Origin of the sequence: Streptomyces sp. NPDC002088 (assembly GCF_040296605.1) — a bacterium.
In the GTDB taxonomy this organism is placed as follows: Bacteria; Actinomycetota; Actinomycetes; order Streptomycetales; family Streptomycetaceae; genus Streptomyces.
Genome location: NZ_JBEOXO010000003.1, coordinates 143224 through 200519, shown reverse-complemented (window position 1 = coordinate 200519; position 57296 = coordinate 143224). Strand labels below are relative to the sequence as shown.

Below are 57296 nucleotides of genomic sequence, written 5' to 3'. Positions count from 1 at the left end.
GGCGCGGACGGTCAGTCCGGCGGTGGTAACGGGGGCGGCATGGGCGGTGGCGGCATGGGCGGCGAAACCAGCAGCGAGCTGATCTCGTATCTGGAGAAGCACCAGGACGGCGCCAAGTGGCTGCTCGCGGTGTCCAATTCACAGAGCGCCGGGCAGCTGATCCTGAGCACCCACAAGCCCGTCATCTCCATGTGGGGCTTCACCGGCAGCGACAACGGCATGACGGTCGCCAAGCTCAAGGAGCTGGTGAAGAAGGGCGAGCTGCACTACATCCAGGTCGGCGGCTCAGGCATGGGCGGCGGCATGGGCGGCAACAACAGCGCCAGCACCGCGGTCACCGCCTGGGTGCAGAAGTACGGCACCGCGGTGAAGGAGAGCGCGTACAGCAAGACGACGACCTCGGAGTCGAGCACGGAGACGAACTCGGACTCGCAGAACACCCAGTCGACGTCGACGCTCTACCGGCTGGACCCGTCGGACGTGAGCTGACCGAAGCGGACCCAAGCGGACCCAACAGCCCCCGGCCACCTGGTCGGGGGCTGTTTCGGTGTGTCAACTCGCGTAGACAAGGGGCGAATTGCCGGTGCCAGTCACTTAATCGACATGTTCAGTTTATTTACACGACCGCATGTCCATGCCACGCTCCCGTCTGCCGCCTCCATTCAACCCGCGTAGATGGGACACCCCACATGCTGGCGACACGCATAGGCCGCTGGAAGTCGGTGGCACTGACCACCGCCGCCGTCCTGGTCGGCCTCACCGCCCCGGCCCTGACCGCGACCCCCGCCGCGGCCACGACGACCGCGTACGACTCGACGTACTACAAGAACGCGATCGGCAAGACCGGCACGAGCCTGAAGTCCTCGCTGCACACGATCATCAGCAGCCAGACCAAGATCTCGTACTCCGCGGTCTGGAACGCGCTCATGGCCACCGACCAGGACCCGAACAACAGCAGCAACGTGATCCTGCTGTACAGCGGTGTCTCGCGCGCCAAGTCCCTCAACGGCGGAGACGTCGGCGACTGGAACCGCGAGCACACGTGGGCCAAGTCCCACGGCGACTTCGGCGAGGTGACCGGTCCCGGCACGGACCTGCACCACCTGCGCCCCGCGGACGTCCAGGTCAACAGCATCCGCGGCAACAAGGACTTCGACAACGGCGGCAGCACGGTCACCAACGGCGGCGGCAGCCTCACCGACTCCGACTCCTTCGAGCCCCGCGACGCCGACAAGGGCGACGTGGCCCGCATGATCCTCTACATGACGGTCCGCTACGAGGGCGACGACGGCTTCGCCGACCTGGAGCCCAACGAGAGCGTCAACAACGGCAGCAACCCCTACATGGGCAAGCTCTCCGTACTCAAGCAGTGGAACGACGAGGACCCGCCGAGCGCCTTCGAGGAGAAGCGCAACCAGGTCATCTACGACACCTACCAGCACAACCGCAACCCGTTCATCGACCACCCGGAGTGGGTCGAGGCGATCTGGTAGGCCCGGGCGCCCAGTCCTACTACTTCCCTCACACAGGTGACGTCGATCTTGGACTCGGGCGCGTCCCCGCCCCGGGACAAGAGCATGGGGGCACCTCGGCAGCTTCGTCGAGGTGCCCCAACTCCCTTTTCTGGAGAGCGTCGTGAAGCTTCGTTCCTGGTCCCTGGCCGCCGCCCTCACCCTGACCGCCCTGGTGCTGCCCGCGCAGGGCGCCTCCGCGCAGGCCGCCGCCCCCTCCTGCCCCGACGGCTCGGTGTGTTTCTGGAGCGGGGAGGGCTTCGGCGGCGACTACTGGGAGTGGACGTCCCGCAGCGGTTACCGCGACATGCCGCCCAGCCTGCACGACCACGTCGGTTCCTTCGTCGCGAGCACCCGCGCCTGCTTCATCAACTGGGGCCCGGTCGAGAAGCGGGACGTCTTCAACGGCGACTGGCGCTCGCAGTACCTCGGCGACTTCGGCGGCCGTATCGACGGGGTGGGGCCGGGCGGCTGCTGATCCGCAGGACGGCTCAGCCGAGGTGCGTCGGCGCGAACATCCGCAGGACCGCCGGGAGGACGACCACCGCCGGCCCTGGCGCTGCCAACGCCTTCGCCAGATCGGCCTCCAGGGTCTCCGGGGACGTACGCACCCCCGGGACCCCGAACGACTCGGCCAGCGCCACATAGTCCGGGCGGCTCAGCTCGGTCGCCGTGGCCTGGCCGAAGGCGTCGGTCATGTACTCACGCAGGATGCCGTAGCCGCCGTCGTCGACGATGAGCCAGGTGACGTTCAGGTCGTACTGGCGGGCCGTCGCCAGCTCGGCGATGGAGTACAGGGCGCCGCCGTCGCCCGACACCGCGAGCACCGGGCGGGTCGGGTCGGCGGCGGCCGCGCCGAGGGCCGCCGGGAAGCCGTAGCCAAGGCCGCCGGCGCCCTGCGCGGAGTGCATGGCGTTGGGTGCCTTCGCGTCGAAGGCCGACCACGCCCAGTAGGCCAGGATGGTCATGTCCCAGAAGGACGGGGAGTCGGCCGGGAGGGCCCGGCGGACCGACGCCAACACGTTCTGTTCCAGGGTGAGTTCCTGGGCGGCGATGCGTTCGGCGACCTTCGCGAGCAGGGTGCGCACCCGTTCCCGGGCCGTCTCGTCCGCCCGCTCCTCCACCGTCTCCAGCAGCGCCTGCAAGGCGAGTCGGGCGTCCGCGTGGATGCCGAGCGCCGGGTGGTTGGACTCCAGTTTGCCGAGGTCCGCCTCGATCTGGATGACGCGGCCGCGCGGCTTGAACGTGTGGTAGTTGGAGGAGAGTTCGCCCAGGCCCGAGCCCACGACCAGCAGGACGTCCGCGTCCTCCAGGAGGTCCGTGGTGTGCCGGTCCTCCAGCCAGGACTGCAACGACAGTGGGTGCGTCCAGGGGAAGGCGCCCTTGCCGCCGAAGGTGGTGACCACGGGGGCGTTCAGCTTCTCGGCCAGCTGCCTCAGCTTGCCGGACGCGTCCGCCCGCACCACTCCCCCGCCCGCGATGATCGCCGGGCGGGCGGCGCGGGACAGCAGGTCGGCCGCCACGGCGGTCAGTTCGGGGCGCGGGGGCAGCTCATCGGGGGTCGCGTCGACCGCCGTCACCACCGGCAGGGCCGTCTCGGCCAGCAGCACGTCCTGCGGGATCTCCACCCACACCGGGCCGTGCGGAGCGGTCAGCGCCGACTTCCAGGCCGCAGTGATCGCCGACGGGATCTGCGACTGGGCGCGGACGGTGTGGACCGACTTGACGATGCCCCGGAACGAGGCCGCCTGGTCGGGGAGTTCGTGCAGATAGCCGTGGCGGCCGCCGCCCAGGCCCGCGGTGGGGATCTGGCTGCTGATCGCGAGAACGGGGGCGGAGGCCGAGACCGCCTCCTGGAGCGCGGCGAGCGAGGTCAGCGCGCCGGGGCCCGTCGACAGCAGCAGGGGTGCCGCCTCACCGGTGACCCGGCCGTACGCGTCCGCCGCGAAACCGGCGTTGTTCTCCACCCGCAGGCCGACGTACCGCAGGTCCGAGCGGCGCAGCGCGTCGAACATGCCGAGGGCGTGCTGGCCGGGCAGGCCGAAGACGGTCGTCGCGCCGAGCCCGGCCAGGGTCTCCACGACCAGGTCTCCGCCGTTGCGGCCGGGGGGAGGGTTCAGCGCTGCCTCCGTCTGGGCGGGCGTGGGACGGAGTTCCAGGTCGTGGTCGTGAGTCACTTCGCGCGAGCCTCAGCAATCTGGCGGGACATGATCGTGGTCAGTTCGTACGCCGTGTGGGACGCGGCCACGGACGTGATCTCGGCGTGATCGTAGGCGGGCGCCACCTCGACGACGTCGGCCGAGACCAGGTTGCAGGACGCCAGGCCGCGCAGGATCTCCAGCAGCTCGCGGGAGGTCATGCCGCCCGCCTCCGGCGTTCCCGTACCCGGAGCGTGCGCGGGGTCGAGGCAGTCGATGTCGATGGAGATGTACAGCGGGCGGTCGCCGATGCGCTGGCGCAGCTGGTCGGCGACCTCGTCGGCGCCGCGGCGGTAGACGTCCGCCGAGGTGACGATGCCGAAGCCGAGCTTCTCGTCGTCGGAGAGGTCCTGCTTGCCGTAGAGCGGGCCGCGGGTGCCGACGTGGGAGAGCGCCTCGGTGTCGAGGATGCCCTCCTCCACCGCGCGGCGGAACGGGGTGCCGTGCGTGTACTCGGCACCGAAGTAGGTGTCCCAGGTGTCGAGGTGCGCGTCGAAGTGCAGCAGCGCGACCGGACCGTGCTTCTTGGCCACCGAGCGCAGCAGCGGCAGCGCGATGGTGTGGTCGCCGCCGAGGGTCATGAGGCGGGCGCCCGTGCCGAGCAGGTCGTCGGCGGCCGCCTCGATGGTGTCCACGGCCGCGTTGATGTTGAACGGGTTCGCCGCGATGTCACCGGCGTCCGCGACCTGGGCGAGCGCGAAGGGAGAGGCGTCCTGCGCCGGGTTGTACGGACGCAGGAGCCTGCTCGCCTCGCGGATGGCGTTGCCGCCGAAGCGCGCGCCCGGCCGGTACGAGACGCCCGAGTCGAACGGCACACCCACGACGGCGACGTCGGCGGTGCCGACCTCGTCGAGGCGGGGCAGCCGGGCGAAGGTCGCGGGGCCGGCGTACCGCGGGACGCGGGACGAGTCGACGGGGCCGCGAGGCGTCTCGTTACTGCTCATGGAACTGCCTTCTTTCCTACGCTTTTCCGCGTATGTACTACCTGCTCCCCGACTTTACTGGGCAGCCGGGACCGGTTCGGACAAGGGTTCGGAGGACCGGCCCGCCAGCCGCTCGCGCCAGGCGGCGAGCACGGCGGCGTCGGTGGCCGGGGTGGCCAGGGAGACGACCAGGTAGGTGACCAGGGAGGCCAGCAGGCCGTAGTAGACCGGCTCGTTGGCGAGGATGCCGTAGGTCGCCATCAGGCCGATCACGGCGAGGCCGCCGACCACGACGGAGGCCAGGGCGCCGTGCACCGTGCCGCGCTTCCACAGCAGCCCGCCGAGGATGGGGACGAGGAGCCCGCCGACGAGGAGGTTGTACGCCACGGTCAGCGCCTCGACGACGTTGTTGAGGGCGATGGCCGTGCCGATGACCGCGACCCCCATGACCAGGATGAAGACACGGTTGTCCTTGACCTCGTCGTGCTCGCCCTCGGACTTCCGCCCGATGCCCCGCAGCCGCGACCAGATGTCGTTGTTGGCGACGGTGGCGCAGGCGATGAGGGCGCCGGAGGACGTCGACATCACGGCGGCGAGCGCGGCGGCCAGCACCAGGCCCCGGACGCCGACGGGCAGTTCGTCCTTGACGATGGTCGCGAAGGCCTCGTCCGGGCTGCCGAGCTTCGGGTAGAGCACCTTGGCGGCCGTACCGATGACGGCGCCGGCGAGGGCGTACACCAGACAGTAGGTGCCGGCGACCGTGCCGCCCCACTTCGCCGTCCGGTCGTTGCGGGCGGTGAAGACGCGCTGCCAGATGTCCTGACCGATCAGCATGCCGAAGGTGTAGATCAGCACATACGTGAAGATCGTCTCGCCGCCGATGCCCAGCGGGTCGAAGTACTCGGTGGGCAGCTTGGCCTTCATCTCGCTGAAGCCGCCCGCCTTGACGACGGCGATGGGCAGGAGCAGGAGCAGCACGCCGATCGTCTTCACCACGAACTGCACCATGTCGGTCAGCGTGATGGACCACATGCCGCCGAGCGTGGAGTACGCGACGACGATCGAGCCGCCGAGGATGATCGCGACGGTCCGGTTCATGTCGAAGAGGACGTCGAAGATCGCGGCGTACGCGATGGTCGAGGTGACGGCGAGCATGAGGGTGTACGCCCACATGACGACGCCCGAGATCAGGCCGGCCCGGCCGCCGTAGCGCAGGTCGAGCATCTCGGAGACGGTGTAGACCTTGAGACGGGCGATACGGGCGGAGAAGAAGATGGACAGGGCGAGGAGCCCGAGGCCGATGGTGAAGACCATCCAGGCGCCGGAGAGCCCGTACTGGTATCCGAGTCCCACCCCGCCGATGGTGGACGCGCCGCCGAGAACGATGGCGGCCATGGTGCCGGAGTACATGGCGGGACCGAGGCGACGCCCGGCCACGAGGAACTCACTCTTCGACTTGGCGCGGCGCATGCCCCACCAGCCCATGGCCAGCATGCCGGCCAGGTAGACGACGATCACTGTGTAGTCGACGGCCATGGGGCCCTCCTTCGCGCGCTCTCGGTGGCGTGTCGTGCAATACCGGGGGACGGTCGGCAGCGGTTCTCGGGGACATCCGCCCGTACCCGTGGCTGCCGGTCCGGACTGACATTAGGTGGCCGGAAAGCGACTGCGAAGTGTACGTTTCATCCATCTCAACCGGTTCGGGATGGAGGGAACGCACACCATGCCGGGCACATCCGCGTCATCCGCGTCATCCACGTCATCCACGTCATCCACGTCATCCACGTCATCCACGTCATCGGCACCGTCCGCACCAGCGGTCCCACCGACCCCGCCAGTCCCGCTGTCGGCCCTGCTGGCCCGTGAGGACCTGGCCCTGCGCCAGATCGCGGGGCCGTCCGACCCCGGCCTGGTGATCCACTGGGCGCACACCTCGGAGATGGCCGACCCGTATCCGTACCTGCTGGGCGGCGAGCTGCTGCTGACGGCCGGGGTGCACATCGCGGAGGCGGCCGGGTCGGGCACCTACTTCGACGACTACGTCTCCCGGATCGTGGCCGCGGGCGGCGCGGCCCTCGGCTTCGGGCTGGCGCCGGTGCACGACACGGTGCCGCGCGCCCTGGTCGCGGCCTGCGACGCGTACGGGCTGCCGCTCCTCGAGGTCCCCCCGCAGACCACGTTCTCGGGCGTGGCCCGCGCGGTCTGGCAGCTGATGGCCCAGTCCCGCCTGGCCGAACTCCGCCGCGTCACGGAGGCCCAGCAGAGCCTGGCCGCCGCGGCCTCCCGTCCCGACCCGGTCCCCTCGGTACTGCGCCAGCTGGCCCAGCGGGTGAGCGGCTGGGCAGTGCTGTACGGCCCGGACGGCACGGAGATCGCCTCGGCTGGGAAAGCCCCCGCCGACCAGGCGCGCACCGCGCTGGCGCGGCTCACGCGCGTCGTGACCAGCCGCCCGTCCTCCACCGCCACCGACACCGCGGCCGGTGCTCACCTCGCGGTCTACGCCCTCGGTACGGGGCAGGGCTTCGCGCTCGGGGTCGCGGCGCCGCAGCGTGACCCGGGTGACCACACCATCGCTTCCGTGGCCGCCGTGCTGCTCTCCCTCCTCACCGGCGAGCACCAGAGCGGCACGGGTGCGGCCCGCTCGTCGGCGCTCGTACGGCTGCTGCTGGGTGCCGAGCCGGGGACGGTGGCCCCGCTGCTGGGGGCCGGGCACTGGAGAGTCGTACACGCCCGTCCGAACACCCAGGCCGCCGACCCGGTGGCCGCCTCCGCGCTGGGCGCGACGCTCGGGTCCGCGCTGGTCGACCTCGCCGACGGCGTCGTACGGATCCTGGTGCCCGCCGACCGCGAACCGGCCGCGCAGCCCGGCTGGACGCTGGGCGTGAGCGCGGCCGTCGCGCCGCCGGACTGGCCGGCCGCCGACACCCAGGCGGCCCGCGCCCTGGCCCGTGCCCGGGCCACCCGCGCCCCGCTGGTCCGCCACGGCGCCCACCCCGGCCTCGCGGAACTGGTCCCGCACGACGAGGCGGCGGCACACGCCCGCACCCTCCTCGCCCCGATCGCCGCCGCCCCCGCCCTCACCGAGACCCTGCGCACCTGGCTGTCCCTGCACGGCAGTTGGGACCGCACGGCGGTGGCCCTGACGGTGCATCGCAACACCGTGCGGCAACGGATCGCCCGGTGCGCGGCGCTGCTGGCGGCGGACCTGGACGACCCGGACGTACGGATGGAGCTCTGGTTCGCGCTCAAGTCGCACTGACCGGCGTGACGCGTGTCCCAGCGTGCGGGACGTCAGGTTCGGGCACAGCCGGCTGCCTCACAATGGGAGCCATGCCGATACCCGGGACACCCAGCCGCACCGAACTCGTCGACCACCTCGTGCGGACGCGCATCGCGGGCGACGTCGCCACGCCCCGCGAGAACAACCTCTCCCACTACCGCAAGCTGGCGAACGGCGACCGCAACTTCTGGCTCGGGCTCGAACTCGGCGACCGCTGGAGCGACGAGCAGGACGTGCTCGCGGTGATGGCGGAGCGGGCCGGCGTCAACGACGACCCCGAGTACCGGTACGGACAGGACACCATCGACCCCGAGCTGACCGTCGCCGCCCTGGAGCGGCTGGCGGGCCGGCTGCGCAAGGCGGCCGAGGGCGGGCAGCGGGTGCTGTTCGCCACCGGCCACCCGGGCGGCCTCCTCGACGTGCACCGCGCGACGGCCGCCGCGCTGCGCACCGCGGGCTGCGAGATCGTCGTCATCCCGGACCTGCTGCAGACCGACGAGGGCTACGTCATGCAGTTCGCGGACGTGGCGGTGCTGGAGCACGGCGCCACCCTCTGGCACACCCACTCCGGCGAGCCGATGCGCGCGATCCTCACCGGTCTCGAGCGCGAGGGCCGTCCCCTCCCCGACCTGGTCGTCGCCGACCACGGCTGGGCGGGCTTCGCGGGACAGCACGGCATCGACTCCGTCGGCTACGCCGACTCCAACGACCCGGCCCTGTTCCTCGCCGAGTCGGAGGGCACCCTCCAGGTGACGGTGCCACTGGACGACCACGTCCTCAGCCCGCGGTACTACGACCCGATGACGGCGTATCTGCTGACGGAAGCGGGCCTGGCGTAGCAAGCCGGGCCCGGCTCAGGCGGTTCACGCGCCGACGCCGTGAAATGCCGCGATGTGCGACCCCGGTGAACGGAGTCGCACATCGTGATTTCACTGCGGTCGGATCTGTGACGTCAGTGGCCTCCGCCACCGCCGCCGCCGCCGTGGCCGCCGCCACCGCCGCCACCGTGACCGCCGCCGCCACCGTGACCGCCGCCACCATGGCCGCCGCCACCGTGACCGCCGCCACCATGGCCGCCACCACCATGGCCGCCACCACCGTGACCGCCGCCACCATGGCCGCCACCGTCGCCGTGGCCACCACCGTGGCCACCACCGTAGCCACCGCCGCCGCCGTGGTCGCCGTAGCCGCCGTGGCCGTAGCCGCCGTAGCCGTCGTCATCATCGTCGTTCCAGCCGCCGTGGCTGGAGTAGTTGGAGTCGTGGCTCGGGGCGGCCGCCGAAGCGGTGCCCGCCGCGCCGATCGCGGCGCCACCGGCCATGAGCACACCGGCAGCGGACGCCGCGAAAAGGCGCCTCGCACGTTGGGCTTGCATGAGAAAACCTCGATCCATCGTTTCTCGCGGCTCAAGGAAGAACGCACGAGGGTGATGGCCGCCGCCGCAAAGAGAAGAGATGCGGCACGGTCTCGGTGTCACCGCTTTTCATGAGAAGCACGGACGCGACCGCCGACGCCTCCAGATCACCCGCGCGGTTCTGCGGGCGAGTACTGCGGCTGTGGTCCCGCGTCACCGGAAACCACGTCGGCCGGGCATGCCGCGCGCTGCGGCGCTTTCACTCACACAGCCTAGTCCCGCACATGCAACCCGTCATCTTGAGGCAGTGGCCCGCCTCAGTCCGACCGGGGGACTCGGACCACGCCTTCCTGGATCACCGAGATGGCGAGCCGTCCGTCCTGCGTGTAGATCCGGGCCTGGCCCAGGCCGCGGCCTCCGTACGCCGATGGCGACTCCTGGTCGTAAAGGAGCCATTCGTCGGCGCGGAACGGGCGGTGGAACCACATCGCGTGGTCCAGGGAGGCCCCGACGACGTCGCCGACCGCCCAGCCGCCGCGGCCGTGCGCCAGCAGGACCGAGTCGAGGAGGGTCATGTCGGAGACGTACGTGGCGAGGACGACGTGCAGGAGGGGGTCGTCGTCGAGCTTGCCGTTGGTGCGGAACCAGACCTGGCTGTGCGGCTCGCGCGGCTCGCCGAACTTCCCGAACGGCGGCTCGTCGACGTAGCGCAGGTCGATCGCCTCGCGGGCCTCCAGGAACTTCTCGACCACCTCGGGGGCGATGTGGTCGTAGCCGCGCAGGCGTTCCTCGGAGGTGGGCAGCGTGGCCGGGTCCGGGGCGGACGGCATCGGGGCCTGGTGCTCGAAGCCCTCCTCGTACCGCTGGAAGGAGGCGGAGAGGGCGAAGATCGGCTGCCCGTGCTGGATCGCGAGGACGCGGCGCGCGGTGAAGGAGCGGCCGTCGTTCATGCGGTCGACGGTGTAGACGATGGGCGCGCCGGGGTCGCCGGTGCGCAGGAAGTACGCGTGCAGGGAGTGGGGGAGGCGGTCCGTGGGGACCGTCCGCCCGGCGGCGACCAGCGCCTGGGCCGCGACCTGCCCGCCGAAGACGCGCGGGACGACGGCGGACCGGGACTGGCCGCGGAAGATGTTCTCCTCGATCTGCTCGAGGTCGAGCAGATCGAGGAGAGACTGAAGTGCCTGACTCATGCAGTCATTTCTACTGGTCAGTAATTACCGGGACCTTACAGACCCATGTCCTTCGCGATGATCGTCTTCATGATCTCGCTGGTGCCGCCGTAGATGCGGTTGACGCGGTTGTCCGCGTACAGGCGAGCGATCGGGTACTCGTTCATGAAGCCGTAGCCGCCGTGCAGCTGGAGGCAGCGGTCGATCACGCGGTGCGCGACCTCGGTGCAGAACAGCTTGGCGCTGGCGGCCTCGGCCGGGGTCAGCTCACCGGCGTCCAGGGCCTCCGTGGCGCGGTCGGCGACGGCCTCGGCGGCGTCCACCTCGGCCTGGCAGGCGGCCAGCTCGAACTTGGTGTTCTGGAAGGCGGCGACGGGCTTGCCGAAGACGACGCGGTCCTGGACGTACTGCTTGGCGAACCGGACGGCCGCCTTGGCCTGCGCGTAGGCGCCGAAGGCGATGCCCCAGCGCTCGGAGGCGAGGTTGTGGCCGAGGTAGTAGAAGCCCTTGTTCTCCTCGCCGAGGAGGTCCTCGACGGGGACCTTGACGTCGACGAACGCCAGCTCGGCGGTGTCGGAGGTCTTCAGGCCGAGCTTGTCGAGCTTGCGGCCGACGGAGTAGCCCTCGGCCTTGGTGTCCACGACGAAGAGGGAGATGCCGTGGCGGCGGTCCTCGGCGGTGGGCGCGGAGGTGCGGGCGCAGACGATCATGCGGTCGGCGTGCACGCCACCGGTGATGAAGGTCTTGGCGCCGTTGAGGACGTAGTGCGTGCCGTCCTCGGAGAGCTTGGCGGTGGTCTTCATGCCCGCGAGGTCGGAGCCGGTGCCCGGCTCGGTCATCGCGATCGCCCACATCTCCTCACCGGAGACGAACTTCGGCAGGTAGCGCTTCTTCTGCTCGTCGGTGGCGAGCAGCTTGATGTACGGCAGGCCGAGGAGGACGTGCACGCCGGAGCCGCCGAAGGAGACACCCGCGCGGGCGGTCTCCTCGTACAGCACGGCCTCGAACTTGTACGAGTCGATGCCGGCGCCGCCGTACTCCTCGTCGACGCGTATGCCGAAGACGCCCAGCTCGGCGAGCTTGTAGTAGAAGTCGCGCGGCGCCTGGCCCGCGGCGAACCACTCGTCGTACACGGGGACGACCTCGGCCTCGATGAAGGCCCGCAGGGTCTCCCGGAACGCCTCGTGGTCCTCGTTGAACACCGTACGGCGCACCGCCGGCCCCTCTCTGCGCCTAAACCGGCGCCGCTCTCGCGTACGTGGTTGCTCGCCGTCGGGGTTCCTCAACCGATGATTGCGGTCCGATGGCTAAGCGCTTGCTCATCAAAGATACTGGCGAGTACGGAGGCGGTCCAGGGTTGGGTGGGGGTAACGCTCATCACGCTCACGCCGCCGCGAACGCCCCGCGCGCCATCCGGTGCAGCAGCTCCGCCGTGGCCCCTCGACCGGGAAGGGCGCCCGGCCTTCCCAGGTGCGGGGTCGAGTTCAGCAGCCCGAAGACCGAGTGCACCGCCGAGCGGGCCGTCGGCTCGGTCAGCCCCGGATACACCTCCCGGACCACCTCCACCCATAGCTCGACGTACTGCCGCTGGAGCTGTCGCACCAGCTTGCGGTCGCTGTCGCGGAGGCGGTCCAGCTCACGGTCGTGCAGGGTGATGAGGGGACGGTCGTCGAGCGCGAAGTCGATGTGCCCCTCGATGAGCGAGTCGAGGACCGCCTCGGGGGGTACCCCGTCCGCCTCCTTCAGGCGCTGCTTCGCGCCGGTCAGCAGCTGGCCGCTGATGCCGACCAGCAGCTCCGCGAGCATCGCGTCCTTGCCCGCGAAGTGCCGGTAGAGGCCGGGACCGCTGATGCCGACCGCGGCGCCTATCTCGTCGACTCCGACGCCGTGGAAGCCACGCTCGGCGAACAGCCGCGCGGCCTCCCTGAGGATCTGCTCGCGACGGGTGGGGGCGTCGGTTCTGGTGGCCATGGAAGCAATTCTAGACAGGGAGGTTAGCGGTCGTTAACCTGGAGGCAATGGTTAACGCTCATTAACAGACGATCGCTGGGTGAGGGGACCGCAGAATGCGAGAGGCACCGGAGCTGACGAGCGCGGCAGACCCCGCGTCGGAGGCCTGGCGGGCCAACGAGGAGGCGCACCGCGCCCTCGTGGAGGAGCTGCGCGGCAAGCTGGCCGTGGCCCGGCTGGGCGGCGGTGAGAAGGCACGGGCCAGACACACCGCGCGCGGGAAGCTGCTGCCGAGGGACCGCGTGGACACCCTCCTGGACCCCGGCTCCCCCTTCCTGGAGCTGGCCCCCCTCGCCGCCGACGGGCTGTACGACGGACAGGCACCGGCCGCCGGTGTCATCGCCGGGATCGGGCGGGTCAGCGGGCGCGAGTGCGTGATCGTCGCCAATGACGCCACCGTCAAGGGCGGGACGTACTACCCGATGACGGTGAAGAAGCATCTGCGCGCGCAGGAGGTCGCGCTCGAGAACCGCCTGCCCTGCATCTACCTCGTGGACTCCGGAGGGGCCTTCCTGCCCATGCAGGACGAGGTCTTCCCCGACCGCGAGCACTTCGGGCGGATCTTCTACAACCAGGCGCGGATGTCCGGCGCCGGGATCCCGCAGATCGCCGCCGTGCTCGGGTCGTGCACGGCCGGCGGGGCGTATGTCCCGGCGATGAGCGACGAGGCCGTGATCGTGCGCAACCAGGGCACGATCTTCCTGGGCGGTCCGCCACTGGTGAAGGCCGCCACCGGCGAGGTCGTCACCGCCGAGGAGCTCGGCGGCGGCGAGGTCCACGCGCGTGTGTCGGGCGTGACCGATCACCTCGCCGAGGACGACGCCCACGCCCTGCGGATCGTGCGGAACATCGCCGCCACCCTCCCCGCGCGCGGGACGCTGCCCTGGGAGGTCACGGCGGCCGTCGAGCCGAAGGTGGACCCGTACGGGCTCTACGGCGCGGTGCCCGTCGACTCCCGCACCCCCTACGACGTACGCGAGATCATCGCGCGCGTGGCCGACGGCTCGAGGTTCGCCGAGTTCAAGGCCGAGTTCGGGCAGACCCTCGTCACCGGCTTCGCCCGGATCCACGGCCACCCGGTCGGGATCGTCGCCAACAACGGCATCCTGTTCTCCGAGTCCGCCCAGAAGGGCGCCCACTTCATCGAGCTGTGCGACCAGCGCGGCATCCCGCTGGTGTTCCTGCAGAACATCTCCGGCTTCATGGTCGGCAAGGACTACGAGGCGGGCGGCATCGCCAAGCACGGCGCCAAGATGGTGACGGCGGTGGCATGCACCAGGGTCCCGAAGCTGACGGTCGTGGTCGGCGGGTCGTACGGCGCGGGCAACTACTCGATGTGCGGGCGGGCGTACTCGCCCCGCTTCCTGTGGATGTGGCCCAACGCCAAGATCTCCGTCATGGGCGGCGAGCAGGCCGCCTCCGTCCTCGCGACCGTCAAGCGGGACCAGCTGGAGGCACGCGGGGAGTCCTGGCCGGTGGAGGAGGAAGAGTCCTTCAAGGACCCGATCCGCGCCCAGTACGAGCGCCAGGGCAACGCCTACTACGCCACCGCCCGGCTCTGGGACGACGGCGTGATCGACCCGCTGGAGACCCGGCAGGTGCTGGGCCTGGCGCTGACCGCGTGCGCCAACGCGCCCTTGGGCGAGCCCGCCTTCGGCGTCTTCCGGATGTGAGGGGACCACAGACCATGTTCGACACAGTGCTTGTGGCCAACCGGGGCGAGATCGCCGTACGCGTCATCCGGACGCTGCGCGCGCTCGGTGTGCGCTCGGTGGCCGTCTTCTCCGACGCCGACGCGGACGCCCGGCACGTCCGGGAGGCCGACACGGCGGTACGGATCGGTCCGGCGCCGGCGGCGGAGAGCTATCTGTCGGTGGAGCGACTGCTGGAGGCGGCGGCCCGGACGGGGGCCCAGGCGGTCCACCCCGGGTACGGGTTCCTCGCGGAGAACGCCGGCTTCGCGCGCGCGTGCGTCGACGCGGGGCTGGTCTTCATCGGGCCCCCGGCGGACGCGATCTCTCTCATGGGCGACAAGATCCGCGCCAAGGAGACCGTGCAGGCGGCCGGCGTGCCGGTCGTGCCCGGATCGAGCGGCAGTGGGCTCACGGACGCCGAACTGGCCGACGCGGCCAAGGAGATCGGCATGCCGGTGCTGCTGAAGCCGTCGGCAGGCGGCGGCGGCAAGGGCATGCGGCTGGTGCGGGACCCCTCGGTGCTGGCCGACGAGATCACCGCCGCCCGCCGCGAGGCCCGCGCCTCCTTCGGCGACGACACATTGCTCGTCGAGCGGTGGATCGACCGGCCCCGGCACATCGAGATCCAGGTCCTGGCGGACGGCCACGGGAACGTGGTGCACCTGGGCGAGCGCGAGTGCTCCCTCCAGCGCCGGCACCAGAAGATCATCGAGGAGGCGCCGAGCGTACTCCTGGACCCCGCCACGCGTGAGGCGATGGGCGAGGCGGCCGTGCAGGCGGCCCGCTCCTGCGGCTACCGGGGCGCGGGCACGGTGGAGTTCATCGTCCCGGGCGAGGACCCGTCGTCGTACTACTTCATGGAGATGAACACCCGCCTCCAGGTGGAGCACCCGGTCACCGAGCTCATCACGGGCCTGGACCTGGTGGAGTGGCAGCTGCGGGTGGCGGCCGGGGAGCGGCTGGGCTTCGCGCAGGAGGACGTCCGGCTCACCGGGCACGCGGTCGAGGCCCGGATCTGCGCAGAAACGGTGTACATCAAAGACGGCGCGCGCGGGTTCCTCCCGTCCGGCGGCACGGTGCTGAGGCTCCACGAACCCCAGGGCAACGGCGTACGCACCGACTCCGGGCTCAGTGAGGGTACCGAGGTGGGCAGCCTGTACGACCCGATGCTGTCCAAGGTGATCGCGTACGGCCCCGACCGCGCGACCGCGCTGCGCAGACTCCGGGCCGCCCTCGCGGAGACGGTCACGCTGGGGGTGCCCACCAACGCGGGGTTCCTGCGTCGACTGCTGGCCCATCCGGCGGTCGTCGCGGGCGAGTTGGACACCGGGCTCGTGGAGCGCGTGGCGGAGGAACTCGTCTCCACCGACGTACCCGAAGAGGTCTACGAGGCGGCGGCCGCCGTACGCCTCGACGCCCTGTCCCCGAAGGGCGAGGGCTGGACCGACCCGTTCTCGGTGCCGAGCGGGTGGCGGCTGGGCGGGGAGCCCCGGCCCGTCGGCTTCCACCTGCGGGTGCAGGACCCGGTGGAGTACGTCCCGCGTGGCACGCACACCGTCACCGAGGACCAGGTCGCCGTGACCCTGGACGGTGTCCGTCACACCTTCCACCGCGCCGCCGACTGGCTGGGCCGCGACGGCGACGCCTGGCACGTGCGCGACCACGACCCGGTCGCCGCGTCCCTCAACCGGGCCGCGCACTCCGGCGCCGACTCGCTCACCGCCCCCATGCCCGGCACGGTCACCGTCGTGAAGGTCGCCGTCGGCGACGAGGTGACCTCAGGTCAGAGCCTGCTGGTGGTCGAGGCGATGAAGATGGAGCACGTGATCTCCGCCCCGCACGCCGGCACGGTCGCCGAGCTCGACGTCATGCCGGGCACGACGGTCGCCATGGACCAGGTGCTCGCCGTCATCGCACCGCACGAGGAGGCGGAATGACCGTCCAGGAACTGCCCATGGTCGTACCGGCCCCGGACCTGCCCGCGCGGGTGCGGATCCACGAGGTCGGCGCACGTGACGGCCTGCAGAACGAGAAGGCGACCGTGCCGACCGAGGTGAAGGCGGAGTTCGTCCGCCGCCTCGCCGACGCGGGCCTGAGCACGATCGAGGCGACCAGCTTCGTCCACCCCAAGTGGGTGCCCCAGCTCGCCGACGCCGAAAAGCTGTTCCCGCTGGTCGCCGACCTGCCGGTGGCGCTGCCGGTGCTCGTGCCCAACGAGCGCGGCCTGGAGCGTGCCCTGGCGCTGGGTGCGCGCCGGGTCGCCGTGTTCGCCAGCGCCACCGAGTCCTTCGCGAAGGCCAACCTCAACCGGACGGTGGACGAGGCACTGGCGATGTTCGAGCCGGTGGTCGCGCGGGCCAGGGCCGAGGGCGGACACGTACGCGGCTATCTCTCCATGTGCTTCGGCGACCCGTGGGAGGGCGCGGTCCCCGTCGACCAGGTGGTGCGGGTGTGCAAGGCCCTGCTGGACATGGGCTGCGACGAGCTGAGCCTCGGCGACACCATCGGCGTCGCGACCCCGGGCCAGGTGCTGGAACTGCTCGCCGCACTCAACGAACAGGGCGTCTCCACAGGCGTGCTGGGCGTGCACTTCCACGACACCTACGGCCAGGCCCTCGCCAACACCCTGGCCGCGCTCCAGCACGGCGTCACCACCGTCGACGCCTCCGCCGGAGGCCTCGGCGGCTGCCCCTACGCCAAGTCCGCGACCGGCAACCTCGCCACCGAGGACCTCGTGTGGATGCTGCGGGGCCTCGGCATCGACACCGGAGTCGACCTCGGCCGTCTCGTCGCCACAAGCGTCTGGATGGCCGACCGACTGGGCCGACCCAGCCCGTCCCGCACCGTACGAGCCCTCTCCCACCAGGAGCAGTGAACACGATGGACCACAAGCTCTCCCCCGAACTCGAGGAACTCCGCCGTACGGTGGAGGAGTTCGCCCACGACGTCGTGGCGCCCAAGATCGGCGACTTCTACGAGCGGCACGAGTTCCCGTACGAGATCGTCCGCGAGATGGGCCGCATGGGCCTGTTCGGGCTGCCGTTCCCGGAGGAGTACGGCGGCATGGGCGGCGACTATCTCGCCCTCGGCATCGCACTCGAGGAACTGGCCCGGGTCGACTCGTCGGTGGCCATCACGCTCGAAGCCGGGGTCTCCCTGGGCGCGATGCCGATCCACCTCTTCGGTACCCAGGCCCAGAAGCAGGAGTGGCTCCCCCGCCTCTGCTCCGGCGAGATCCTCGGCGCGTTCGGCCTCACGGAGCCGGACGGCGGCTCGGACGCGGGCGCGACCCGGACGACGGCGCGGCTGGACCCGGAGACGGACGAGTGGGTGATCAACGGCAGCAAGTGCTTCATCACCAACTCCGGTACGGACATCACGGGCCTGGTGACGGTCACGGCGGTCACGGGCCGCAATCCGGACGGAAAGCCCCTGATCTCCGCGATCATCGTCCCGTCCGGCACCCCCGGTTTCACGGTCGCCGCCCCCTACTCCAAGGTCGGCTGGAACGCCTCGGACACCCGCGAGCTGTCCTTCTCGGACGTCCGCGTCCCGGCCGCGAACCTGCTGGGCGAACAGGGCCGGGGCTACGCGCAGTTCCTGCGCATCCTCGACGAGGGCCGCATCGCCATCGCCGCCCTCGCGACCGGACTCGCCCAGGGCTGCGTGGACGAGTCGGTGAAGTACGCCAAGGAACGCCACGCCTTCGGCCGCCCGATCGGCGCCAACCAGGCCATCCAGTTCAAGATCGCCGACATGGAGATGAAGGCCCACACCGCCCGCCTCGCCTGGCGCGACGCGGCCTCCCGCCTGGTGACCGGCGACCCCTTCAAGAAGGAGGCGGCCCTCGCCAAGCTCTACTCCTCCACGATCGCCGTGGACAACGCCCGCGACGCCACCCAGATCCACGGCGGCTACGGCTTCATGAACGAGTATCCGGTGGCCCGCATGTGGCGCGACTCCAAGATCCTCGAGATCGGCGAGGGCACGAGCGAGGTCCAACGGATGCTGATCGCACGGGAGTTGGGGCTGGTGGGCTGAGCCGGCGAGCGGGCGGAACTCCCGCCCGCGATCCCCCGCCCCCTAGACAGGAGCTGAGGTTAGGCTAACCTACCTTTCGAATCGTCCGGCGGTGATCCGCCCTGTTCGAAAGCAGCGTAGCCATGTCCAACGCCAGAGCCACCCACCTCACTCGCCGCGGCATCCTCGCCGCGGGCGGCGCCCTCGGCCTCGGTGCCGTGCTCGCGGCGTGCGGGGACGACGACGCGAACAGCGGTGGCTCGGACAAGGAGACGACCGCCGCCAAGTCCGGCCCCTGGACGTTCAAGGACGACCGTGGCACGACGGTGAAGCTCGACAAGACCCCCGCGAACATCGTCGCCTTCACCGGCGTCGGCGCCGCTCTGTACGACTACGGCATCTCGGTGAAGGGCGTCTTCGGCCCCACCAAGACCACGGACGGCAAGGCCGACGTCCAGGCCGGCGACATGGACATCAGCAAGGTCACGATCCTGGGCAACGTCTGGGACCAGTTCAACGTGGAGAAGTACGCGGCCCTGGCGCCGGACGTGCTGATCTCCACGATGTTCGATGACGCCGGCACCCTCTGGTACGTCCCCGAGACCTCCAAGGACAAGATCGCCAAGCTCGCCCCGAGCGTCGGCATCTCCGTCTACGACCGCCAGCTCACCGCCCCGCTCCAGCGCATGTGGGAGCTGGCCGAGTCGCTCGGCGCGGACATGACGGCCGCCAAGGTCACCGACGCCAAGAAGCGCTTCGAGACGGCCGCCACCCGGCTGCGCGCGGCCGCCAAGGCCAAGCCCGACCTCAAGGTGATGGCGGGTTCCGCGAGCCAGGAGCTGTTCTACGTCTCCGGCACCAACCTCTCCATCGACCTGGAGTACTTCAAGGCCCTCGGCGTGAACTTCGTCGAGCCCCCGGAGAGCGCCAAGAAGCAGGGCGGCGGCTGGTACGAGAGCCTCAGCTGGGAGAACGTCGACAAGTACGCGGCCGACATCATCATGATGGACGACCGCTCCTCCACCATTCAGCCGGCCGACATCACCGAGGCCACCTGGAAGAAGCTGCCCGCGGTCAAGGCGGGCCAGGTCATCTCGCGTTCGCCCGAGCCGATCCTGTCCTACGACAAGTGCGTGCCGCTGCTCGAGAACCTCGCCGAGGCCCTCGAGAACGCGAAGAAGGTCAGCTGACTCCCCAACCTTCCTGAGCCTCAGGAGCACTCATGACCACGGCCGTAGCCGCCCCGTTCCGTTTCTTCTCCCTCCAGGTCGTACGGACGAGGCGGCTCGGCCCGTCTCTGGTCCGTGTCACCTTCGCGGGGCCCGACCTCGCGTTCTTCCACTCGCACGGGCGCGACCAGAGCCTGTCCCTGTTCCTGCCGCACCCCGGCCAGAGCGAGCCGGCCGTCCCGGTGGAGCTCGGCGACGGCTGGTGGCAGGGGTGGCGCGAACTTCCGGACGACGTACGGGCGGTGATGCGCTCGTACACCCTGCGGGCCCTGCGACGGGACGCGCTCGGCAACACGACCGAGATCGACATCGACTTCGTGCTGCACGGCATGGAGCCGGGCGCGACCGCCCCCGCGGGCCCTGCCTCCCGCTGGGCGTCCCGGGCGAGCACGGGCGACCGTGTCCAGCTGCTCGGCCCGGCGATCGCGGACAACCGCGCGATCCGCTTCCGCCCGCCCGAGGACACCGACCTGGTGCTGATCTGGGGCGACGAGACCGCCCTCCCGGCCGCCTCGGCGATCCTCGAGTCCCTGCCGGCCGGCACCCGCGCCCGGGTGTGGCTGGAGGTGCACGACCCGGGCGCCGTCCAGGACCTGGCGACGCAGGCCGACGCCGAGGTCACCTGGCTCGTCCAGGACGAAAGCAGCGCCGAGGGGTCCCCCATGGCCCTCGGCGCCCTGCGCGAAGCCCAACTCCCGCCCGCTGAAAGGCCGTACGTCTGGATCGCGGGCGAGTCCGCCTGTGTGAAGCAGCTGCGCCGCCACTTCGTCGGCGAACGCGGCATCGACCGCCGCCGGGTCACCTTCGTGGGCTACTGGCGTCAGGGCCTGACCGAGGAACAGCTGCGCGAGCAGGAGTAACTGCGCCGACAGGAGTAACTGCGCCTGAAGTGATCGCAGTCACGGGAGAGTCGGCGTTTCAACCGAGTTAATTAGGTTAGGCTTACCTAAGTTGAAGCCTGGAGCTTCGCCGCTCTCCCCCGTCCCGCACGGACTCTTCCCCTCCGGAGGACCCCCACATGCGCTCGCACCTGCTCAATGACCTCACCGCGGAGGACTACCGTCGCTCCGTGACCGAAGGAGTCGAGCGGGTGGCGGCCAAACTCGCCACCACCGACCGGCCGTTCACCGGCGTCACCGTCGACGCCCTCGCTCCCCGCATCGAGCGGATCGACCTCGACAAGCCGCTGCACGACACCTCGGCGGTCCTGGACGAACTCGAGGACGTCTACCTCCGCGACGCGGTCTACTTCCACCACCCCCGCTACCTCGCCCACCTCAACTGCCCGGTCGTGATCCCGGCCGTGCTCGGCGAGGCGGTCCTCTCCGCCGTCAACTCCTCCCTGGACACCTGGGACCAGTCGGCCGGCGGCACCCTCATCGAGCGCAAACTCATCGACTGGACGGCCGCCCGCATCGGCCTCGGCCCGGCCGCCGACGGCGTGTTCACCTCCGGCGGCACCCAGTCCAACCTCCAGGCGCTGCTCCTCGCCCGCGAGGAAGCCAAGACCGACAGCCTCGCCAGACTGCGCGTCTTCGCCTCCGAGGTCAGCCACTTCAGCGTGCAGAAGTCGGCGAAACTGCTCGGCCTGAGCGCGGACTCGGTCGTGTCGATCCCCGTCGACCACGACAAGCGCATGCAGACCGTCGCGCTCGCCCACGAGCTGGAGCGCTGCAAGAAGGACGGCCTGATCCCCATGGCCGTCGTCGCCACCGGCGGCACCACCGACTTCGGCTCCATCGACCCGCTGCCCGAGATCGCCGAGCTCTGCGCCCAGTACGGCGCGTGGATGCACGTCGACGCCGCCTACGGCTGCGGCCTGCTCGCCTCGATGAAGTACCGGGACCGCATCGACGGCATCGAGCGCGCCGACTCCGTCACGGTCGACTACCACAAGTCCTTCTTCCAGCCGGTGAGTTCCTCCGCCGTCCTGGTCCGCGACGCCTCCACGCTGCGCCACGCCACCTACCACGCGGAGTACCTCAACCCGCGCCGCATGGTGCAGGAACGTATCCCCAACCAGGTGGACAAGTCCCTCCAGACCACCCGCCGCTTCGACGCGCTCAAGCTGTGGATGACGCTGCGCGTGATGGGTGCCGACGGGATCGGGCAGCTCTTCGACGAGGTCTGCGACCTCGCGGCCGAGGGCTGGCAGCTGCTGGCCGCCGACCCGCGTTTCGACGTGGTCGTCCGGCCGTCCCTGTCCACCCTGGTCTTCCGCTACATCCCGGCCGCCGTCACCGACCCGGCCGAGATCGACCGGGCCAACCTGTACGCCCGCAAGGCCCTGTTCGCCTCCGGCGACGCGGTGGTCGCGGGCACCAAGGTCGCCGGCCGCCAGTACCTGAAGTTCACCCTGCTCAACCCCGAGACGACGACCGACGACATCGCCGCCGTTCTCGACCTGATCGCCGGCCATGCCGAGCAGTACCTGGGAGAGTCCCTTGACCGCGCTTCCTGAGCCCACCGCCTCCGTGAAAAAGACCTACGACTTCGTGGGCATCGGGCTCGGTCCCTTCAACCTCGGCCTGGCCTGCCTCACCGAGCCGATCGCCGAACTCGACGGCGTCTTCCTGGAGTCGAAGCCGGACTTCGAGTGGCACGCGGGCATGTTCCTCGACGGCGCCCACCTCCAGACGCCGTTCATGTCGGACCTGGTCACCCTCGCCGACCCGACCTCCCCGTACTCCTTCCTGAACTACCTGAAGGAGCGGGGCCGGCTGTACTCGTTCTACATCCGCGAGAACTTCTACCCCCTGCGGGTCGAGTACGACGACTACTGCCGCTGGGCCGCGAACAAACTGAGCAGCGTCCGCTTCAGCACGACGGTCACCGAGGTGACGTACGAGGACGGGCACTACCTCGTACGGACCACGGCCGGCGACACGTACCGCGCCCGCCACCTGGTCCTCGGCACCGGCACCCCGCCCTACGTCCCCGACGCCTGCCGGGACCTGGGCGGCGACTTCATCCACAACTCCCGCTACATGCGGCACAAGGCGGAGTTGCAGCGCAAGGAGTCGATCACGCTGGTCGGCAGCGGCCAGTCCGCCGCCGAGATCTACTACGACCTGCTCAGCGAGATCGACGTCCACGGCTACCAGCTGAACTGGGTCACCCGCTCCCCGCGCTTCTTCCCGCTGGAGTACACCAAGCTCACGCTGGAGATGACCTCCCCGGAGTACATCGACTACTTCCGCGAGCTGCCGGAGCACACCCGCTACCGCCTCACCGCCGAGCAGAAGGGCCTGTTCAAGGGCATCGACGGCGACCTGATCAACGAGATCTTCGACCTCCTCTACCAGAAGAACCTCGGTGGCCCGGTCCCCACCCGTCTGCTCACCAACTCGTCGCTGAACAGCGCGCGTCACGACGACGGCACGTACACCCTCACCCTCCGCCAGGAGGAGCAGGAGAAGGACTACGAGCTGCGCTCCCAGGGCCTGATCCTGGCCACCGGCTACAAGTACGCCGAGCCGGAGTTCCTCGAGCCGGTCCGCGACCGCCTCCGCTACGACGAGCACGGCAACTTCGACGTCGCCCGCAACTACGCGATCGATGTGACGGGCCGGGGCGTCTTCCTCCAGAACGCCGGCGTCCACACGCACAGCATCACGTCCCCCGACCTGGGCATGGGCGCGTACCGCAACGCGTACATCATCCGTGAGCTGCTCGGCAGCGAGTACTACCCGGTCGAGAAGAAGATCGCGTTCCAGGAGTTCGCCGTATGAGCACCACCACCAGCACCGTCACCGGAACCTTCACCGTGCGCCCGCTCGACCCCCTGAAGGACGCCGAGCTGCTGCACTCCTGGGTCACCCACCCCAAGGCGGCGTTCTGGATGATGCAGGACGCGAAACTGGAGGACGTCGAGCGCGCGTACATGGAGATCGCGGCAGACGAGCACCACCACGCGCTCCTCGGTCTGCACGACGGCGTCCCCGCCTTCCTGATGGAGAAGTACGACCCGGCCCACCGCGAGCTGGTCGGCCTGTACGACCCGCGGCCCGGCGACGTCGGCATGCACTTCCTGGTCGCCCCGTCCGACACCCCCGTGCACGGCTTCACCCGCGCGGTCATCACCGCCGTGATGGCCCACCTCTTCGAGGACCCGGCGACCGCCCGGGTCGTCGTCGAGCCCGACGTGCGCAACAAGGCCGTGCACGCCCTCAACGAAGCCGTCGGGTTCGTGCCCGACCACGAGATCCAGAAGCCGGAGAAGAAGGCACTGCTGAGCTTCTGCACCCGCGAGCAGTTCGAGAAGGCGGTGACCGCATGACCCTCTCCGACGCCGTGGCCCACCTCTCCCCCGAACGCTGGGAGAAGGCCAACCGGCTCCTCGTCCGCAAGGCCCTCGCCGAGTTCGCGCACGAGCGGCTCATCACGCCGGAGGCCACCGCCGACGGCCGCTTCGAGGTCCGCAGCGACGACGGTCTGACCCGGTACGGGTTCACCGCCGTCCGGCGTGCCCTCGACCACTGGCAGGTCGACGCCGACTCGATATCCCGTCATCGAGACGGCGTCGACCTCCCCCTCGCCGCCCTGGACTTCTTCATCGAGCTGAAGACGGCGCTGGGGCTGAGCGACGAGATCCTCCCGGTCTACCTGGAGGAGATCTCCTCCACCCTCTCCGGCACCTGCTACAAGCTCGCCAAGCCGCAGATCCCGTCCGCCGAGCTCGCGCGGAGCGGCTTCCAGGCGATCGAGACCGGCATGACCGAGGGGCACCCCTGCTTCGTCGCCAACAACGGGCGGCTCGGCTTCGGCATCCACGAGTACCTGTCGTACGCCCCCGAGACCGCGAGCCCGGTCCGCCTGGTGTGGCTGGCCGCGCACCGCTCGCGGGCCGCGTTCACGGCGGGGGTCGGGATCGAGTACGAGTCCTTCCTGAGGGACGAGCTGGGAAGTGTGACGCTGAACCGTTTCCGCGTCACACTTTCCGACCAAGGCCTCGACCCCGACGACTACCTCCTCATCCCCGTCCACCCCTGGCAGTGGTGGAACAAACTCAGCGTCACCTTCGCCGCCGAGGTCGCCCGCCGGAACCTGGTCTGCCTGGGCGAGGGCGACGACGAGTACCTGGCCCAGCAGTCCATCCGGACCTTCTTCAACTCCTCCCACCCCGAGAAGCACTACGTGAAGACGGCCCTGTCCGTCCTCAACATGGGCTTCATGCGCGGGCTCTCGGCCGCGTACATGGAGGCGACCCCCGCGATCAACGACTGGCTCGCGCAGCTCATCGACAACGACCCGGTGCTGAAGTCGACCGGCCTGTCGATCATCCGCGAGCGGGCGGCCGTGGGCTACCGGCACCTGGAGTACGAGGCGGCCACGGACCGCTACTCGCCGTACCGCAAGATGCTCGCCGCCCTGTGGCGGGAGAGCCCGGTGGCGTCGCTCCAGGACGGCGAGTCCCTGGCGACGATGGCCTCCCTCGCCCATGTGGACCACGAGGGCACGTCCTTCGCCGGCGCGCTGATCGAGCAGTCCGGGCTGACCCCGAAGGAGTGGCTGCGCCGCTACCTGCGGGCGTACTTCACCCCGCTGCTGCACAGCTTCTACGCCTACGACCTGGTCTACATGCCGCACGGCGAGAACGTGATCCTCGTCCTCAAGGACGGCGTGGTCCAGCGCGCGATCTACAAGGACATCGCCGAGGAGATCGCGGTGATGGACGCGGACGCGGTGCTGCCGCCGACGGTCGAGCGGCTGCGCGTCGAGGTCCCGGAGGACAAGAAGCTCCTGTCGATCTTCACGGACGTCTTCGACTGCTTCTTCCGCTTCCTCGCCGCGAACCTCGCCACCGAGGGAATCCTGACGGAGGACGACTTCTGGCGCACGGTCGCGGACGTCACCCGCGACTACCAGGAGTCGGTGCCCGAACTCGCCGACAAGTTCCGGCAGTACGACATGTTCGCCCCGGAGTTCGCGCTGTCCTGCCTCAACCGGCTCCAGCTGCGCAACAACAAGCAGATGGTGGACCTCGCGGACCCGTCCGGCGCACTGCAGCTGGTCGGCAACCTGAAGAACCCCATCGCAGGGCTGTAGTCCCTGGCACAGACGGACGGGCGCCCCGGAGTACGGTCCTCCGGGGCGCCCGTCAGCCTGCCTGAACTACCGCGCGGGCCAACTACCGCGCGGGCCAGGGCACCTGCGGCGACCGGTAGTACCCGATACCCAGCGCGTCCCACCGCGGCCCCTGCGCCGCGAGCCGCACCTTGTAGGCGTCCCAGTCGTGCGTGGCGGCCGGCGACCAGCCGAGCTCGGCGGCACCCGCGAGGCGCGGGAAGGCCATGTACTCGATATCGGCGGAGCTCTGGATCGTCTCGGTCCACAGCGGCGCCTCGACGCCCCGCACGGCCGAGGCGGGCGCTCCCGGCAGATAGGCGCCCGGATCCCAGTCGTACGACCGCTTCACGTCCACCAGGCCCGCCCAGTCCTGGCCCAGCGGGGTGTCCGCGGTGTACTTCATGTCGAGGTACATCCGGTCGGCCGGGGACAGGATCAGCCCCGTCCCGTTCTGCGCGGCCTTCGCGACCTGTGCCTTCTCCGCCTCGCTGGTGTCGTCCAGACCCCAGTACTGCGCCAGGGCGCCCTGGGCCGGGGTCGCGCCGGTCAGCTGGTGCCAGCCGATCACCGTCTTGCCGTACTTGGCGACGATCGGCTGCACCCGGTCCATGAACTTCACGTAGTCGGCATGGCTCGTGGAGTGCGCCTCGTCGCCGCCGATGTGGAGCGAGCGGCCCGGGGTGATCGCTGCCAGCTCACGGACGACGTCGTCCACGAAGTCGTACGTGATGTCCTTGCCGACGCACAGCGAGCTGAAGCCGACGTCGGTGCCCGTGTAGAGCGGGGGCGCCACGCCGTCGCAGTTCAGTCCGGCGTACGAGGCGAGGGCCGCGTTGGTGTGGCCGGGCATGTCGATCTCGGGGACGACCTCCAGGTAGCGCGAGGCCGCGTACCGGACGATCTCCTTGTAGTCGGCCTTGGTGTAGTAGCCGCCCTTGCCCCCGTCGACCTGGGTCGAGCCGCCGTAGGTCGCCAGGCGCGGCCAGGAGTCGATCGCGATGCGCCAGCCCTGGTCGTCACTCAGGTGCAGATGCAGCTTGTTGACCTTGTAGAGGGCCAGCTCGTCGATGTAGCGCTCGACCTGGGCGACCGTGAAGAAGTGGCGGGAGACGTCGAGCATCGCGCCGCGGTAGGCGTAGCGCGGGCTGTCCTCGATGGTGCCGCCCGCGACCAGCCACGGCCCGGGCTGTACGGAGTCCTTCTCGACGGCCGCGGGGAGGAGCTGGCGCAGGGTCTGGACGCCGTGGAAGAGGCCGGCCGGCTCGGCGGCGGTGATGGTGACGCCCTTGCGGCCGCTCTCCAGCCGGTAGCCCTCGGCGCCGAACGGGCCTTTCGCCAGCCGCAGTCGGATACCGCCTTGGCCGTGCGAGGTGACCGGCAGAGGGTAGCCCGTCGAAGGCCGCAGGACGTCCGCGAGGTACGCGCCGATACGGCGGACCTCACGCGAGTCGTCCACCCGGATGCCGGTGCCGCCGGTGACGCGGTACGGGGATGTGCCCGGCTCGACCGAGGCGGGGGCCGGGACCACCCGGCCGAGCGGGGCCGGAGCCGGGTCCGGTGCCGGTGCCGGTGCCGGTGCCGACCCGACGGTGAAGGCCCCGGCCGCCGCCACGAGCAGCAGCGACCCCAGAAGTCGGCTGATACGGGGAGTCGTTCTGTGGTGCCGTCTCACATGCGCTCCCTTCGGTGGTGAACCCAGGATGGGTATAGACCACTCTCTCGCGGAAGCGATGGAACAATCCCCCTCATGGCGGAAATCATCCAGAAGGACGGCACCTGGGCCTTCGACGGCGACGCCCTGCGGCTGACGCCGGGACGGGACAAGAACGTCGGCCTGCTGCGCAAGACCCTGGGTGAACTCGTCGTCCCCCTCGGTGCGTTGGCCGCGGTCTCCTTCGAACAGGGCAAGAAGACCGGGCGGCTCAGACTGCGGCTGCGCGACGGCGCCGACCCGCTGCTGCACGCCACCGGCGGCCGGCTCGCCGAGCCGCACGATCCCTACCAGCTGCTCGTCGAGTCCGACCGCTACGGCGTCGCCGAGTACTTCACGGACGAGGTCCGCAACGCGCTGCTGCTGGACCAGGTTCCGTCCGACCCCGTCGCCGGGTTCCTGCTGCCCGGCCCGTCCGTGCCGCTGTCGGTGTCCGCCGGGGACGGCACCGCGAGCTTCGACGGCGACCAGGTGCGCCTGGAGTGGAACTGGAAGACGGAGGACGCCAAGGCCGCGGCCGGCACCCGCACCCTCGCCGTCTCCGACATCGCGGCCGTCGAGTGGCATCCGGCGGCCGGCCTGGAGAACGGCTATCTCCGCTTCACCGTGCGGAACGCGCCCACCAAGGCCCCGCCGAAGTACGACCCGAACTCCGTGGAGCTGTGGGGCTTCAAGAAGGACCCGCTGATGGCGCTGGTCGCGGCGGCCGTGCAGGCGCGGCTGCCGCATCCGGCCGCGGCCGCCGTCACGGACGTGGGGCCGTCGGGACCCGAAGGGCCGCGGCAGCTCGCGCCCGCCGCCGAGGACGGGCACGACGCGCTGCTGCGGCGGCTGCGCGAGCTCGGCGAGCTGCACCGCACGGGCGTCCTGACGGACGAGGAGTTCACGATGGCCAAGCAGGCGATCCTCAAGCGGATGTGAGGACCGCCTGCCCGGCCTGGACTACTTCGCCTTGCGCGCCACCGTGAAGTGGTCGACCTGCTCGCCGGTCTCGGCGAGGCCGCGCACCGTCAGGGTGGCGGTACGGCCCTTGGCCGCCGGGGTGACGTCGACGCGCAGGAAGGAGTAGTCGAGGTAGCGCACGCGCGACCAGGCGACCGTCTCGCTCTGCTTGCCGTCCTTGAGGCAGACGAACGAGCTGACCGCCTCGTTGTCCTTCTCATGGCCCTCGTAGGACTGGTCGGCGCTGAACGCGTACAGGCTGCGGCCGGCCGCGCCCGCGGTGACGTAGACCACGCCGTCCGTCTCCGGGTAGGCGGTGCCGCCGATCTCCAGCTTCTTGGCGACCGCGCCCGCCTTGATGACGTCCGTGCGCTCGTAGACGTGGTTGTGGCCGTTGATCACCAGGTCCACGGTGTACTTCTCGAACAGCGGCACCCACTCCTGTCGCACGCCCCCCTCCGAGGCGTGCGCCGTGGAGGTGCAGTACGCGCAGTGGTGGAAGAAGACGACGACGAAGTCGATGTCGTCCGACGCGCGGAACTTCTTGAGCTGCGCCTCGAGCCACTTGGTCTGGGTGCCGCCGGAGATGCCGAGGTTGGCCGGGATCTCGAAGGAGATGTCGTTGGCGTCGAGCGAGATGACGGCCGTGTTGCCGTAGACGAAGGAGTAGACGCCGGGCAGGTTCGTCTTGTCCGGGCCGTTGTCCGGCAGGTTCCAGCGGGCTTCCTCGCCGCCGTAGCCGTTGGGCGAGTACCAGGCCTCCATGTCGTGGTTGCCGTAGGCGGGCATCCACGGGATCTGCTTGGCGACCGACTCCGTCTGGTACAGGAACTGGTCCCACACGCGCGAGTCGAAGCCGGTGTCGGCGGTCTTGCCGGCGCCGGACGGGTCGGCGTAGGCGATGTCGCCGGCGTGCAGGTGGAAGGCCGGGTTCTGGCCGAGGATCAGGCTGTCGTTGGCGAGGCCGTGGTAGCTGACGCCCTGGTCGCCGAAGGCGGTGAAGGTGAAGGGCGCCTTGTTCGCGGGGGCGGTGGTGAAGGTGCCGAGGGTGCCCAGCAGGTGCGGGGCGGCCGGGTCGAAGCCGGCGTGGCCGACACCGTAGTAGTAGGTCTGGCCGGGCCTGAGGTGGGTGAGCTTGGCGTGCAGGTAGTACTGGGTGTGGTTGGCGCTCGCGCCGACGCCGGCCGGGGTGTAGAGGGTGCGGACCTCGGCCTCTATCTTGCGGGAGAGGTCCCAGGGGTGGGCGCCGATGCGGATGAACGGCTTCTTGACGGCGACCGGCACCTGCCACGAGACGGTGATCTCGGTGCGCGGGTCGTTGCCGTAGGCGAGGTGGCGGCCGAAGGGGGCGACGAGGGCGCCGTCGACCGTCTCGGCCGCGGGGGCGGTGGCCTGGGCCGGCACGGCGGCCTGGGCGGTGGCACCCGTCACGAACGCGCCACCCGCGACGGCGCCCAGCGTGACCGCGCCGCCTCTGATCATCGTGCGCCGTGAGAACTTGGCGTGCAGGTATTCGTGCTGCTCGGCCATGCTCATGCGCTCGGCCAGCTGCTCCGGTACTCCCATGCGAGGAATGTCCATGGCGTCTGAAACTCGTCTCCCAAGGCGACGGATTTCAGGACACAGGATGGACAGCCGGCGAACAGCCCCTCATGAGAGGTTCAACAGGTTGTTGCCCGAAATCGGGCAGGATTCTTGCGAAACCGCCGCCGGTACCCCAGGATCTACCGGGTGCACGACGAACTTGTTGATCATCTGACGCGGTCCACGACCCTCAACCGGGGCGAGGCGCTGCGGGTGGTCCAGGACGTGCTCGCCTACTTCGACGAGACGACCGAGGACTTCGTCCGTCGCCGCCACCGTGAGCTCCAGGCCCAGGGCCTGGTGAACGCGACGATCTTCGAACGGATCGAGGCGGACCTGAAATACCGCGCGGTGGCGCCGCCGGAGCTCTCGCTCAGGCAGCTGCGCCGCATGGTCTACGGCTGACCAACAAAGCTGAGGAATACCCATACATGTGCGGAATTGTCGGATACATCGGGAAGCGTGACGTCGCCCCTCTGCTGCTGGAAGGCCTGCAGCGCCTGGAGTACCGCGGCTACGACTCCGCGGGCATAGTCGTCACCTCCCCGAAGACGGCCGGCCTGAAGATGGTCAAGGCCAAGGGCCGGGTCCGCGACCTCGAGGCCAAGGTCCCGGCGCGCTTCAAGGGCACCACCGGTATCGCCCACACCCGCTGGGCCACCCACGGCGCCCCGTCCGACGTCAACGCGCACCCGCACATGTCCGCCGACAACACGGTCGCCGTCGTCCACAACGGCATCATCGACAACGCCTCCGACCTGCGGAAGAAGCTCGAGGCCGACGGCGTCGAGTTCCTCTCCGAGACCGACACCGAGGTGCTCACCCACCTCATCGCACGCTCCCAGCAGGAGAAGCTGGAGGACAAGGTCCGCGAGGCGCTGCGGGTCGTCGAGGGCACGTACGGCATCGCCGTGATGCACGCCGACTTCACCGACCGCATCGTGGTCGCCCGCAACGGCTCCCCGGTCGTCCTCGGCATCGGCGAGAAGGAGATGTTCGTCGCCTCCGACGTGGCCGCGCTGGTCGCCCACACCCGGCAGATAGTGACGCTGGACGACGGCGAGATGGCCACCCTCAAGGCGGACGACTTCCGTACATACACCACCGAGGGCACCCGCACGACCGCCGAGCCGACCACCGTGGAGTGGGAGGCCGAGTCGTACGACATGGGCGGCCACGACACGTACATGCACAAGGAGATCTTCGAGCAGGCCGACGCCGTGGACCGCGTGCTGCGCGGCCGCATCGACGACCGGTTCTCGACGGTCCACCTCGGCGGCCTGAACCTGGACGCCCGTGAGGCGCGCGCCGTGCGCCGCGTGAAGATCCTCGGCTGCGGCACCTCGTACCACGCGGGCATGATCGGCGCCCAGATGATCGAGGAGCTGGCCCGCATCCCCGCGGACGCCGAGCCGGCCTCCGAGTTCCGCTACCGCAACGCCGTCGTCGACCCCGACACGCTGTACATCGCCGTCTCGCAGTCGGGTGAGACGTACGACGTGCTGGCGGCCGTCCAGGAGCTGAAGCGCAAGGGCGCGCGGGTGCTGGGCGTCGTCAACGTCGTGGGCTCGGCGATCGCCCGCGAGGCGGACGGCGGCATGTACGTGCACGCGGGCCCCGAGGTCTGCGTGGTGTCCACCAAGTGCTTCACCAACACCACCGTGGCCTTCGCGCTGCTCGCCCTGCACCTCGGCCGCACCCGTGACCTGTCGGTGCGCGACGGCAAGCGGATCATCGAGGGCCTGCGCAAGCTGCCCGCGCAGATCTCCGAGATCCTCGAGCAGGAGGACGAGATCAAGAAGCTGGCCGAGCAGTACGCCGAGGCCCGCTCGATGCTCTTCATCGGCCGCGTCCGGGGCTACCCGGTGGCCCGTGAGGCCTCGCTGAAGCTCAAGGAGGTCTCCTACATCCACGCGGAGGCCTACCCGGCCTCCGAGCTCAAGCACGGCCCCCTCGCCCTGATCGAGCCCGCCCTCCCGACGGTCGCGATCGTCCCGGACGACGACCTGCTGGAGAAGAACCGCGCGGCCCTGGAGGAGATCAAGGCCCGCAGTGGCCAGATCCTCGCGGTCGCGCACCGCGAGCAGGAGAAGGCCGACCAGACGATCGTCGTGCCGAAGAACGAGGACGAACTGGACCCGATCCTCATGGGCATCCCGCTCCAGCTCCTCGCCTACCACACGGCGAAGGCCCTGGGCCGAGACATCGACAAGCCCAGGAACCTCGCCAAGTCGGTAACGGTCGAGTAGGCGTTCTCAAGGGGCGCGGGGCTGCATCGATGTGCGGCTCCGCCGCGTGGGCGCGCTCGACCCCCACGCACCCGCACAGGCAGAACAAACAGGGCGACACCCCACGTGTGCCACCTGCACGTGGGGTGCCGCCTCTGTCGCCGGGGGTCGCCCAACCCCCGGCCGGCGCAGCTCAACCGGTGGCCGTCACCCCCCGGCCGGCGGCGCGTCGCGGGAGTGCCGTGGGCCAGTGGGCAAGAGCCGCAGTCGCCGCGTACCAGGCCACCGCTCCGGCGGCCACGGCGAACCAGCCGCCGGCCTTGGTCAGGCTGCCGCTGTCCGCGAACTGGGCGACGGCCAGCAGCAGGAGCGAGACGAAGAACAGCCCGTAGGTGCCCTGACCGAGCTGGTCGCCGCCCGCAAGGGCGAGGCTGAGCGCCACCAGGGCGAACAGGAGCAGGAACAGTCCCGCGGCGTTGTCGGAGACCTGGGCGCCGGCCGAGACGGCCCAGGTGAACCAGAGTGCGCCGAGTACCGCGTAGGCCGTGCCGTTGGCCGTGTCGCGGTCGCGCAGGGCGAGCAGTCCGGCGATGAACAGCGCGACGCCGCCCACGTAGTGGGCGAGGGACACGGCGTCCGCCGCCGTCACGCCGTCGATCACGTCCGTGTATCCGAGCCCGAACGCCAACAGGGTGATTCCCAGGGCGAGTCGGCCGACGATCGTGGTGGTGCTTCCCGCAGAGACGTCGTTGTCCACGGCGGGCTCCCTTCATGCATGTGCAGTTGTACGGTGAGCGATATATGCCCTTCACAAGGGCACAAACACTTCTACGCGCGAGTAGATTTATGTGGCGCACAAAGGGAGTTGACGCTGCCCGGAAGGCATCTCACCCAGGACGGGAGCGAGTTACGGGATGACGATGACGGGCCGCTTGGCCCGCTTGGCGAGCCGCCCGGCGACCGACCCGAAGATCCGCCCGACGATGCCGTGCGTGGACCCGACGACGATCGCGTCGGCCTCGTACTCCCGCCCCACCTCTTCGAGTTCGTGGCAGATGTCGCCACCGCGCTCGACCAGGATCCAGGGCACCTCGGCGAGATACTCCGCGCACGCGAGCTCGAGCCCGAGGACCTCGGTCCGGTGGTCCGGTACGTCCACGAAGACCGGCGGCTCGCAGCCGGCCCACACGGTGGTGGGCAGCCGATTGGCGACATGGACGATGATCAGGCCCGCCCCGGAGCGATGGGCCATGCCGATGGCGTACGCGAGGGCACGCTCACTGGACGTGGAGCCGTCGAAGCCGACGACCACGCCATGCTTGAAGGCGGGGTCGCACGAGTGGCGTGGCTCTTCCGCCGCCAGGGGCTCGGCCGCCGTGGGGTCGGCGACGGGCCGCTTGCGGTCCGCGGGTTCGAAGAATTCGTGAGCGGCCATGGGTGTCTCGGCGTTCGGTCCTCGTGGGTGGGGACGACGGGCTGCGGCGGAGGCGTGTCCGGGAATCATCTTCCCAACCCCATACCCCCAAGGGTACGGCGGCACGCCTCCTTCGCCCAGATCCCGCGCAAGCTTCCTGGGGGTTCCCCGGAGCATGCACGAGGGGGCGCCCGTAACGCAATGGTTGCTGCCCCGTACAGGCGGTTTGCACAGGATTCACTTACCCGCCCGCGGTGACCGAGCGCTCGAACAGGCGTTGAACCCCCGTGAACGACCGCCACAGGGAGCACGCCATGTCCTCACCTCGCACCGGCCCCGAGGCGCCACGCGCCACCCCGCCGACGCCGGACACGGCGAGCGACGTGGTCCGCTGGGCGGCCTTCAGCTGTGTACTGGTCCCGGTGGTACTCCTCTGGTACGGCTCCTCGCTCGCCGGCGCCGCCGGTACGGCCTTCGGTCTCGCGGCCGTCACGGCCGTGTGCCGGCTCCTGCTGCGCAGGTCCGAGCAGGGCGCGGCCCGGCTGCGCGCCATGGAGGAGGCGCCGCCAGCACCCCCACGCGGCCGCCACCACAGGGCCGGTACGGGGGCGCACAGGGGCGGGCGGCACTCTGGCGGGAGTACACCGGTCGACTGACCGGTTTTTATGCACGCGCCCGGTTCTTTTCAGCCAACTTCTCGCCTCTGTGCATCCCGTGCCGGAACCACCCCCCACGCCCCGTTCGACCTGCACGGAAAGAGCCTCAGGGACCCCGCGCACCCTACGGGGATTGGCCACCACGACGAGGCGCACTTCCCTGCACGGCCCACTAGTGCAACGCTTCGTGATCGAATGCTTTACGCCAAGTTGCCATGTCGACAATGTGCCGGATGGCGAACTGGTCACGTCGGCACCACGCGACACAGTAGATTCGATCTTGACTGTCTTACGGCGGGGGACTCGTGCAGGACCGAGGGGAAACGTGCAGGAGCGACACAACCGAGGAGCCGCGACCACCGAGGGGGGCTTAGCAGTATGAGCCACGACTCCGCTGCCGCGCCGGAAGCCGCGGCCCGGAAGCTTTCCGGGCGACGCCGCAAGGAGATCGTTGCGGTGCTGCTGTTCAGCGGCGGCCCCATCTTCGAGAGTTCCATACCGCTGTCGGTGTTCGGGATCGACCGCCAGGACGCCGGCGTGCCGCGCTACCGACTGCTGGTGTGCGCCGGCGAGGAAGGCCCGCTGCGGACCACAGGGGGCCTGGAACTCACCGCGCCACATGGCCTGGAGGCGATCTCGCGGGCAGGCACGGTCGTCGTGCCCGCCTGGCGTTCGATCACCTCGCCGCCGCCGGAGGATGCGCTCGACGCACTGCGCCGGGCGCACGAGGAAGGCGCCCGCATAGTCGGGCTGTGCACCGGCGCCTTCGTGCTGGCGGCCGCGGGCCTGCTGGACGGCCGCCCGGCGACCACGCACTGGATGTACGCGCCGACGCTGGCCAAGCGCTATCCGTCGGTGCACGTCGATCCACGCGAGCTGTTCGTGGACGACGGAGACGTCCTGACATCGGCGGGCACGGCGGCCGGAATTGATCTGTGTCTGCACATCGTGCGGACGGACCACGGCAACGAGGCGGCCGGTGCGCTGGCCCGCCGACTGGTGGTCCCGCCGCGCCGGAGCGGCGGTCAGGAGCGCTACCTCGATCGGTCTTTACCAGAGGAGATCGGCGCCGACCCGCTCGCCGAGGTCGTCGCCTGGGCGCTGGAGCACCTCCACGAGCAGTTCGACGTGGAGACCCTCGCCGCGCGCGCGTACATGAGCCGGCGCACCTTCGACCGCCGTTTCCGTTCGCTCACCGGAAGCGCTCCCCTGCAGTGGCTGATCACTCAGCGCGTGCTGCAGGCGCAGCGCCTGCTGGAGACGTCGGACTACTCGGTGGACGAGGTCGCGGGCCGCTGCGGCTTCCGCTCGCCGGTGGCGCTGCGCGGGCACTTCCGCCGCCAGCTGGGCTCGTCGCCGGCCGCGTACCGGGCCGCGTACCGGGCGCGCCGCCCGCAGAGCGAGAAGCCGGTGGAGAGCGAAGGCCCGACGGCACCGATCCAGGCGGGTCCGCCGCCCGGGCTGCATCCGGAGGGCGGCCCGGTCCCGCTCCAGACCCGCCGCGCACCCGCGGCGCTGGCCGCGTCGGCGTCCGGCTCCGGGGCCGGGTCCGGGGACAACGGCCGGGACTCGTACGTGCCGAGCCGGGCGAGCCTGCCCGGGCAGCGGAGCGCTACGTGACGGAATGAGCGGTGTGGGGCGGCTGGGGCCGGATTTTCCGGTCGCCGGCCGCCCCTTTCCCGTGCCCCGGTTCACAAGGTCATCGCACGATCGGTTCAGCCCGCGGCGGCGCGCCGTAAGGTTAGACATATGAACGATCGCATGGTGTGGATCGACTGCGAGATGACCGGCCTCTCGCTGTCCGACGACGCTCTCATCGAGGTGGCCGCCCTCGTCACCGACTCCGAGCTCAACGTGCTCGGCGAAGGTGTGGACATCGTCATCCGTCCGCCGGACTCCGCGCTGGAGACGATGCCGGAGGTGGTGCGCCAGATGCACACCGCGTCCGGCCTGCTCGACGAGCTGGCCGGCGGCACGACGCTGGCGGACGCCGAGGCGCAGGTCCTGGCGTATGTGCGCGAGCACGTCAAGGAACCCGGCAAGGCCCCACTGTGCGGCAACTCGGTCGGCACCGACCGCGGCTTCCTCCTGCGCGACATGCCGACGCTGGAGGACTACCTCCACTACCGGATCGTGGACGTCAGCTCGGTGAAGGAGCTGGCCCGGCGCTGGTACCCGCGGGCCTACTTCAACAGCCCCGAGAAGAACGGCAACCATCGCGCCCTCGCCGACATCCGCGAGTCCATCGCCGAGCTGCGCTACTACCGCGAGGCCATCTTCGTCCCTCAGCCCGGCCCCGACTCGGACACCGCGAGGACGATCGCGGCGAAGCACGTCCTGCCTGCTCAGCAGGCGTAAGAGGGTCCCGTGAAGGGGCGCCGTAAAAGCCGTGCGCGAGCACCCCTTCGGACCCTGTACACTTTTTCTCGGCCGGTCGGGGAAACCGAAAAGTCAACCGACGGTCCATGGTGGGTGTAGCTCAGCTGGTAGAGCACCTGGTTGTGGTCCAGGATGCCGCGGGTTCGAGTCCCGTCACTCACCCTGATCAGTCAGCCGGTGACCTCCTCACGGAGGTCACCGGCTGACGCGTTTTCGGGAGACTCGAACCGCCGTGCGCACTGAGCCCATCAGCACCGAGCCCATCAGCACCGCCCGCCTCGAACTCCTCCCCCTGCGCGTCGGCCACGCCCGGGAGATGGCCGACGTCCTGTCCGATCCGGCCCTGCACGCCTTCATCGGCGGCTCGCCCCACACGCCCGAGGCCCTGCGGGCCCGCTACGAACGTCTCGTCGCCGGCTCCCCCGACCCGTCCGTCACCTGGTGCAACTGGGTACTGCGACAGCGCCGGGACCCGTGTCTCGTCGGCACCGTCCAGGCCACGGTCACCGGGCAACACGTCGCGGAGATCGCCTGGGTCGTCGGCACACCCTGGCAGGGCCGCGGGTACGCCTCCGAGGCCGCGCGGGGACTCGTCGCGTGGCTGCGAGAGCGGTCCGTCCCCACGATCGTCGCCCACATCCACCCCGCCCACCGGGCCTCCGCCGCCGTCGCAGCGGCGGCCGGGCTCGCCCCGACGGACGAACAGCAGGACGGCGAGATCCGGTGGCGCTCAAGACATCCGAGCTCGCCCGGCCCCTGACGTCACCGCCCACCACACGTCCGTGAACTCCGCTGCGGCCGGGAAGCGTTCGGCGGGACCGGGGCGCACGGCCCGGACCGAGCACGCACGCAGGTACGGCTCAACCGCGGGGTACGGCCGTCACGAGGACGCCCGGGCCACCAGTTCCGTCGCCAGGACCACCTGGCGACGCTCCAGGCCGCGGGAGGCCGGCGGTCGGCGGTCGGCGATCTCGTTGAGGAGCAGGTCGATCATGGCGCGGCCCATCTCCTGGATGGGCTGGCGGACGCTGGTGAGAGGCGGATCCATGTGACGGGCGATGGCCGAGTCGTCGTAGCCGACGAGTGCCACGTCGTCCGGGATGCGGCGGCCAGCCTCGCGCAGCGCCTGGCGGGCGCCCGCCGCCGTCACGTCCGAGCCCGCGAAGACCGCGTCCACGTCGGGGCGGCGGGAGAGGAGAGCCGCCATCGCGCGGCGGCCGCCCTCCTCGCTGAAGTCGCCCGCCTCGATGAGGCCCTCGTCCGGGGCGTGGCCCGCGTCGCGCAGGGCGTCGCGGTAGCCGTCGATACGCCGCTGGGCGCCGTACACGTCGAGGCGGCCGGTGATGTGGGCCACCTGGCCGCGGCCCCGGGACAGCAGGTGCTCCACGGCCGAGCGGGCGCCGCCGTAGTTGTCGGAGTCGACCGACGTCAGCGTCTCGGCCGCCGAGCGCGGGCCGCTGATCACCGCCGGGATCTCCAGCTGGGCGAGGAGGTCGGGCAGCGGGTCGTCGGCGTGGACCGAGACCAGGAGGACGCCGTCCACGCGGTGCGCCGCCAGGTACTCCGCCAGGCGGCGGCGCTCCCGGTCGTTGCCCGCGAAGATCAGCAGCAGCTGCATCTCCGTCTCCGACAGTTCGGCCCCGACGCCACGCAGCATGTCCGAGAAGTACGGCTCTGCGAAGAAACGGGTCTCCGGCTCGGGGACGACCAGGGCGATCGCGTCCGTGCGGTTGGCGGCGAGGGCACGGGCCGCGGTGTTGGGGACGTAGCCGAGTTCCGCGACCGCTGCCTCGACGGCGGCGCGGGTCGCGTCGCTGACCCGGGGCGAGCCGTTGATCACCCGGGAGACCGTGCCGCGGCCGACACCGGCGCGCGCGGCGACCTCTTCGAGGGTCGGCCGGCCGCCGCTCCGGCTCCGCGCTCCCTGGCTTGCCATTGGCTCCGCCTCCCGTAAAACCCCGCGTTGGCCTGGAATCTAACAGTCCTGCCCGAGACGAACAGTCCCGCCCGAGGTGACGGTCGCGTCCCGGGACCACGGCCTCCCCGCCCACCGGATGGGAACCTCAGAGTCCAGTTAACAGCCTGATAACTGAACGCATCTCTCCGCGTCGACTCCCTTGACACCCCCGCACAGACCGACGACTCTTCAACACATCACTTGTGGGAGCGCTCCCACAGTACCTGACACATACACAACCCGCACGTTCCCCGCCCGAGCCGCAGCGAGAACAACGGGCGCCACCAATGCAGTTGGCCGGGGGGTCGGCACGTCAGGCAACAGGAGGACGCAATGCGCACGAGTACCCGACGGTCCCACCGGCTGATGGCCCTCGCGGCCGTCGCCGCGCTGACGACGGGGTTGCTGGCCGGCTGCTCCAAGGACTCGGACGACAACTCGTCGAACTCGAACGACGGCGGTGGCGGCAAGGGCAAGACCACGCTGACCATAGGCACCTTCGGCGTCTTCGGCTACAAGCAGGCCGGCCTCTACGACGAGTACATGAAGCTGCACCCGGACATCTCCATCAAGGAGAACGTCACCACCAAGACCGAGGTGTACTGGCCCAAGACCCTGACCCGTCTGCAGGCCGGTTCCGGCACCGACGACATCCAGGCGATCGAGGTCGGCAACGTCACGGAGGCCGTGCAGACGCAGGCCGACAAGTTCGTCGACCTCGGCAAGGAGGTCGACAAGTCCCAGTGGCTGGACTGGAAGAACGCCCAGGCCACCACCCAGGACGGCAAGCTGATCGGGCTCGGCACCGACATCGGCCCGATGGCGATCTGCTACCGCAAGGACCTGTTCAAGAAGGCCGGTATCGAGACGGACCGCACCAAGCTCGCCGCGCAGTGGAAGGGCGACTGGTCCAAGTTCGTCGACCTCGGCAAGGACTACATGAAGAAGGCGCCGAGCGGCACCAAGTTCGTGGACTCCGCCTCCTCGGTCTACAACGCGGCCCTCGGCGGCGAGAGCGAGCGCTACTACGACAAGGACGGCAACGTCATCTGGGACAAGTCCACGGGCGTGAAGAACGCGTGGAACGCCGCGATGGAGGTGGCGACCAGCAACATGTCGGCGAAGCTGAAGCAGTTCGAGGACCCGTGGAACAAGGCCCTCTCCAACGCCAGCTTCGCCACGGTGGCCTGCCCCGCGTGGATGATCGGCTACATCGAGCAGAAGTCCGGTGACTCGGGCAAGGGCAACTGGGACGTGGCGGCGGCGCCGACCGCGGCCAACTGGGGCGGCTCGTTCATCGGCGTGCCGACGGCGGGCAAGCACCAGAAGGAGGCCATCGCGCTCGCGAAGTGGCTGACCGCCCCCGAGCAGCAGGCGAAGGTCTTCGCCAAGCAGGCGAGCTTCCCGTCGACCCCGTCGGCGTACGCGAGCCTGAAGCCGCTGGCCGACACCACGGCGTACTTCTCGGACGCGCCGATCGCGCAGATCTTCTCCGACTCGGCGAAGACCATCCCGAGCCAGATCTTCGGCACGAAGGACCAGCCGATCGGCACCGCGATCACCGACGTCGGCATCCTCCAGGTCGAGCAGAAGGGCAAGACCCCCGACCAGGGCTGGAACGCGGCAAAGAACGAGATCAAGGACGTGCTCGGCCAGTGACAGGCTCCAAGCAGGCTCTCACGCACTCCGCGTCGAGCGCCGACGCCGCGCCCGGTGACCAGCCGGGCGCGGCGCGCCGCGCTCACGGTCGCGGTACACCACCGCCCTCGGGCCCCGGCTCCTTGCGCAGCCGGCTGTACCGCTGGGACATGAAGGCGTCGCCGTACGCGTTCATCGCCCCGTTCTTCATCTTCTTCGGCGCCTTCGGGCTCGTCCCGCTGCTGTACACGGCCTGGTACTCGCTGCACAACGTGCAGCTGTCCGGCCTCGACCACCAGACCTGGGCCGGCCTGGACAACTACAAGAACCTGCTGTCCTCGGAGTTCTTCTGGAACGCCCTGGAGAACACCTTCACCATCGGTCTGATCTCGACCGTGCCGCAGCTGATCATGGCGATCGGGATCGCGCACCTGCTCAACTACAAGCTGCGCGGCTCGACCGTGTGGCGGGTCGTGATGCTCACCCCGTACGCCACCTCGGTGGCGGCGGCGACCCTGGTGTTCGTGCTGCTGTACTCCTGGGACGGCGGCATGATCAACTGGCTGCTGCACTTCGTCGGCATCGACCCGGTCAACTGGCGTGAGTCCGACTGGGGTTCGCAGTTCGCCGTCTCCTCCATCGTGATCTGGCGGTGGACCGGCTACAACGCGCTGATCTATCTGGCGGCGATGCAGGCGATCCCCGCCGATCTGTACGAGTCGGCGGCCCTGGACGGCGCGGGCCGCTGGCAGCAGTTCCGCCATGTGACGATCCCGATGCTCCGGCCGACGATCCTGTTCACGGTGGTCGTCTCCACCATCGGTGCGACGCAGCTGTTCGGTGAGCCGCTCCTGTTCGGCGGGCTCGGCGGGTCCAAGGGCGGCTCCGAACACCAGTACCAGACGCTCGGTCTGTACATGTACGACCAGGGCTGGACCATCGGCAACCTCGGCAAGGCGTCCGCAATCGCCTGGACGATGTTCCTGATCCTGCTGATCGTCGCCGCGGTCAACCTGTTGATCACCCGACGGCTGAGGAAATCCCAATGACCACAAGTGAACTGACGCTCCCTCAGGCGGAAGGGAACGCGACGGGGAAGGGCGGCCGGGGCGACACCGGGCGCCGCCGGATGCTCGGCGCGGGCAAGCATCTGCACGCGGGTCCGCTCACCTATGTCGTCCTGTCCGTCTTCGCCTTCGTCTCGCTGGCGCCGCTGGTGTGGACGGTGATCGCGGCCTCGCGCACCGACCAGCGGCTCGCCCAGACGCCACCGCCGCTGTGGTTCGGCGGGAACCTGTTCAAGAACCTCCAGGCCGCGTGGGAACAGGGCGGCCTCGGCACCGCGATGGTCAACAGCACGATCGTCGCCGGAACCATCACCGTCGGTACGGTGCTGTTCTCCACGCTCGCCGGATTCGCCTTCGCCAAGCTGCGGTTCAAGTTCTCCAGCACCCTGCTGCTGCTGACCATCGGCACGATGATGATCCCGCCGCAGCTGGCGGTCGTACCGCTGTATCTGTGGATGAGCGACCTGGGCTGGTCCAACCACCTGCAGACGGTCATCCTGCCCACACTGGTCAGCGCCTTCGGCACGTTCTTCATGCGGCAGTACCTGGTGCAGGCGCTGCCCACCGAGCTGATCGAGGCGGCGCGCGTCGACGGCGCGAACAGCCTGCGCGTGGTGTGGCACGTGGTCTTCCCGGCGGCGCGGCCGGCGATGGCGGTGCTCGGACTGCTGACCTTCGTGATGGCCTGGAACGACTTCCTGTGGCCGATCATCGCGCTCAACCAGCAGAACCCGACCGTGCAGGTCGCCCTCAACGCGCTCGGCACCGGCTACGTACCCGACCAGGCGGTGATCATGGCGGGCGCGCTGCTCGGCACGCTGCCCCTACTCATCGCCTTCCTCCTGTTCGGCAAGCAGATCGTGGGCGGGATCATGAACGGCGCGATCAAGGGCTGATCCCGTCGCCCGGGGGCCGGGTCACCGCCGCCTCGGCCCCTTCTTCCCGCCCTTCCCCCCACCCGTCGGCTTACACGACCTCCTATGGGAGCGCTTCCATGCCTGAATCCATTACCCCTGTGACCTTTCCTTCCGCCTTCCTCTGGGGCGCTGCGACCTCCGCGTACCAGATCGAGGGGGCGGTGCGGGAGGACGGCCGCACCCCCTCCATCTGGGACACCTTCAGCCATACGCCGGGCAAAACGGCCGGCGGCGAGCACGGTGACATCGCTGTCGACCACTACCACCGCTTCCACGAGGACGTGGCGCTCATGGCCGACCTCGGCCTGAACGCCTACCGCTTCTCGATCTCCTGGTCGCGGGTGCAGCCGACGGGCCGGGGCCCGGCGGTCCAGGTCGGCCTGGACTTCTACCGCCGCCTGGTGGACGACCTCCTGGCCCACGGCATCAAGCCGGCCGTCACCCTCTACCACTGGGATCTGCCGCAGGAGCTGGAGGACGCGGGCGGCTGGCCGGAGCGCGACACGGCGCTGCGCTTCGCCGAGTACGCGCAGATCGTCGGCGAGGCACTCGGCGACCGCGTGGAGCAGTGGATCACGCTCAACGAGCCGTGGTGCAGCGCGTTCCTCGGCTACGGCTCCGGCGTGCACGCCCCCGGCCGCACGGACCCGGAGGCCTCCCTGCGCGCCGCGCACCACCTGAACCTGGCACACGGCCTGGGCACGACGGCGCTCCGCTCGGTGATGCCGGCCCGCAACTCGGTCGCGATCAGCCTCAACTCCTCGGTGGTCAGGCCCCTTACGCAGGACCCGGCGGACCTGGCCGCGGTCCGCCGCATCGACGACCTCGCCAACGGCGTCTTCCACGGCCCGATCCTGCACGGCGCGTACCCGGAGAGCCTGTTCGCGGCGACGTCATCGGTCACGGACTGGTCGTACGTCCTCGACGGCGACGTACGGACGATCAACCAGCCCCTGGACGCGCTGGGCCTCAACTACTACACCCCCACACTGGTGTCGGCGGCGCAGCCGTCGCGGCAGGGCGCGCGGGCGGACGGTCACGGGGCCAGCGAGCACTCCCCCTGGCCGGCCGCCGAGGACGTCGACTTCCACCAGACCCCGGGCGAGCGCACCGAGATGGGCTGGACGATCGACCCGACGGGCCTGCACGACCTGATCATGCGCTACACGCGGGAGGCCCCGGGCCTGCCCCTGTACGTGACGGAGAACGGCGCCGCCTACGACGACAAGCCCGACTCCGACGGCCGCGTCCACGACCCCGAGCGGATCGCGTATCTGCACGGCCACCTCTCGGCGGTCCGCCGCGCCATCGCCGACGGCGCCGACGTACGCGGCTACTACCTGTGGTCCCTGATGGACAACTTCGAGTGGGCGTACGGCTACGAAAAGCGCTTCGGCGCGGTGTACGTGGACTACGCGACGCTGGCCCGTACGCCGAAGTCGAGCGCGCTGTGGTACGGGAAGGCGGCTCGGACGGGGGCACTGCCGGGCGTGGAGAGCGTCTAGTCACCGGGGGCGGGGTGGGGCGCGGCACGGCGAGGGGGCGTGCCGCGCCCCGCTTCCTGGGGGCTCCGCTCAGTTGTACGCGCCGAACGCCTTTCAGTTGTACGTGCCGAACGCCTTCGAGAACGCGAACTCGTCCTGGGCGATCGAGCTGCAGGTGGCGTCCGCGTAGTTCTTCGCGCCGCCCGCGCACTGCTTGTCGCGGGTGGCGGACCACATGGAGAGCCAGCCGAGGCCCTTGGACTTGGCGAAGTCGACCAGCTGGGTGGCGTCGTCGACCTTGAAGATCTCGGACGCGACGTCGTTGACGCCGAGCATCGGGGTGACGGCGACCGTCTTCCAGGCCGCGCTGTCGGAGAGGCCGAGGACGCTCTTGACCTGGGCCTGGGTGGCGGTGGCGGCCTGCTCGGCGTAGGTGCCCATGTCGCCGCTGTACGAGGCGCCGTAGTCCATCGCCATGATGTTGACGGTGGAGATCGTGACGCCGTTCTGCTTGGTGTTGGACAGCAGGTTCACGCCGTCCTGGGTGAGGCCCTCCGGCATGACCGGGAGGGTGAAGGAGACGTCCAGGTTCGGGTGCTGCTGCTGGAGCTTGGCTATCGCCTGCGCGCGGCGGGTGTTCGCCGCGGTGTCGGGCAGCGCGCCGCCCTCGACGTCGAAGTCGACCTTGGTGAGGTTGTAGGCGTCCACGGCCTTGCCGTACGCCGTCGCCAGCGCGTCCGCCGAGGAGCAGGTGGTGGCCAGTTCGGAGCCGGAGGCGCCGCCGAAGGAGACGCGGACGTCGCCGCCCTTGGCGCGGAGCGCGCCGATCTGCGCGGCCACCGCGTCACTCGCCAGGTCGGTCACGCCGCCCCACTTCGGGGTGCAGCCGCCGCCGTCGGTGACGAAGGCGAGGTTGTAGTTCTTCACGCCGGTCGCGGTGGCGCTCGCGAGCAGGTCGAAGGCCGGGTAGAGGGACGTGTCGACGTACGGGGCGAAGCCGGCCGTTGTCGTCGTGCCCGTGCCTGTGCTCTGTGACGGGGACGCTGTCGGTGTCGATGTCGATGTCGATGTGGCCGTCGGGGCGGGGGTCGCCGACTGGGTGGCGGTCGCCGTGGGGGTGGGGGTCGCCGACTCCGTCGGGCGGCCGCTCGGTTCCGGTGTCGCGCCGTCGTCCGCGGAGCACTTCGCGTCGTCGATGAGACAACCCGTCGGGTCGCCGGTGCCGTTGACGACGAAGCCGACGGTGACCGACTCGCCGGCGGACAGTCCGTCCGTGTCCCACTTCGGCGGCTTCACCGTGACGTGCTGCCCGCTGACGCTCGACTCGCCGTTCCACAGGGAGCTGAGCTTCGTGCCCGAGGGAAGGTCGAACTCCAGGGTCCAGTCCTTCTCCGCCTGCCCGCTGTTGTTGGTGACGACGTACTGCGCGGTGTAACCCGTCGACCAGTCGCTGGTCCTGGTGTAGGCCGCGCCGACGCCGGCCGCCTGCGCGGTGCCGGTGAGGACGATCGCGCCGCCGCCGACCACGGCCGCGGCGACCAGTCCGCCGATCGCCTTGTTCCTGCCACTGACCCTGCGCCGGTGCGTGCTCATCACGTGCCTGCCTTCGCTGCTCACGGGGGTTTCCCAGACCGAGGAGACCTGGGACGCGGCAGCACGCTAGCGATCCGGAATCGGGCAAACCGCTTCATCCGGACGGCCGTTGAGGATCTTAGGGTGCGCTTAAGGAAGGGATCGGGGACGGTTAAAGGTAGAGACCAATTTCGCTTCGAGCGGGGGTCGAGCGGAGGGCCCGGCGGTCAGTGAACCCCCGCGCCCCGCCTCCGCCGCCGTACGGACCCGCGATGCCCCCTGCGCACCGGCTCGCGCCCGTCCAGCTGGATCCAGATCCGCACCTCCGTGCCGCCGAGCACCGACGAGCCGATCCGTACGTCGCCGCCCGTCGACTCCGCGAGCCGCCGCACGATGTCCAGGCCGAGCCCGGTCGAGCCGTCGCTCCCCGAGCCGCGCCCGCGCGCCATCGCCGCCTCGGGGTCCCGGATCCCCGGCCCCGCGTCCGACACCAGCACGATCACCGCGTCCTCGCCGTTGTGCACGTCGACCGCGAAGGCCGTGCCCTCGGGTGTGTGCCGGAAGACGTTGCCGAGCAGGGCGTCGAGTGCGGCCGCCAGGTCCGCGCGGGCCACGGGTATGCGCACCGGCCGGTCGACGCCGGCCACCCGCACCTTGCGGCCCTCGTCCTCCGCGAGCGCCGACCAGAAGGCCATCCGCTCGCGCACCACCTCACCCGCGTCGCACCCGGCACCCGGCCCGGCCGCCGCGGTCTGCGGCTTGGCCTCGCGGGCGGTCCGGATGATGGTGTCGACCTCGCGCTCCAACTGCGCGACCGCGGTCCGGGTCTGCTCGGCGGCCGGCCCGTCCCCGAGCGAGGCGGCGTTGAGCCGCAGCACGGTCAGGGGCGTACGCAGCCGGTGGGACAGGTCGGCGGCCAGCTCCCGCTCGTTGGCGAGCAGTTGTACGACCTGGTCGGCCATGGAGTTGAACGCGACCGCCGCCAGCCGCAGTTCGGTCGGCCCCTCCTCCGGCACCCGTGCGCCCAGCTTGCCCTCCCCCAGTTCGTGCGCGCTCTCGACGAGCCGCTGCGCGGGCTGCACCATCCGTACGCCCAGCCGGTCGGCGACCGCGACCGAGCCGACGACCAGCGCGACGCCGACCGCGGCGAGCACCGCCCAGGCCGTGCCGACACCGTTGCTGACCTCGGACTCGGGGACGTACACCTCGACGACGGCCATCGCGCCGGAGCTCAGCGCGACCGGCTGGAGCAGGGTGGAGCCGCCGGGCACCTCTGCGGTGGAGGCGCGGCCCAGCTTCCGTACGGTCGTGATGTCCCCGTCCGCGGCGCGCTGCCGCCCCAGGTCGACGGCCCTCTGACCGTCGACCTCGGGTATGTGCACGGCCATCCCGGCGTCGGAGCCCGCGGAGGCGACGACGCGCTCCAGCTGGTCGCGGTCGGTGGTGATGGACAGCGCCGGGACGATCGCCGCGGCCTCCCGCTCCGCGTTGGAGAAGGCACGGTCGCGGGCCATCTCCTTGATGACCAGGCCGAGCGGCACCGCGAAGGCGACCACGACCATCGTGGTGACCGCCAGACACACCCTGACCAGCGCCCACCTCATCGCACCGGCTCCGCGGCCGCGGTCTCCCCGGGCGGCTCCAGCTTCACGCCGACGCCCCGCAGGGTGTGCAGATAGCGCGGCCGCGCCGCCGTCTCGCCCAATTTCCGCCGCAGCCAGGAGAGATGGACGTCGATGGTCTGGTCGTCGCCGTACGACTGCTGCCAGACCTCGGCGAGCAGTTCCCTGCGCGGTACGACGACACCGGGCCGCCCGGCCAGGAAGGCGAGCAGGTCGAACTCACGGCGGGTCAGGTCGAGCCGCACACCGTCCAGTTCGGCCTGGCGGCGCAGCGGGTCCACGGTCAGGCCGCCGACGCGGATGACGGTGGACGGCGGGGCGTCCGCGGTGGCGGCACGGGACCGTCGGAGGACCGCGGCCATCCGGGCGGACAGGTGCTCGACCGAGAACGGCTTGGTGAGGTAGTCGTCCGCCCCCGCGTTCAACAGCCGGACTATCTCCGTCTCGTCGTCGCGAGCGGTGGCGATGATCACGGGGACGTCGGTGATGCCCCGCAGCATCTTCAGGGCCTCGGACCCGTCGAGGTCGGGCAGGCCGAGGTCCAGGATGACGACGTCGAAGCGGAAATGGGCGACCTCGCGCAGCGCCTCCAGCGCGGTGCCGACGCTGCGCACGGTATATGCGGCGTCGGTCAGATGCCGGATGAGCGCCGAACGTACGAACTGGTCGTCCTCGACGACGAGCACACTTGCCATGCGCCGCACCGTACGCCATGCACGCCACACCGGTCCGGCCCCTGTGGATAACTCCGAGCGTGTGCGGCCGGTGGGGCGCGTGAGGCAGTATGGCCCGCGATGCGCAGAGGACTCGTACACGTACTGGCCTGGTCGCTCGCCACGAGCGCGGCGGTCACGCTGTCGTGGTGGGGCGTCCACACGGTGATGACGGGGACGGCCTACGACCCGCCCCGCGCCCTGCCCATCACGGCGGCCGACGCGACCACGCAGGAGTCGAGGCCGCTGGCCTCGTCGACCCACCGGCCGGCCCCTTCGAAGACCCCGTCGGCCGAGCCGACCCGGACGCCGTCCCCCTCGAAGTCCCCCTCGAAGTCCCCCTCAAAGACGGCGAACAGCCCCAGCCCTCCCCCTTCCCCCACCTCCTCGGGCCAGATCAAGAGTTACGACACCGACGGCGGCCGCGCGGTCTTCGACATCGGCAAGACCTCCGCGACCCTCGTGTCGGCGACCCCCGGCTCTGGCTGGGCGATGCAGGTGTGGAAGACGGACACCTGGATCCGGGTGGAGTTCACCTCGGGCGTGGACCGGGTGTCGGTGTTCTGCACGTGGCACGACGGGCCGCCGCGGGTGGAGGTCGGTACGTACTGAGGCGACCTCGAGGTCAAATGCGCGGCCGCCGCCATCATCGCGAAGTCCGGTGCGGTGTCGCGCCGCAAGGGGCGCGGGGCTGTGTCGACATGCGGCCCCGCCGCGTGGGCGCGACCAGCCCCCACCGGCCCGCAGGACCGTCACCGCGCTTCCAGCGGAGCGCTCAGCGGAACACCGAGGGCGGCGGAGCGGGTGACGCGACCGCCGCCGCGTCCGTCACCGGTGCGGCCCCTCCGGTGAAGTCGGTGAGCGCCCTGCCGTGCTCGACCCGGCCGGGGTGCGGGTCCGAGGCCGCCCGTCGGGTCAGTTCGGCGACCGGCAGCGGGAGATCGGAGGCGACGAGCACCGCGTTGCCGAAGCGCTTGCCGCGCAGCACCGTCGGGTCGGCGACCAGGGCGAGTTCCGGGAAGCGGGCGGCGGCGGTGGCGATCTGGCCGCGCAGATGGGCGAGCGGCGGGCCGTCGGCGAGGTTGGCGGCGTAGACCCCGCCGGGCTTGAGGGCCCTGCGTACCTCGTCGAGGAACTCGGTCGAGGTCAGGTGGGCCGGCGTACGGGCCCCGCTGAACACATCGGCGATGACGAGGTCGGCCCAGCCGTCCGGCACCTTGGCGAGCCCTTCCCGGGCGTCCGTCGACCGCACCCGTATCCGCGCGTTCGGCTCCAACGGCAGCTCTCGGCGGACCAGTTGCACGAGAGCCGCGTCCCGCTCGACGACCTGCTGGGTGGAGCGGGGGCGGGTGGCGGCCACGTACCGGGCGAGGGTGAGGGCGCCGCCGCCTAGGTGCACGGCGTGGACGGGCTTGGCGGGCGGGGCGGCGAGGTCGATGACGTGACCGAGGCGGCGCTGGTACTCGAAGGAGAGATACGAGGCGTCGTCGAGGTCCACGTGCGACTGCGGGGCGCCGTCGATCAGCAGCGTCCAGGCCCGCGCCCGGTCCCGGTCGGGTATCAGCTCGGCGAGCCCGCCGTCGACGGCCTCGACGACGGCGGCATCGGCGTCCGGCCGGCGCCGGGGGTTCCTGGACTTTCCCATGGGGCCATTCTCGCAAGCCCCACACCCTCGCGCCGCTCAGCGGCGGCTGTCCGCCGCCTCGATGAGCCGGGCCGCCTCGCCCAGCGCCCGCCGCAGCACCGCCGGGTCCGTCGCGAGGTCCGCCTCGCCCGGCGGGAGCAGCCAGTCCGAGCCCTCGACCGGCGGCTGGGGGTTGAGGCTCAGCCCTCGCCCGTTGGTCTCCGTGCAGGTGCTCCCGGGGACGTCCCACGCGGCCGCGGTGCCCGACGGCACGAGGAAGCCGAGCGTGTCGCACCCGTCGTCGTGCAGTACGGGCCCCACCGCGTCCCCGGCCCCGCGGCGCAGGATGTCGACCGCCTCCAGTCCCTGCCGCGCCGGCACCGTGACGAGGTCGCACGCCGCCCCCTCGATCGGCGGCGCGCTGCACTCCGGGGTCGGCGGGTGCCCCACCGTCGTCAGCGGCGTACAAGGATCGATGCTCTGGCTGGTCTCCATGCCGGCCTCCACCACGGAACCCCTCTTGCAGTCCGCAAGGTTCAACGCGTCGCGGCGTCAAGGGCTACGGCGGAAGTCCGCCGCAAAGGATGGCAGTTCATGGCAGATCGTGGATGACATATCCGGTTTGTGGCTAAACCCTGCGTGGCGGACCGACCACAGCAGGTACGTTCTTGCCCGCCGGAAACAGGGTGTCACACGGACAACTCACCCTGAACCCGGCATGGTTCGACGGTTCGCATGAGAGGACCCGGCCATGGCGTCGTCAACGGTGACCTCGTCCCAGCCCAACCGGCCAGCACGGCCCAATCTCGCCTTCCGGCGGGTACGGGGACAGCGCTCGCCGGCTGAGTTCGCCGCGCTCGTTCGGCGAGCCGCTCGCGAGATCGGCGAGCGGGTCAGCTGCGACGCGCGCTACATCGGCCGGGTGGAGGCGGGCGAGATCCGCTGCCCCAACTACGCGTACGAACGGGTGTTCCTGCACATGTTCCCCGGCCGCACGCTCACCGACCTCGGCTTCGCGTCGCGCTCGTCCGTACGCGGACGAGGGGCGCGCATGGACGAGGAAGCGCCCCTCGCTGACACCACGAGCCCGGCGCACACCACGAGTGGTGCGCACGGGGTCAGTGAGACACACGGGGTGTACGAGCCGTATGAAACGCAAGACAGGCAGGACCCGCAGAACCCGTACGACATGCACCACGACCACGAGGAGAGCGACGTGCTGCGTCGCGCATTCATGACCGGCGGGGGCGCCACCGTGGCCGCCGCCTCGCTGGCCCCCCTGGGGCTCCCCCACGACGCCCTGACGGCGGGCCGCCCGTCCCTGCGCGCCGGGACGCGCGAAGCGAGCGCCCTGGAAGAGGCCGTCCGCCGCATCCGGCTGCTCGACGACCGGCACGGCGCCGACGGCCTCTACCGGCGCGCGGCGGCCCCGTTGCGCACCGCGTACGCGTTGCTGGACGCCGGCGCGACCCGGCAGGCGACCGCCGACCGGCTCCACTTGGGCGCCGGTGAACTCGCCATCTCCGTGGGCTGGCTGGCCCACGACTCGGGCCGGTACGACGACGCCCGCTCGCACTACGCGGAGGCGCTGGCCACCGCCCGGATGACCGGCGACCCGGCGCTCGAGGCGCACGCCTTCTGCAACACGGCGTTCCTCGCCCGCGACTCGGGCCGCCCCCGAGAGGCGGTGAGGGCGGCCCAAGCAGCGCAGCGCGTAGCGCGCCCCCTGGGCTCCGCCCGCCTGATGTCGCTGCTCGCGCTGCGCGAGGCGGGCGGCTGGGCAGGCCTCGCCGACCGCACCGGCTGCGAACAGGCCCTGGTCCGGGCCCAGGCCCTCTACGGCCGGGGCCCCTGCGACGCCGACCCCGAGTGGATGAGCTTCTACGGAGAGGCCGAACTGGAGGGCCTGGAGGCGCAGTGCTGGTCCACGCTGGGCGACTGGCAGCGAGCGGCACGGCACGCCGGGCGTGCGGCCCACCTCCAGGACCCGCACTTCACCCGGAACATCGCCCTCTACACCGCCGAACTCGCGGACGACCTCGCACGCGGCGGCCGCCCCGACGAGGCGGCGACGGCGGGGATGCGGGTCCTGGACCTGCTGGACGAGGTCCAGTCGTCCCGGATCCAGACGATGCTGGCGGGGACGGCCCGGGTACTGCTGCCGCACCGGCGGGCGTCGGGGGTGTCGACGTTCCTGGAGAGGCACGCGAGCTTGCCACGGATGACGTGAGGGGACGGACGTAGACGTACGTCCCTAGCTGCGGGCAGTCGTTGCGGCCGGGGCGCTGCCCACCCGAGCGGCGGCCTCCGGCCACGGCGCCGGGCAGGTGTCAGGCAGCGGCCAGGTGCCCCAAGTCGTTCCAGCTCTCGATCGCCGGCTCCCCGTAAGCCCACCCCAGTACCGACAACGACGTCGGATTCAGCCGTATTCGCGCCGCGAACCCGATCGGCAGCCCCAGCCACCGCGCCCCGATCGACCGCAGGATGTGCCCGTGCGCGAAGACCAGCACGTCCCGGTCCTCCGCCCGCGCCCATGCGACGACCTCGTCGGCCCGCGCGGTCACCGCGTCGAGGCTCTCGCCCTCCGGCACACCGTCGCGCCAGATCAGCCAGCCCGGCCGCACGGCCTGGATCTCAGCCGGGGTCATGCCCTCGTACGCTCCGTAGTCCCATTCCATGAGCGTGTCCCAGTTCCGCGCACGGTCGCCGAAGCCGGCGAGTTCGCACGTCTCACGCGCGCGTACCAGGGGGCTGGTGCGCACCTCGACACCGGGAAGCCCGTCGAACGGCGCCCGGTGCAGCCGCTCACCCAGCAGCTTGGCGCCGCGCCGGCCCTCTTCGAGGAGGGGCACGTCGGTCCTGCCGGTGTGCTTGCCGGACAGCGACCACTCCGTCTGTCCGTGCCGGGCCAGCAGGATGCGCGGTGCCATGGGGAACCTTTCCGGGAGAAATCCTCGAGTGGAACTCCTCCATCATCGCTCACCCTCAGCAGGGGCAACCCGGGGGGCGATCTCTGCGTCTTTGAGGGCCGGGGGCGCCCGGAACGGGTGCGCACATACGCCGTAAAGTGTCACGGCCGCGCCACCAGGCGTAGCGGGGACCAAGAAGGGGGAGGGCGATCGGATGCCGCAGACCGAGGCACCGCGCATCGAGGCGGCCCCACGGACCCGGCTGCGCTGGTGGACCGAGCTGCCGCTGATCGTGCTGGTGTACGCCTGCTACTCCGCGGGCCGGCTCCTCGCGCGGGGCGACGTCTTCAGCGCCGTCGACCACGGCGTGACGATCCTGCGCGTCGAGAAGTTCCTGCACATCAACGCCGAGCACCCCCTCAACCGGCTGTTCACCAGCGAGGCGTGGCTCGGGGTGCCGGCGGACTTCTGGTACGCGTCGCTGCACTACCTGGTCACGCCCGCGCTCCTGGTCTGGCTGTTCCGGTCCCGCGCCGTGCACTACCGCGCGGCCCGCACCTGGCTGATGACCTCCACCTTCATCGGCCTGATCGGCTTCACCCTGCTGCCCACCTGCCCGCCCCGCCTGCTGTCGGCGGGCCACGGCTTCGTGGACACGATGGCCCAGTACAGCTCGTACGGCTGGTGGGGCGGCGAGGCGAGCGCGCCGCGCGGCCTCGGCGGCATGACGAACCAGTACGCGGCGATGCCGAGCCTGCACGTGGGCTGGGCGCTGTGGTGCGGGGTGATGCTGTGGCGGTACGGCCGCACGCCGGCGGCGAAGGTGGCCGGGGTCGTCTATCCGCTGTTCACCACGATCGTGGTGATGGGCACCGCCAACCACTACTTGCTCGACGCGGTCGCGGGCGCGGCCGTGATGGGCCTGGGACTGCTGCTGACACCGCTGGTGATGCGGTGCGCGGCCCGGGTCCGGGCGTGGTTCGAGGCGCGGTTCGGGGGGCGGTTCGGGGTGCGTGTCCCGTCCGGCTCGGCGGCCTCGAGCGGCGCAGGTTCCCCGATTGTCAGTGCCGGATGCCAGACTTCCGCGGGTGAGCGAATTCCACGCCAGCGCGATGCGCGGTTCGGGCCCGGAGCCGAGCCGGGTGCCTCCCCCACGGACGCCGGGGAGGGCACTCCGACAGCGGCTCGCTGAGCTGCGCGGCCCGGACGTACCGGCCAAGGCCCTGGACGCGCGCGCCCTCGCGGCGCTCGCCGCCAACCCCGGTTGCAAGCGGCGCGCGATCCTCGACGGCGCCGGAGTGAACAAGGCTGCGCTGGCGGGCGCGCTGGGCTCACCGTCCGTCTTCGGGCAGTCGCAGTTCGCCTTCACGCGCGGCAACGCGTTCGAGGCGCGGGTCAAGGCGGACGGCGGTGCGGAGCTGCTGCGGCTGGTGCACGAGAGGCTGGACCGGGCGGCCGAGCCGCCGGAGCGGGCCCAGGTCCCCGACCTGACCGCCGTCGGCCCCGAGGGCCGCACGGCGCGTACGGCGCTGGCGCTGCGCGAGGCCACCGAGGCGCCCGGCACCTGGACGCTGCTCGACCACCCGATGCTGGCGCTCGACGTCGCGGGCTCCCCGGCCTTCCTCGAGCCGGACGCGGTGGTCGTGCACCCGGACGGCAGCTGGACGGTCGTGGAGATCAAGTCCTTCCCGATGCTGGACGGTTCGGCGGACCCGGCGAAGGTCGGCGCGGCCGCGCGGCAGGCCGCGGTGTACGTGCTGGCACTGGAGGCGGTGGCCGCCCGCCTGGACCCGGCCCCGCGCGTGCGCCACCGCGTCCTGCTGGTGTGTCCCAAGGACTTCTCCAACCTGCCCACCGCCTCGGCCGTCGACGTGCGCAAGCAGCGCGCGGTCACCAGCCGCCAACTGGCCCGGCTCACCCGCATCCAGGACATCGCCGACGCCCTCCCCGAGGGCACCTGCTTCTCCCCCGAGCTGCCCGCCGCCGAGCTCTCGGCCGCCGTCGAGTCGGTCCCGGCGGCGTACGCCCCGGAGTGCCTGGCCGCCTGCGAGCTGGCGTTCCACTGCCGCGACCGCTCCCGCGCGGAAGGCGCGGTGACCTCGCTGGGGCGCTCGTTGCGGGCCGATCTGGGCGGCCTGGCGACCGTCGACGACGTGCTGGCGGCGGCCCGCGGGGAGGCCGGGGACCCGGCGGATCCGGCGGTCGCGGCGCTGCGCAGGGCGGCCCGGCTGCGAGCCGAGGCTCTCGGTCAGGAGGCGGCTCCTTGTCGCTGATCTCCACCCTCGCCCGGCTGGAAGCGGTCGCCACCGGCCGCGCCCAGCCCACCGCCACCGTCCGGCACCGGCATCTGTCCGAGCGGCCACTGGTCCTCGTGCCGCTCGTCACCGCCGGCGAGGCCGGCGCCCCGCTCGGCGCGCTGGTCGGCACCGACCGGGACGCGCCGCGTCTGCTCGTCGTACCGCAGCCGCGCGACCGCGACCTGCGGTTCGCGTTCCTGGCCGAACTCGCCGACATCGTCCTGCCGTACATCGACGCGTACGCCGATGTCGTCGAGGCCGCTGAGCGCAACGAAACCGACCCGGAGACCGGGAAGCGGGTCAAGGTCGAGGTCGAGCTGTGCGCCGACGCGCCCCAGCTGATCGTGCCGAGCCGCGCGGGCATCGACTTCGTACGGCTGCTGGGGCGCTCCATGCGCTTCCGCCGCACCGCCGAGCAGGACCCGGAGACCCCGCATCCGGCGCCGCCCCGGGTGCCGCTGCTCGGACGGTGGCTGACCCACTTCGGGGAGCGGGCCCGGGTGCCCGGTTCCGCGCTGCTGCTGGCCCTGACCGAGGTACTGGGCCGGCACTGGGCGACCGGCCAGTCCAGTCTGGAGGACCAGCACCTGGGCGCGCTGCTCGCCTGGATCGCCCCTCCCCCAGTCTCGGCTTCGCTCGACCGGGGGGACCCCCACTCGGGCCTCTCCGGCGCCGAGGCCGCGCTGCGCGCCGAGCTCGCGCGGGACGCCGACGGGCAGTTGCTGTGCCCGCCCGCGGGTCCGGCGACCGACCCGGCGTTCGACAACAAGCTGCTCGCGCCCGCGATCGAGCGCTACGACCGCGCGCGTACCGCCCTCGCCGCCGCCGAGGACGGGCTGGAGGCGGACGACCGGCTCGGTGAGCTCACCGCCGCCGAGCGGAAGATCCGCGCCCTGGTCGAGAGCCGCACCCTGCCCACCTGGGAGAAGGTGTGGGACGGCCTGGAGCTGCTGCGGACGCTGCCCGAGGGCGCGCATGTCGAGGAGCGGTGGACGCGCGACCGCTGGTCGTTCACCGGCCACCGCGACCGGGTCCTGGCCGGCGAGCCCCCGCAGCCGCGCCGCGACGACGCGGTCACCGCGGCCAACAAGCTGGCCGCACGCGAGCGTGAACAGGCCCGGCTGGAGGCCCAGGAGGCCCTGGACGACCCGCTGGTGATGGCAGGCCGGCGGCTGGCCGGAGAGGCGTTCGCGGGTGAGGTGACCGACGTCGTCATGGCGTACAGCGAGGGCAAGCGGCCCAGCCCGCGCCCGCTGGTCACCGTCCGCACCGACGACCGCCCGCACCTGGGCGAGCGGGCCAAGGTCTACCGCTCGCTGGGCGGGAAGCCACAGGCGGCGGAGTTCGTCGGGCACGAGGCCGATGGTGTGGTCGTCCTGCGGGTGGTCGACAAGATGGGCCGCGGCAAGGAGCCCGAGGCCGGATCCGTGCCCGAGAAGGGCGACCTGATCTGCTTCACCCTCTTCGAGCACGAGCAGCGCGGCGGCGCGAAGCTGCCCGACCCGGAGAACACGCCGTGGACGCACGGCGGACCGCCCGGCGAGACGGCCACCGTGCCGGAGGCCGCCGACCCCGTCACCGAGGAGGACGTGCTGTGATCACCGAGGCCGCCTTCGACCCCGGTGCCGCGGCCGCGCGGGCCACCGACGCGATCCTGCGCGACACCGTGCACGGCACGCACCGCGGGGTCGTCGTCGACTCCCCGCCCGGCGCCGGCAAGTCCACGCTCGTCGTGCGCGCCGCGCTCGAACTCGCCGAGGCCGGGCGCCCGTTGATGGTCGTCGCGCAGACCAACGCCCAGGTCGACGACCTCGTCGTCCGCCTCGCCGAGAAGAACCCCGAGCTGCCGGTCGGCCGGCTGCACAGCAGCGACGCCGACCCGTACGACAAGGCGCTGGACGACCTGCCGAGTGTCCGCAAGTCGGCGAAGGCGGCGGATCTCACCGGCCTCCCGGTGGTCATCTCCACCGCCGCCAAGTGGGCACACGTCAAGGTCGACGAGCCGTGGCGGCACGCGATCGTCGACGAGGCCTACCAGATGCGCTCGGACGCGCTGCTCGCCGTGGCCGGCCTGTTCGAGCGGGCGTTGTTCGTGGGCGACCCCGGCCAGCTGGACCCTTTCGCCCTCGTGGGCAGCGAGCAGTGGGCGGGCCTGTCGTACGACCCCTCCGCCTCCGCCGTGACGACCCTGCTGGCCCACAACCCCGAGCTGCCGCAGCACCGTCTGCCGGTTTCCTGGCGGCTCCCGGCCTCGGCGGCACCCCTGGTCTCCGACGCCTTCTACCCGTACACCCCCTTCCGCAGCGGCACGGACCACGGCGACCGCCGTCTCACCTTCGCCGTCCCCGCGGACGGCTCGGGCCCGGACCGGGTGATCGACGAGGCCGCGCTCTCGGGCTGGGGCCTGCTGGAACTGCCCGCACGACACACACCCCGCACGGACCCGGAGGCGGTACGCGCGGTGGCGACGGTCGTACGGCGCCTCCTGGACCGCGGCGGCGCGGCGACGTCGGAGCGCTCACCCGACCCCGCTCCCCTCACCGCCGAGCGCATCGCCGTCGGCACGGCACACCGGGACCAGGCGGCGGCGGTCCGGGCGGCGCTGGCCGAGCTGGGCGTCACAGAGGTCACCGTGGACACGGCGAACCGGCTCCAGGGCAGGGAATTCGACGTGACGGTGGTCCTCCACCCCCTCTCCGGCCGCCCCGACGCCACCGCCTTCCACCTCGAGACAGGCCGCCTGTGCGTCCTGGCCTCCCGCCACCGCCACGCGTGCATCGTGGTGTGCCGAGCGGGAGTGAGCGACCTCCTGGACGACTACCCGTCGACGGAGCCGGTCCAGCTGGGGACGGTCGTGAAGTTCCCGGATGGCTGGGAGGCGAACCACGCGGTGCTGGCGCGCCTGGGGGAACACCGCGTGACCTGGCGGCCATGAACAACATCCCGAACCCACCAGCGGGCACCGACCACCGCGCCGCCCTCCGCCGGACGGAGTCCGGCCCGCCGCCGGAGGCGGCCAATGAACACAGCCCGGATGGCTGGGAGGCGAACCACGCGGTGCTGGCGCGCCTGGGGGAACACCGCGTGACCTGGCGGCCATGAACAACACCCCGAACCCACCAGCG

The 57296-nt window shown here is 70.9% G+C and carries 51 protein-coding genes and 1 tRNA gene (1 of these 52 running past the window's edge); 35 read left to right on the top strand and 17 right to left on the bottom strand.

Annotation, left to right across the window (positions count from 1 at the left end):
* The 3 genes from ABT114_RS08275 to ABT114_RS08265 all read left to right on the top strand — a co-directional run.
* On the top strand, positions 1-489 hold the 3' end of the coding sequence (locus ABT114_RS08275) for a glycosyltransferase family 39 protein (protein WP_351139905.1). Its footprint begins 1797 nt before the window's first position; only the last 489 of its 2286 coding nucleotides appear in the window; its start codon lies beyond the left edge, outside the window; its stop codon occupies positions 487-489.
* Between the two features lie 200 nt (positions 490-689).
* Complete coding sequence (locus tag ABT114_RS08270; protein ID WP_351139903.1) at positions 690-1493, top strand: endonuclease I family protein; 804 nt, start codon at positions 690-692, stop codon at positions 1491-1493.
* Between the two features lie 142 nt (positions 1494-1635).
* The gene (locus ABT114_RS08265; protein WP_351139902.1) at positions 1636-1989 is read left to right on the top strand and encodes a peptidase inhibitor family I36 protein; all 354 of its coding nucleotides are present in this window, start codon (positions 1636-1638) and stop codon (positions 1987-1989) included.
* A gap of 13 nt (positions 1990-2002) precedes the next feature.
* Here the strand turns inward: ABT114_RS08265 and ABT114_RS08260 are convergent, their stop codons facing one another.
* From ABT114_RS08260 to ABT114_RS08250, 3 genes are read right to left on the bottom strand one after another with little or no spacing between them, the layout of a single operon-like run.
* Entirely contained in the window at positions 2003-3688 is a 1686-nt protein-coding gene (locus ABT114_RS08260; RefSeq protein ID WP_351139900.1) for a thiamine pyrophosphate-binding protein, read from the bottom strand.
* Positions 3685-4653, bottom strand: coding sequence for an agmatinase (speB, locus tag ABT114_RS08255; RefSeq protein ID WP_351139898.1), 969 nt, complete (start codon positions 4651-4653; stop codon positions 3685-3687). The genes ABT114_RS08260 and speB overlap by 4 nt, the downstream gene beginning before the upstream one ends.
* A 54-nt stretch (positions 4654-4707) precedes the next feature.
* Positions 4708-6168 carry a sodium:solute symporter family protein gene (locus tag ABT114_RS08250; protein ID WP_351139896.1) on the bottom strand — a complete coding sequence of 487 codons (1461 nt, stop codon included), beginning with the start codon at positions 6166-6168 and terminating at the stop codon, positions 4708-4710.
* A 187-nt stretch (positions 6169-6355) separates the two neighbouring features.
* On the opposite strand from ABT114_RS08250, the gene ABT114_RS08245 reads away from it, so the two are divergent.
* From ABT114_RS08245 to ABT114_RS08235, 3 genes are all read left to right on the top strand, one after another.
* Positions 6356-7891, top strand: coding sequence for a PucR family transcriptional regulator ligand-binding domain-containing protein (locus tag ABT114_RS08245; protein ID WP_351139894.1), 1536 nt, complete (start codon positions 6356-6358; stop codon positions 7889-7891).
* Between the two features lie 71 nt (positions 7892-7962).
* Positions 7963-8751 (top strand): phosphatase, encoded by a 789-nt coding sequence (locus tag ABT114_RS08240; RefSeq protein ID WP_351139892.1) that lies wholly within the window; start codon positions 7963-7965, stop codon positions 8749-8751.
* Between the two features lie 116 nt (positions 8752-8867).
* Positions 8868-9401, top strand: a complete 534-nt coding sequence (locus ABT114_RS08235; RefSeq protein WP_351139890.1) for a hypothetical protein — start codon at positions 8868-8870, stop codon at positions 9399-9401.
* 182 nt (positions 9402-9583) lie between these two features.
* Here ABT114_RS08235 and ABT114_RS08230 read toward each other — a convergent pair whose 3' ends face one another.
* From ABT114_RS08230 to ABT114_RS08220, 3 genes are all read right to left on the bottom strand, one after another.
* Positions 9584-10456: an acyl-CoA thioesterase gene (locus tag ABT114_RS08230; RefSeq protein WP_351139888.1), complete on the bottom strand. Its 873-nt coding sequence runs from the start codon at positions 10454-10456 to the stop codon at positions 9584-9586.
* A 35-nt stretch (positions 10457-10491) separates the two neighbouring features.
* A complete protein-coding gene (locus ABT114_RS08225) occupies positions 10492-11649 on the bottom strand; it encodes an acyl-CoA dehydrogenase family protein (RefSeq protein WP_351139886.1) in 1158 nt (385 codons plus the stop codon).
* A 169-nt stretch (positions 11650-11818) separates the two neighbouring features.
* On the bottom strand, positions 11819-12406 hold the full coding sequence (locus ABT114_RS08220) for an SACE_7040 family transcriptional regulator (protein ID WP_351139884.1): 588 nt from the start codon (positions 12404-12406) through the stop codon (positions 11819-11821).
* A 95-nt stretch (positions 12407-12501) separates the two neighbouring features.
* Between ABT114_RS08220 and ABT114_RS08215 the strand changes: the two genes are divergently transcribed.
* From ABT114_RS08215 to ABT114_RS08170, 10 genes are all read left to right on the top strand, one after another.
* Positions 12502-14118, top strand: coding sequence for a carboxyl transferase domain-containing protein (locus tag ABT114_RS08215; RefSeq protein ID WP_351139883.1), 1617 nt, complete (start codon positions 12502-12504; stop codon positions 14116-14118).
* 14 nt (positions 14119-14132) lie between these two features.
* Positions 14133-16076 (top strand): acetyl/propionyl/methylcrotonyl-CoA carboxylase subunit alpha, encoded by a 1944-nt coding sequence (locus ABT114_RS08210; RefSeq protein WP_351139881.1) that lies wholly within the window; start codon positions 14133-14135, stop codon positions 16074-16076.
* Positions 16073-17014, top strand: coding sequence for a hydroxymethylglutaryl-CoA lyase (locus ABT114_RS08205; RefSeq protein WP_351139879.1), 942 nt, complete (start codon positions 16073-16075; stop codon positions 17012-17014). Before ABT114_RS08210 ends, ABT114_RS08205 begins: the two co-directional genes overlap by 4 nt.
* Before the next feature lie 5 nt (positions 17015-17019).
* Positions 17020-18180, top strand: a complete 1161-nt coding sequence (locus tag ABT114_RS08200; RefSeq protein ID WP_351140531.1) for an acyl-CoA dehydrogenase family protein — start codon at positions 17020-17022, stop codon at positions 18178-18180.
* A 122-nt stretch (positions 18181-18302) separates the two neighbouring features.
* Positions 18303-19349, top strand: coding sequence for an ABC transporter substrate-binding protein (locus tag ABT114_RS08195; protein WP_351139877.1), 1047 nt, complete (start codon positions 18303-18305; stop codon positions 19347-19349).
* 32 nt (positions 19350-19381) lie between these two features.
* Positions 19382-20248: a siderophore-interacting protein gene (locus ABT114_RS08190; protein ID WP_351139875.1), complete on the top strand. Its 867-nt coding sequence runs from the start codon at positions 19382-19384 to the stop codon at positions 20246-20248.
* A gap of 158 nt (positions 20249-20406) precedes the next feature.
* Positions 20407-21849: a lysine decarboxylase DesA gene (gene desA, locus ABT114_RS08185; RefSeq protein ID WP_351139872.1), complete on the top strand. Its 1443-nt coding sequence runs from the start codon at positions 20407-20409 to the stop codon at positions 21847-21849.
* Entirely contained in the window at positions 21833-23119 is a 1287-nt protein-coding gene (locus ABT114_RS08180; RefSeq protein WP_351139870.1) for a lysine N(6)-hydroxylase/L-ornithine N(5)-oxygenase family protein, read from the top strand. Before desA ends, ABT114_RS08180 begins: the two co-directional genes overlap by 17 nt.
* The gene (locus ABT114_RS08175) at positions 23116-23667 is read left to right on the top strand and encodes a GNAT family N-acetyltransferase (RefSeq protein ID WP_351139868.1); all 552 of its coding nucleotides are present in this window, start codon (positions 23116-23118) and stop codon (positions 23665-23667) included. Before ABT114_RS08180 ends, ABT114_RS08175 begins: the two co-directional genes overlap by 4 nt.
* The gene (locus tag ABT114_RS08170) at positions 23664-25436 is read left to right on the top strand and encodes an IucA/IucC family protein (RefSeq protein WP_351139865.1); all 1773 of its coding nucleotides are present in this window, start codon (positions 23664-23666) and stop codon (positions 25434-25436) included. The genes ABT114_RS08175 and ABT114_RS08170 overlap by 4 nt, the downstream gene beginning before the upstream one ends.
* 82 nt (positions 25437-25518) lie before the next feature.
* Here the strand turns inward: ABT114_RS08170 and ABT114_RS08165 are convergent, their stop codons facing one another.
* Positions 25519-27129, bottom strand: a complete 1611-nt coding sequence (locus ABT114_RS08165) for a beta-N-acetylhexosaminidase (RefSeq protein ID WP_351139863.1) — start codon at positions 27127-27129, stop codon at positions 25519-25521.
* 75 nt (positions 27130-27204) lie between these two features.
* Between ABT114_RS08165 and ABT114_RS08160 the strand changes: the two genes are divergently transcribed.
* Entirely contained in the window at positions 27205-28089 is an 885-nt protein-coding gene (locus tag ABT114_RS08160; protein ID WP_351139861.1) for a DUF4429 domain-containing protein, read from the top strand.
* A 21-nt stretch (positions 28090-28110) separates the two neighbouring features.
* Here ABT114_RS08160 and ABT114_RS08155 read toward each other — a convergent pair whose 3' ends face one another.
* Entirely contained in the window at positions 28111-29676 is a 1566-nt protein-coding gene (locus tag ABT114_RS08155) for a purple acid phosphatase family protein (RefSeq protein WP_351139859.1), read from the bottom strand.
* 165 nt (positions 29677-29841) lie between these two features.
* Here ABT114_RS08155 and ABT114_RS08150 point away from each other — a divergent pair, with 165 nt between their 5' ends.
* Positions 29842-30099 carry a hypothetical protein gene (locus tag ABT114_RS08150; RefSeq protein WP_351139857.1) on the top strand — a complete coding sequence of 86 codons (258 nt, stop codon included), beginning with the start codon at positions 29842-29844 and terminating at the stop codon, positions 30097-30099.
* A 26-nt stretch (positions 30100-30125) separates the two neighbouring features.
* On the top strand, positions 30126-31943 hold the full coding sequence (gene glmS, locus ABT114_RS08145) for a glutamine--fructose-6-phosphate transaminase (isomerizing) (RefSeq protein WP_351139855.1): 1818 nt from the start codon (positions 30126-30128) through the stop codon (positions 31941-31943).
* Positions 31944-32115: 172 nt separating this feature from the next.
* On the opposite strand, the gene ABT114_RS08140 is transcribed toward glmS, so the two are convergent.
* Complete coding sequence (locus tag ABT114_RS08140; RefSeq protein ID WP_351139854.1) at positions 32116-32679, bottom strand: GPR1/FUN34/YaaH family transporter; 564 nt, start codon at positions 32677-32679, stop codon at positions 32116-32118.
* 150 nt (positions 32680-32829) lie between these two features.
* On the bottom strand, positions 32830-33357 hold the full coding sequence (locus ABT114_RS08135; RefSeq protein WP_351139852.1) for a universal stress protein: 528 nt from the start codon (positions 33355-33357) through the stop codon (positions 32830-32832).
* 293 nt (positions 33358-33650) lie between these two features.
* On the opposite strand from ABT114_RS08135, the gene ABT114_RS08130 reads away from it, so the two are divergent.
* From ABT114_RS08130 to ABT114_RS08110, 5 genes are all read left to right on the top strand, one after another.
* Positions 33651-33992: a hypothetical protein gene (locus tag ABT114_RS08130; RefSeq protein ID WP_351139851.1), complete on the top strand. Its 342-nt coding sequence runs from the start codon at positions 33651-33653 to the stop codon at positions 33990-33992.
* Between the two features lie 378 nt (positions 33993-34370).
* On the top strand, positions 34371-35612 hold the full coding sequence (locus tag ABT114_RS08125; protein ID WP_351139850.1) for a helix-turn-helix domain-containing protein: 1242 nt from the start codon (positions 34371-34373) through the stop codon (positions 35610-35612).
* A 129-nt stretch (positions 35613-35741) separates the two neighbouring features.
* A complete protein-coding gene (orn, locus tag ABT114_RS08120; protein ID WP_351139849.1) occupies positions 35742-36350 on the top strand; it encodes an oligoribonuclease in 609 nt (202 codons plus the stop codon).
* Positions 36351-36460: 110 nt separating this feature from the next.
* Positions 36461-36533 (top strand) — tRNA-His (locus tag ABT114_RS08115).
* A 70-nt stretch (positions 36534-36603) separates the two neighbouring features.
* Complete coding sequence (locus tag ABT114_RS08110; protein ID WP_351139847.1) at positions 36604-37131, top strand: GNAT family N-acetyltransferase; 528 nt, start codon at positions 36604-36606, stop codon at positions 37129-37131.
* 120 nt (positions 37132-37251) lie between these two features.
* Here the strand turns inward: ABT114_RS08110 and ABT114_RS08105 are convergent, their stop codons facing one another.
* Positions 37252-38307, bottom strand: coding sequence for a LacI family DNA-binding transcriptional regulator (locus ABT114_RS08105; protein ID WP_351139845.1), 1056 nt, complete (start codon positions 38305-38307; stop codon positions 37252-37254).
* Positions 38308-38661: 354 nt separating this feature from the next.
* On the opposite strand from ABT114_RS08105, the gene ABT114_RS08100 reads away from it, so the two are divergent.
* The 4 genes from ABT114_RS08100 (at position 38662) to ABT114_RS08085 (ending at position 43455) form a co-directional block, all read left to right on the top strand.
* Positions 38662-39987 carry an ABC transporter substrate-binding protein gene (locus tag ABT114_RS08100; RefSeq protein WP_351139843.1) on the top strand — a complete coding sequence of 442 codons (1326 nt, stop codon included), beginning with the start codon at positions 38662-38664 and terminating at the stop codon, positions 39985-39987.
* A complete protein-coding gene (locus ABT114_RS08095; RefSeq protein ID WP_351139841.1) occupies positions 39984-41015 on the top strand; it encodes a carbohydrate ABC transporter permease in 1032 nt (343 codons plus the stop codon). Before ABT114_RS08100 ends, ABT114_RS08095 begins: the two co-directional genes overlap by 4 nt.
* Entirely contained in the window at positions 41012-41929 is a 918-nt protein-coding gene (locus ABT114_RS08090; RefSeq protein ID WP_502988004.1) for a carbohydrate ABC transporter permease, read from the top strand. The genes ABT114_RS08095 and ABT114_RS08090 overlap by 4 nt, the downstream gene beginning before the upstream one ends.
* 98 nt (positions 41930-42027) lie before the next feature.
* On the top strand, positions 42028-43455 hold the full coding sequence (locus ABT114_RS08085; RefSeq protein ID WP_351139839.1) for a GH1 family beta-glucosidase: 1428 nt from the start codon (positions 42028-42030) through the stop codon (positions 43453-43455).
* Between the two features lie 93 nt (positions 43456-43548).
* On the opposite strand, the gene ABT114_RS08080 is transcribed toward ABT114_RS08085, so the two are convergent.
* From ABT114_RS08080 to ABT114_RS08070, 3 genes are all read right to left on the bottom strand, one after another.
* On the bottom strand, positions 43549-45027 hold the full coding sequence (locus ABT114_RS08080) for a glycoside hydrolase family 18 protein (protein WP_351139837.1): 1479 nt from the start codon (positions 45025-45027) through the stop codon (positions 43549-43551).
* A 206-nt stretch (positions 45028-45233) separates the two neighbouring features.
* Positions 45234-46610, bottom strand: a complete 1377-nt coding sequence (locus ABT114_RS08075; RefSeq protein WP_351139835.1) for a HAMP domain-containing sensor histidine kinase — start codon at positions 46608-46610, stop codon at positions 45234-45236.
* Entirely contained in the window at positions 46607-47323 is a 717-nt protein-coding gene (locus tag ABT114_RS08070) for a response regulator transcription factor (protein WP_351139833.1), read from the bottom strand. Before ABT114_RS08070 ends, ABT114_RS08075 begins: the two co-directional genes overlap by 4 nt.
* Before the next feature lie 99 nt (positions 47324-47422).
* Between ABT114_RS08070 and ABT114_RS08065 the strand changes: the two genes are divergently transcribed.
* Entirely contained in the window at positions 47423-47953 is a 531-nt protein-coding gene (locus ABT114_RS08065; RefSeq protein WP_351139831.1) for a hypothetical protein, read from the top strand.
* A 163-nt stretch (positions 47954-48116) separates the two neighbouring features.
* On the opposite strand, the gene ABT114_RS08060 is transcribed toward ABT114_RS08065, so the two are convergent.
* Positions 48117-48986, bottom strand: coding sequence for a spermidine synthase (locus tag ABT114_RS08060; RefSeq protein WP_351139829.1), 870 nt, complete (start codon positions 48984-48986; stop codon positions 48117-48119).
* 36 nt (positions 48987-49022) lie between these two features.
* Positions 49023-49475 carry a hypothetical protein gene (locus tag ABT114_RS08055; RefSeq protein WP_351139827.1) on the bottom strand — a complete coding sequence of 151 codons (453 nt, stop codon included), beginning with the start codon at positions 49473-49475 and terminating at the stop codon, positions 49023-49025.
* A 241-nt stretch (positions 49476-49716) separates the two neighbouring features.
* Between ABT114_RS08055 and ABT114_RS08050 the strand changes: the two genes are divergently transcribed.
* Complete coding sequence (locus ABT114_RS08050; RefSeq protein WP_351139825.1) at positions 49717-51195, top strand: NsdA family TPR-like regulatory protein; 1479 nt, start codon at positions 49717-49719, stop codon at positions 51193-51195.
* 100 nt (positions 51196-51295) lie between these two features.
* On the opposite strand, the gene ABT114_RS08045 is transcribed toward ABT114_RS08050, so the two are convergent.
* Entirely contained in the window at positions 51296-51895 is a 600-nt protein-coding gene (locus ABT114_RS08045) for a histidine phosphatase family protein (RefSeq protein ID WP_351139823.1), read from the bottom strand.
* A gap of 193 nt (positions 51896-52088) precedes the next feature.
* On the opposite strand from ABT114_RS08045, the gene ABT114_RS08040 reads away from it, so the two are divergent.
* The 5 genes from ABT114_RS08040 to ABT114_RS08020 are packed head-to-tail and all read left to right on the top strand — an operon-like array spanning position 52089 to position 57273.
* On the top strand, positions 52089-53066 hold the full coding sequence (locus tag ABT114_RS08040) for a phosphatase PAP2 family protein (protein ID WP_351139820.1): 978 nt from the start codon (positions 52089-52091) through the stop codon (positions 53064-53066).
* Entirely contained in the window at positions 53017-54147 is a 1131-nt protein-coding gene (locus ABT114_RS08035; RefSeq protein ID WP_351140527.1) for a hypothetical protein, read from the top strand. The genes ABT114_RS08040 and ABT114_RS08035 overlap by 50 nt, the downstream gene beginning before the upstream one ends.
* Positions 54138-55769: a hypothetical protein gene (locus tag ABT114_RS08030; RefSeq protein ID WP_351139818.1), complete on the top strand. Its 1632-nt coding sequence runs from the start codon at positions 54138-54140 to the stop codon at positions 55767-55769. Before ABT114_RS08035 ends, ABT114_RS08030 begins: the two co-directional genes overlap by 10 nt.
* Positions 55766-57106, top strand: a complete 1341-nt coding sequence (locus tag ABT114_RS08025) for an AAA domain-containing protein (protein WP_351139816.1) — start codon at positions 55766-55768, stop codon at positions 57104-57106. Before ABT114_RS08030 ends, ABT114_RS08025 begins: the two co-directional genes overlap by 4 nt.
* A complete protein-coding gene (locus ABT114_RS08020) occupies positions 57103-57273 on the top strand; it encodes a hypothetical protein (protein WP_351139814.1) in 171 nt (56 codons plus the stop codon). Before ABT114_RS08025 ends, ABT114_RS08020 begins: the two co-directional genes overlap by 4 nt.
* The last annotated feature ends 23 nt before the right edge of the window (positions 57274-57296 follow it).

Excerpts from the sequence above, each read along its gene's own strand:
- ABT114_RS08135 (WP_351139852.1), bottom strand. The coding sequence starts at position 33,357 with ATGGCCGCTCACGAATTCTTCGAACCCGCGGACCGCAAGCGGCCCGTC.
- ABT114_RS08230 (WP_351139888.1), bottom strand. The coding sequence starts at position 10,456 with ATGAGTCAGGCACTTCAGTCTCTCCTCGATCTGCTCGACCTCGAGCAG.
- desA (WP_351139872.1), top strand. The coding sequence starts at position 20,407 with ATGCGCTCGCACCTGCTCAATGACCTCACCGCGGAGGACTACCGTCGC.
- ABT114_RS08200 (WP_351140531.1), top strand. The coding sequence starts at position 17,020 with ATGGACCACAAGCTCTCCCCCGAACTCGAGGAACTCCGCCGTACGGTG.
- ABT114_RS08090 (WP_502988004.1), top strand. The coding sequence starts at position 41,012 with ATGACCACAAGTGAACTGACGCTCCCTCAGGCGGAAGGGAACGCGACG.
- ABT114_RS08245 (WP_351139894.1), top strand. The coding sequence starts at position 6,356 with ATGCCGGGCACATCCGCGTCATCCGCGTCATCCACGTCATCCACGTCA.
- ABT114_RS08175 (WP_351139868.1), top strand. The coding sequence starts at position 23,116 with ATGAGCACCACCACCAGCACCGTCACCGGAACCTTCACCGTGCGCCCG.
- ABT114_RS08130 (WP_351139851.1), top strand. The coding sequence starts at position 33,651 with ATGTCCTCACCTCGCACCGGCCCCGAGGCGCCACGCGCCACCCCGCCG.
- ABT114_RS08270 (WP_351139903.1), top strand. The coding sequence starts at position 690 with ATGCTGGCGACACGCATAGGCCGCTGGAAGTCGGTGGCACTGACCACC.
- ABT114_RS08220 (WP_351139884.1), bottom strand. The coding sequence starts at position 12,406 with ATGGCCACCAGAACCGACGCCCCCACCCGTCGCGAGCAGATCCTCAGG.
- ABT114_RS08040 (WP_351139820.1), top strand. The coding sequence starts at position 52,089 with ATGCCGCAGACCGAGGCACCGCGCATCGAGGCGGCCCCACGGACCCGG.
- ABT114_RS08045 (WP_351139823.1), bottom strand. The coding sequence starts at position 51,895 with ATGGCACCGCGCATCCTGCTGGCCCGGCACGGACAGACGGAGTGGTCG.
- ABT114_RS08075 (WP_351139835.1), bottom strand. The coding sequence starts at position 46,610 with ATGAGGTGGGCGCTGGTCAGGGTGTGTCTGGCGGTCACCACGATGGTC.
- orn (WP_351139849.1), top strand. The coding sequence starts at position 35,742 with ATGAACGATCGCATGGTGTGGATCGACTGCGAGATGACCGGCCTCTCG.
- ABT114_RS08250 (WP_351139896.1), bottom strand. The coding sequence starts at position 6,168 with ATGGCCGTCGACTACACAGTGATCGTCGTCTACCTGGCCGGCATGCTG.
- ABT114_RS08050 (WP_351139825.1), top strand. The coding sequence starts at position 49,717 with ATGGCGTCGTCAACGGTGACCTCGTCCCAGCCCAACCGGCCAGCACGG.
- ABT114_RS08170 (WP_351139865.1), top strand. The coding sequence starts at position 23,664 with ATGACCCTCTCCGACGCCGTGGCCCACCTCTCCCCCGAACGCTGGGAG.
- ABT114_RS08190 (WP_351139875.1), top strand. The coding sequence starts at position 19,382 with ATGACCACGGCCGTAGCCGCCCCGTTCCGTTTCTTCTCCCTCCAGGTC.
- ABT114_RS08065 (WP_351139831.1), top strand. The coding sequence starts at position 47,423 with ATGCGCAGAGGACTCGTACACGTACTGGCCTGGTCGCTCGCCACGAGC.
- ABT114_RS08205 (WP_351139879.1), top strand. The coding sequence starts at position 16,073 with ATGACCGTCCAGGAACTGCCCATGGTCGTACCGGCCCCGGACCTGCCC.
- glmS (WP_351139855.1), top strand. The coding sequence starts at position 30,126 with ATGTGCGGAATTGTCGGATACATCGGGAAGCGTGACGTCGCCCCTCTG.
- ABT114_RS08195 (WP_351139877.1), top strand. The coding sequence starts at position 18,303 with ATGTCCAACGCCAGAGCCACCCACCTCACTCGCCGCGGCATCCTCGCC.
- speB (WP_351139898.1), bottom strand. The coding sequence starts at position 4,653 with ATGAGCAGTAACGAGACGCCTCGCGGCCCCGTCGACTCGTCCCGCGTC.
- ABT114_RS08215 (WP_351139883.1), top strand. The coding sequence starts at position 12,502 with ATGCGAGAGGCACCGGAGCTGACGAGCGCGGCAGACCCCGCGTCGGAG.
- ABT114_RS08060 (WP_351139829.1), bottom strand. The coding sequence starts at position 48,986 with ATGGGAAAGTCCAGGAACCCCCGGCGCCGGCCGGACGCCGATGCCGCC.
- ABT114_RS08020 (WP_351139814.1), top strand. The coding sequence starts at position 57,103 with ATGAACAACATCCCGAACCCACCAGCGGGCACCGACCACCGCGCCGCC.
- ABT114_RS08240 (WP_351139892.1), top strand. The coding sequence starts at position 7,963 with ATGCCGATACCCGGGACACCCAGCCGCACCGAACTCGTCGACCACCTC.
- ABT114_RS08100 (WP_351139843.1), top strand. The coding sequence starts at position 38,662 with ATGCGCACGAGTACCCGACGGTCCCACCGGCTGATGGCCCTCGCGGCC.
- ABT114_RS08210 (WP_351139881.1), top strand. The coding sequence starts at position 14,133 with ATGTTCGACACAGTGCTTGTGGCCAACCGGGGCGAGATCGCCGTACGC.
- ABT114_RS08070 (WP_351139833.1), bottom strand. The coding sequence starts at position 47,323 with ATGGCAAGTGTGCTCGTCGTCGAGGACGACCAGTTCGTACGTTCGGCG.
- ABT114_RS08125 (WP_351139850.1), top strand. The coding sequence starts at position 34,371 with ATGAGCCACGACTCCGCTGCCGCGCCGGAAGCCGCGGCCCGGAAGCTT.
- ABT114_RS08105 (WP_351139845.1), bottom strand. The coding sequence starts at position 38,307 with ATGGCAAGCCAGGGAGCGCGGAGCCGGAGCGGCGGCCGGCCGACCCTC.
- ABT114_RS08085 (WP_351139839.1), top strand. The coding sequence starts at position 42,028 with ATGCCTGAATCCATTACCCCTGTGACCTTTCCTTCCGCCTTCCTCTGG.
- ABT114_RS08160 (WP_351139861.1), top strand. The coding sequence starts at position 27,205 with ATGGCGGAAATCATCCAGAAGGACGGCACCTGGGCCTTCGACGGCGAC.
- ABT114_RS08080 (WP_351139837.1), bottom strand. The coding sequence starts at position 45,027 with ATGAGCACGCACCGGCGCAGGGTCAGTGGCAGGAACAAGGCGATCGGC.
- ABT114_RS08155 (WP_351139859.1), bottom strand. The coding sequence starts at position 29,676 with ATGGGAGTACCGGAGCAGCTGGCCGAGCGCATGAGCATGGCCGAGCAG.